The sequence below is a fragment of the Streptomyces sp. NPDC058674 genome (assembly GCF_042716505.1).
In the GTDB taxonomy this organism is placed as follows: domain Bacteria; phylum Actinomycetota; class Actinomycetes; order Streptomycetales; family Streptomycetaceae; genus Streptomyces.
The window spans coordinates 1-57,671 of sequence record NZ_JBHXSC010000004.1; the positions used below are offsets into that span (position 1 = coordinate 1).

A 57,671-nucleotide genomic window follows, 5' to 3' on the forward strand; every position below is an offset into this window, starting at 1 on the left:
TCCGTGTGGTGAGTTCCTAGACAGCTCCCACCACACCGGAGGTCTTCGTCATGTTCAAGACCTGCCGAGTGTCAACAACGCTCGTGATCAATACACCTAGATCCGGACCATGAGGACTCACGGCAGCCTCCAGGACTCCTCCCCGCATGCTCCCGGAGGGATCACTGAACCCGGTCTGACCTGCGGATACGTGACTCGGTGAGGGCTCGCACCGTTGCGGCGAGGGCTCGGCGAGGGGTGCGTGAGCCCGCACGGCGTCCTCACGGAGCCCTCCGTGTGCCGGCAGTGAAACCGCCGGGGCCTGGCCGCCGTCGTGGTGCGGGCACGCCGGGTGGCGGACACCGCTGGGCCGGTTCACCTTCTGGTGCTTGGAGAAGGTGACGATGTGCAGGTACCGCTTGCCATCGGTGCCCTCGTACCGGCAGACGAGCCCTGCCATGTCGAGCTGGTTGAGGTCGTCCTCGACCTCCAGCGCGCCGTGCTCGGGTCGCAGGGACCACAAGGCGCCTGCGATGACGGCGGCCTGGTCGCGGAAGCGCCCGTGGTCGTCGGCCTGGGTGAGCAGGCCGAAGAAGGTCCGCTCGGCGGCGATGGTGACCGCAGCGAGCGACTCCGAGATGAACGCCTCCGGCTTGATGGTGCGGATGCGCGCCATGCTTATCGCCCCGCCTTCGTGCTGTAGGCGGACGGGGTCCTGCGGACCGGCAGGGGGGCGCGGACGGCCACTTGGGCCGTGCGGTGGGGCACAGATGTTCCTCTCGATCGTCCAGCAGGGAGCGGCAGGTCGGTGGGGGCTTGGAGGTCCGCAGTGCATTTGCATCGGGCCATCAATTCCCGAACCGGGCCGTGACCAACATAGCCACACTAGATTCGGGCAAGTCCAGCGATTCCGGTTACGAAGCAGCACCAGTCGAAATGGTGCACGGGGAATGTCATAACGGTAGGGCCGGATCCCCGGTTGACCAAAAAGCCGGTGTCGAATGCGGAGCGGGAAAGATCGCACCGCGAAGGCCTTGACCTCTGGCTCTAGCGCCGTCTATGTTTCCGCCGCTTCCCACGTCAGGCGCATGGCAGCCCATCCAGTCGACCCGTCTGGGTGCATGGTGCCGGATGTCCGAAATTGCCTAGAAGCTGTCGACTGGCAACCTCCTCTGCAAAGTGTTGGACTCCTATTCAGTCCTGCGCGAAAGGCGACAGCCGGGCTTTATACCCCACGATCCCCGGTCACCCAAACCGGGGATTCAGAGTTACAACAGACGCATGCCCAAACACCCCACGGAATCCGCTCCTGCGCGAATACGGACTGTCGGCGCCATCGAGCGCACGCGTACCGCTCGCGGCTTCGCCCAGCGCGAGCTCGCTGGCCGTGTCACCGTGCTCGGCCGCCCCAAGTCGAACACGACGCTGTTCCGCATCGAATGCGTCCGGCACCGCTGCGACGTCGACGACCTCGTTGCCGTCGCCGTCGCCCTCGGGGTCTCCGTTCGCCCCGATCCCCGCTGCGGCCTTGTAGTAGCACCCCTCGGGTGGTGCCGCGCGGCTTCCTCTGCCTCGGTGCCCTCCCCGGGGGGTCTCCCACTCGGTTCCCCGCTCCTACGGCGCCCGCGGAGCCAGTTGGCCGCTGGCTCTGCCTACCGAAAGTCCTCCCCTGTTCCACCTGGTGTCTCGCGGTCCGCCAGCCGCTTGCCCGACGCCTCCATGCCCCTGCCGAAGGAGAAAGTTTGACGTCCCCCTCCCGCGGTACTGCCATCAGACCCACCGTCGCAAAGCCCTGCACCGACCTGCTCGCCTCACGTCTCACCTTCCATGCCCGGGGACAGAAGGGACGGGCGCCCCGAGAGCGAGTGCTTGCGCGGCTGGAGGGTGATGTAGGACTCGACTCTTCCTCGTGGGCTACGCCCGACGGACCCGACGCCCCAAGGGCTACGCATCCCACCGGTGGATCGCCGTGGCGGCCGAGCGGGTTTGAAGTGATCGAGGAGACCGACTGCCGTCGCAACACCGTCGTGAAGTACGTCGCTTCGAAAGGCCAAGGGACCGGGGACGCAATGCGTGATCTGAGCAGGGCGCGCCGGTACCTCAACCGTGAGATCAACCGTCTGCGGCTGGAGCGGGAGGACAGCCACCCAGCCGGAGCCTAGCCGTGGTCTGTCGCCGCCACTCGAAAACGAACAGCAGCCCCCGCACTCGCGGGGGCTGCTGTTCGTTCGTGCGCCACGCTTCTCTACGCCGGCGACTCCCCGGCGAGTCGCAGCGATGCTTCGATGGCATCGATGACGTCCAGCCCGATCTGGAGCTGCCGCTCATCCAGTTGCTGGCTCGCCACGTGCTGCTGCGTCGGCAGATTGTGGGTGACGACCCCGTGGGCGACATCGTCGGTCAGCTCGACGTGCACGGCCTTGGCCATCCGCCGGACGTCGCCTAGCTGAACCATGAACCCGAACGCCTTGCCGGGGATCGGATCGCGGTAGACCTTGACGGCCACCCGGTGTTCTCGGAGGAAGAGCTGCTTGCCTTCGTCGTCCCGCGAGTTCCAGATGTCCGCGAAGGTGCGGCCGGTCAGGGCGAACTTCCCGCGCTGCTCCTCGTACTCCGCGAGCTGGGTGCGAAGCCGCGACAGCTTCGCGGACTGCGAGTTCAGCAGCGACCAGTAGACCTCTTCCTTCTCCGGGGCGTCGTACTTGCCCGCCCCGAAGTCGGCCTTCAGTCGGTCCAGGCGTGCCTGGGTGGCCGTGATGTCGCTGGACGGGTCGTGCAGGTCGGCTGCCACCTCCCGCGCCTCGGGGAGGTGCCCCATGTGCTCCAGGAAGACCTTGGTCAGTTCGCCTTCAAGTTCCGCCGAGTCCACGGCCGCGGCGCTCTCGCAGGTGCCCTGGACCTTGTGCCGGCTGCACTTGTACCGGGAGTAGTGCCACTCCTTCGCCGGACGGTCCCCCTTGGCGGGCTTGCGATTGGTGAAGACGGCCTTCGTCAGCGGACCGCCACAGGAGCCGCACGTGGCCACTCCGACCAGCATGGCCTGGCTCTTGGTGACCTTAGGCCCGAAGGCGCGGTTGTCCGCCAGTTTCAGGACCACCTTGTTCCATGTGGCGAGGTCAAGAAGGGGAGTGTCCGCGATCACGCGCGGATTGCCGGCATCGTCCTCGACGATCTCACCCTTGTAGGTGTAGAGCCCGGCGATCTTGGGGTTGAGCATCATGCCCCGGATCGAGGAGTTCGACCATTGGCTCTCCTGCGCCCGCTTGCTGTTGGGCTGGATCCGCGAGAGCCACGTGGGCTCGCCCCGGGTGGCGAGGTCCTTAGAGATGGAGCGCAGGCTCTCGCCGTCCAGGATCTTCTTCGCGATCTCTTGGGCGAGCTCCATGTAGTGGGGGAGCGCTTCGAGTCGCTTCCCCTTGCCCTTGCCCACCTGGACGATCTCGTAGCCGAAGGGCGGGAGGCCGGCCACCCACATGCCGGAGGCGAGCCGGGTCTGTACGGCGTCGAGTGCCCGGGACCGGATCGTGTCCAACTCTCCCTCGGCGAAGACGGCGAGGATCTGGGCGAACATCTTGCCCATGGGGGTGGACATGTCGATCCCCTCTTGGGTCGACACGATGATCTTGCCGTTCTCCTGGCACCACTGGACGATCTCGCTGAAGTGGGCGACCCGGCGACTCAGCCGGTCGATCTTCATGACGCAGAGCGCGTCCCAGAGGCCCTTGTGCTCATCGTCGAACCACTTGCCGAGGTCGGGGCGCTTGAAGGGGTGGAGTCCGCCGGACACGTCGGTGTCCGTAGCCCAGGCGACGATTCGAGCATCCCGCCCCGGCGCCTCCACCCAGTGCTGTACGTGCTCCTTCTGGCGGGGTATCGCCGTGGAATCGTCGGTGTCGACGGAGAGCCGCAAGGAACCCAGGACGCGCAGTGTCATGGGATGACCCTAGCGCGAGTTGGTGGATGGTCAAGAAAGAAGACTCTGGCTCTCCAGATCGCCCACAACCGCGACGCGCGGGGACTGCAGGGAGTGATCTTCACCCGTGACGACCGTGCGGGCGAGGGCAAGCTCTCCTCCCGCCTGGGCCTGGTGACGGAGGCGGTGGAGGCGCCGGAGGACATGGACCTGTACGCGTACCTCGTCGCCCAGCTGTCCAAGGGCGGCAGGGCGGACTACGTGATCGTGGACGAGGCGCAGTTCCTGGCCCCGGAGCAGATCGACCAACTGGCCCGGATCGTGGACGACCTCGGCCTGGACGTCTTCGCCTTCGGCATCACCACGGACTTCCGTACGAGGCTCTTCCCCGGCTCCCAGCGCCTGATCGAGCTGGCGGACCGGCTGGAGCAGCTCCAGGTCGAGGCCCTGTGCTGGTGCGGGGCCCGAGCCACGCACAACGCCCGTACCGTGGGCGGCGAGATGGTGGTCGAGGGCGCGCAGGTCGTGGTCGGCGACGTGAACCGCCCGGCGGGGGAGATCGGCTACGAGGTCCTGTGCCGCCGCCACCACCGCCGCCGCACGACGAGCGCCGCGGCCCACGCGGGCGCCCTCTCCCCGGACGTCCTCCCGGTCAACACGCCTGACCGGTCCGTCCCGGCCGCCCGGGGACGACCTCTGCTTCAACGTGTTGAGCTGGGGGGGGGCTCGTGGCGGCGCGGACGGGCCGACCCCTCCTGAGTGTCTGCGACCGTTACGAGATGTCCAGGTACCGGATTTCGCCGTCCGCCGGAAGCAGCTCGTTGACCAGAGGTCCTCCGCTGCCCCACCGCGGCAGCGGGGCGGGCGCCGTCGCGGCCGGCTGTGGATTCTCTGCCCCGCCCGGTGGTCAGCGGACCGCGTTCCACGAACGCCACAGGGAGGCGTACGCTCCGTCGGCCGCCAGGAGTTCGGGGTGGCTGCCGAGCTCCACGATGCGGCCTGCGTCCATCACCGCGATCCTGTCCGCCTCCTGCACCGAGTCCAGCCGGTGCACGATGGAGACGACCGTGCGCCCCTCGATCAGGGCAGCCAGCGAGCGCTCGACCTGCCGGGAGGCGGAGGAGTCGAGCAGGGCGGTGGCCTCGTCCAGGACGAGGGTGTGCGGGTCGGACAGCAGCAGCCGGGCGAGGGCCAGTTGCTGGGCGGCGGACGGGGACACCGCGGCCGCGCCGGCCCCGATCCCGCTGTCCAGGCCGTCGGGCAGCGAGCGCGCCCAGTCCCCGAGCAGTACGGTCTCCAGCGCGGCCCACAACTCCTCGTCCGCGCTGTCCTCCTCGCCGGCGAGCATGAGGTTGTCCCGCAGGGTGCCGCTGAAGACGTGCTGCTCCTGGGTCACCAGGACCACCTCGCGGCGCAGTTGGCCGACCGGCAGGTCGCCGAGGTCGGCGCCGCCGATCCGTACGGTGCCGCGGGTGGGGTGGTGCACGCCGGCGAGCAGCTTGCCGAGGGTGGACTTGCCGGCTCCGGAGGCGCCGACCACGGCGAGGCGTTCGGCCGGGGCGAGTTCGAGGTCGATGCCGCTCAGCACCTCGCGGCCCGGGCCGTAGCCGAAGCCGACACCGTCGAGGCGGATGCCGTGCCCGCGGGTGGGGGCGGCGGGCTTGGGCTCCTCGCGCGGGAGCCGTTCGACACCGAGGATGCGGCGCAGGGCCGCGTTGCCGATCTGGAGTTCGTCGGTCCAGGTCAGCAGGTCGTTGAGGGGCTCGCCGAGGGCCTGGACGTAGAGCACCACGGCGGTGAGTGCGCCGAGGCCCACGGCGCCGCGCTGGTAGGCGAGTCCGCCGATCAGCAGGGTGAGCGCCATCGGCACCATGGTGGCGAGGTCCAGGCTGGGGAACCAGATCGTCTGCAGCCAGGTGGTGCGCTGCCGGGTGCGGACCACCGCGTCGACGGCGGCGCCGTGCCGGCGGATCTGGCGGGGCCCGAGGCCGAGGGACTCCACGGTGGCGGCGCCCCGGGTGGTTTCGTGGGTGACGGCGAGGACGTCGGCCTCCTGCGCGAGCAGCCGCTCGTACGCGGCGGTCGCACGCGGGCGGTACCACCGGGTGGAGAGGGCGGCGAAGGGCACGCCGGCGAGCAGGCCCAGGCCCAGCAGGGGAGAGGTGAGCAGGATGGCGGCGAAGGTGAAGACCAGGGTGACGGCAGCCAGGGCGATCCGCGGGACGGCTTGGCGGATGGACTCGCTGAGGCGGTCGGCGTCGGTGGTGGCGCGGCTGAGCAGGTCACCGGTGCCGACGGCCTCCACCTCGGCGAGCGGCAGTCCGAGGACGCTGCGGACGAACCCTTCGCGGGTGCGGGCGAGGACGCGTTCGCCGAGCAGGGTGGCCTGCACCTTGGCGGCGCGGGCCAGCAGGGCGTGGACGACGAGGATGGCGACGAAGGCCAGGGCGAGGACGTCGACGCGGGCGGTGCTGGTGCCCGCCGCGACCGACTCCACGAGGTGGCCGAGGAGCCGGGGCCCGGTCAGGCTTGCCACCAGGGCGGTACCGAAGAGCAGCAGGGTGAGGGCGAGCCGGCCCGCGTTGCCGCGTACGAAGTCCCGTACCCAGGCCCGTACGTCGGCCCGGTCGGCCAGCGGCAGCCGGCCCGGCGCGGGCCCGGCGCCGTCGGCCGGGGCCGGGGAGGGGGCCGTGGTGGTCGCGGTGCCCGTCATGAGCGCGCTCCTTGCGTGGGGACGGGGCGGCCGTCCTGGTCGAGCCGGTGGACCCGGTCGGCGGCGCCCAGCCACAGCGGGCTGTCGCTGAACACCACGGTGGTCCGCCCGGACCGCAGTGCGGCCACCCGCCGGACCACGCGGGACTCGGTCTGCGCGTCGACGGAGGCCGTCGGGTCCTCCAGGACCAGTACGTCGGGGGCTGCGAGCAGGGCGCGGGCGAGCACCAGGCGCTGGCGCTGGCCCCCGGACAGGGCGCGGCCGCCCTCGCCGAGGTACTCGTCCAGGCCGCGGGGCAGTCCCTCGACCACGTCGGCGGCGTCGGCGGCGAACAGGGCGTCGGCCTGGGCTGCGTGCGAGCGGGCGAGGCCCGCGGTGAGCTCCTCCCGTACGGTGCCGCTGAAGAGGGTGTCGGCGGGGCCGGAGCGCATGACGCGGGCCCGCAGTTCGGCGAGGTCGACGCGGTCGAGGGGGACCCCGCCGAGCAGGACGGCGGCGGTCTGCGGCTGCTCGCCGTGGCGGGTCAGCCGGTCGGCGAGGTCCCCGGCCCGGCCCGCGGGGGCGGCGATGACGGTGAGCAGGCCCGCCTCGGCGGTGATGCCGGTGTCCTGGTCGGTGAGGGAGAGGGGGCCGTCGGGCAGCGGCCGGGGGTCGGCGGGCTGCTCGGGCTGCGGGGTGATGCGCAGCAGGGTGCAGACGCGGCCGGCCGCGACCTTGGCGAGGCTGAGGGTCTCGGCGGCCTCGGTGGCGGTGCTGACGGGCAGGGTGAGGAAGGCGGAGGCCCCGTAGAAGGCCACGAGTTCGCCGGGGGTGATGGTGCCGTTCAGGGCGAGGCGGGCGCCCAGCCAGGCGATGCCGACCGTGACCAGGCCGGGTAGGAACACCCCGGCGGCCTGGAGCCAGGCCTCCATCCGGCCGGCCGACTCGCCGGCCCGGCGGACCTGTTGGCTGGTGGCGCGGAAGCGTTCCGCGAAGCGGGCCTCGCCGCCGATGCCGCGCAGGATGCGCAGGCCGGCCACGATGTCGCCGGCCTGGGAGGTGGCGATGCCCATCTGTTCGCGCTGCTCCTCGTCGCGTTCCTGGAGCGGGCGCAGCAGCGGTCCGATGCCGAGGACGGCGGCGGGTACGCCGATGAGGACGGCGAGGCCGAGGACGGGTGAGGTGGCGGTGAGCGCGACGGCGACGAGGACGGCGGCGACCACCGCGCCGACGGACCGGCCGACGACCTCGAAGGCGTTGCCGATGCTCTCCACGTCGGCGGCGGCGGAGGCGGCCACGTCACCGGAGCGGGCCTTGCTGCGCAGGGTGGCGCCGAGCCGGGTGACTTGGCGCATCAGCACCCGGTGGGTGTGCGACACGGCGTGCGTCTCGGCGCCGACGGCGGCCTGGATGAGACCGGCGCCGGCCACCGCCTGGAGGATGCCGAGGCCGAGCGCGGCCAAGGCCCACAGGTAGAGGGCGCCCGGGTCGTCGGCCCGCCCGCCGAGGTCGATGGCCCGGCCGATGACCAGCGGCAGCAGGGCGAGCGGGACCATCCAGGCCGTGCCGAGGAGGGCGCTGAGGAGCAGGGGCCCGGGCCGGATGCGCACGAGCCACCACAGGTAGGCCCAGGGCCCCCGGCTGTCGGTTTCCGGTACGGCCTCGGGGGACACCGAGGCGTCGAACAGTCTGTTGGCCACAGGGTGCTCCTGGGTCGGGCCGGATCAGCGAGCGGGTCGGGGCAGCGGGTCGGCGAGGGGCGTCGGGGGACCTGGCTCACGAGCGGGGTCGGGGGACCCGGGTCAGAGGAACAGGTCCCGGGTGGCGGCGCGGTCGACCTTGCCGGTGCGGGTGTGCGCGAGCGCGGGCACCGCGACGATGCGGTCGGGCACCAGGAACGCGGGGACGGTGGCGCGGAGTTCGTCGCGCAGCGCCCGCACGCCGGACCCGGCGTCCGGGGCGAACACGACGAAGGCGACGAGCGTGTTGTGGTCGCCCTTGGCGTGCTCGGCCGCGGCGACGGCGCGGACGCCGGGCAGGCGGCCGATCTGGTGCTCGACGTCCAGCAGGTCCACGCGATGGCCGCGGATCTTCACCTGGTGGTCGGCGCGGCCGTGGAAGACGAGCATGCCGTCGCTGCTCTCGTGCACCAGGTCGCCGGTGCGGTACCAGCGGGCGGGGCCGTCGCCGAGATCGGCCTCCACGAACCGGGCGGCGGTGCGCTCCGGGTCGTCGAGGTAGCCGGTGGCCAGCTGCGGGCCCGCCAGGTAGAGCTCCCCGGGCCCGCCGGGCTCCTCCTCACGGGGGACGACGGCCTGGCGCACGGACGGCAGCGGGCGTCCGATCGGGACGCCCTCGGGGAAGGGGCCCTCGGCCCCGGGGCCGGCGAGCACCACGCTGTGGGTGACCAGCGCGGTCTCGGTGGAGCCGTAGGTGTTGAGCAGCCGGACCCGGTCGGCGCCGAGCCGGTGCCAGCGCTCGAGCATGTCGGCGCGGACGGCCTCGCCGCCGATGACCACGGTGTCGAGGGAGTCGGGAAGTTTCAGCCCGTGCTCCAGCAGGTGCCCGGTGAAGGTGTGCCAGTAGTCGACGGGCAGGTTGACGAGGGTGATCTCGGCGTCCGAGATCAGGCGGCCCAGGGCGGCCTCGCTGTCCTCGTCGATCACCAGCAGGCCGCCCGCGCAGAGCGTGGGCAGGATCTCCTCCAGGCTGGTGTCGCCGTCGGCACGGTGGAAGTTGAGCGCGACGGTGTCCGGGCCGACGCCGTAGCGGCTGCGCAGTTCGGGGACCACCGCGTGCAGCGCCCCGTGCGGGACGGCGGCGGCCTTGGGTGCGCCGGTGGAGCCGGAGGTGAACAGGACGTACGCCGGGTCGTCGGCCCGTACCGGCTCGCCGGCCTCGCGAATCGGGGCGCGGGGGGAGCCCCAGTTCGGCCGCAGGAGGCGGTCGACGGCGGGGAGCCGTCCGGTCTCCGCGGTGGTGACGGCCTCCCGGCAGCCCAGCGCCCGCAGTGCGTCGTCCATGTGGGTGCCGGGGGTTTCGGTGACCGGCACGTAGCCGCGGCCGGCCGCGAGCACGCCGAGGACGGCGCCGACGTCCCGGGCGGAGTGGTGGGTGATGATCCCGACGGGTGGTTGCGGGCCGGGGGAGCGGGTCGCGACCAGGTCGGCCACCGCACCGGCCCAGCGGGCGAGTTGGCCGTAGCCGACGGTGAAGCCGTTGTCGAGGATCGCCGGCCGGTCCGGGTCCGCGCGGGCGATCGCGAAGAAGGGGTCGACCACACTGGGCAGGAGGGGCATGAGGGGTGCCTTCGCGAATTCTGTACGTGGGTCAGCCGGCGGGGTGGACGAGTGCGGCGAGCGCGTCGCGGTGGCGGGCGGCGAGCCGGGCGATGGTGTCCTGGTCGTGCAGGGCGGTGGAGTACCACCATTCGACGCGGAGCACCCCGTCGTCGGTGGTGGCGATCACCTCGATGAGGTGCGGGCGCACCCAGTCCGGCCCGGTGATCTCGCCGACCGGTTCGTCGGCGATGTCGAGCAGCAGGGTGCCGAGCGGGAGCCCGTCGGCGTCGTCGCCCTCGAAGTCGAAGGAGACGTCGCTGGGCGGGGCGCCGCGCAGGGCCGCGGAGATCCGGGGCCTGCCGTGTCGGCTGAGCGCCCCGTGTCCCACTCCTCCGCCGGGCAGGGCGGCGAGGTGGCCGACGGTGCGGGCGAGGCGTTCGGCGGGGGTGCCGGGGGCGAGGTCGAGGCGGACCGGGACGGTGGTGGTGAACCAGCCGGTGGTGCGGGCCAGATCGGTGTCGCCGACGGTCTCCTCGCGGCCGTGCCGCAGGACGTCCACCCGGACCGCGTCCAGGCCCTGCCAGGCGCCGAGCGCCTCGCCGAGGGCGTGCAGCAGCAGTTCGCCGGGGTGGCAGCGGTGTGCGCGGGCCGCTTCGAGCAGTCGCCCGGTGAACTCGGGACCGAACTGTGCGACGTGGGTCGAGGCGGTGGCGGCGGTGTTCGCGGCCCGCGGGTCGAGGTGGCCGCCGCCGTCACCGCCGCCACCGGGGCCGCGGTCGAGCGGGACCTGGCCGGGGGTGCGGGCCACCTCGGTCCACCACGCGCTCTCCGCCTCGGCCTCGGGGGTGCGGGCGTGCGCGGCGAGGGCCTGGGCCCACTCCGGGTAGCCGGTGCCCTCGGTGCAGCGGACGTCGTCGCCGTCGTCCCCGGCGGCCAGTGAGGCGTAGAGCCGCTCCAGGTCGTCGATCAGGATGGACCAGGAGACCATGTCGAAGGCGAGTTGGTGGACGGTGATCAGAAGCCGGCCCGGGCGGGCCGGGCCGGCGTCGAACCAGACGAACCGGGCGACGCGGCCCGCCTCCGGGTCGAGGGAGCGCTGTTCGAGCGCGCAGCGCAGGGTGACGGCCTCGGAGAGGTCGCAGTCGTCGAGTTCACGGGTGTCGACGGTGTCGAGGACGGCGTCGAGCGGAGTGTCCGCGGTGAGGGCGGCGACCGTCTGCCGGGGGCGCTTGGCGGGCCGGGCCTCGACGGTGAGGCGCAGGGAGGCGTGGCCGGCGACCAGGCGCCGGACGGCCTCGGCGAGCACCCCGGGGTCGAGGTCGGGGCGGGTGGTGAAGAGGAGCGACTGGTTCCAGTGGGCGCGGCTGCCGGTCTGTTCCTCCCAGCCCTGTTCCTGGGAGGGGGTGAGGACCACCGGGCCGTGTGCCGCCCCGGGCACCGCGAGGGGGTCGGCGCCGGTACGGCGCCGACCGGCCCGCTCGGTGACCAGGCGGGCGATGTGCTCCGCGGTCATGTCCTCGGCGAAGAGTTCGCGCAGCTGGACGCGGACGCCGTAGGCGGTCTCGATGCGGCGGGCGGCGCGGATGAGGTCGAGCGAGTCGACGCCGAGGTCGCGCAGCGGCGCGGCGAGGTCCGGGGCGGCTTCCAGGACGGCTTCGGCGAGCCAGTCGGCGAGGTGGGCGCGTACGTCGTCCAGGGCGGCCGGGGCGGCCCCGTCCGTGGAGGGCGCTGTGGCCCCGTCCGTGGTGGGCGGTGTGCGCCCGTTCGTGGAGGGCGCTGTGGGCCGGGTGGGGGCGCTCACGCGAGGCCCGCCTCACCGAGTGCGCCGGCGGGTCGGCTGATCAGGAAGGGGCCGAGGGCGAGGGCGTCCATGGGCAGCCGGTGGAAGGTGGCGAGGGCGTCGCGCGGGCTGCACACGACGGGTTCGTCGCGGCCGTTGAAGGAGGTGTTGAGCACCACGGCGGTGCCGGTGTGCCGGCCGACCTCGCCGATCAGGCGGTGGTAGAGCGGATCGGTCTCGCGGGAGACGGTCTGCGGGCGGGTGGTGCGGTCGCTGTGCACGACGGCCGGCATGGCCTCGGCGCCCGCCTCCGTGACCGGAGTGGTGACGATCATGTACGGGAGCGGGGTGTCGGTGCCGATGAGGGCGGGGGCCGCCTCCTCCTGCATGCTGGGGGCGAACGGGCGCCAGGCCTCGCGGTCCTTGATGCGGACGTTGACCCGGTCGCGGGTGCTCTCGGGCGAGGGCACGGCGAGCATGCTGCGGTGGCCCAGCGCCCGCGGTCCGCCTTCGGCCCGGCCCTGGAACCAGCCGACGACGCCGCTGCGGGCCAGGACGGCGGCAGTGGCGCCGGCTATGTCCTCGTGTTCGGTGTAGGCGGTGCCGGAGGCGTCGAGGACCTTGCGGATGCTGTCCGGAGACCACTGGGGACCCCAGGCCACCGAGCCGGCCATCGGACGGATTCGGTCGCCCTCCCGGGCCGCGACCAGGACCGCCGCACCGAGGGAGACGCCCTGGTCGCCGGCGAGCGGCTGGACGAAGAGGTCGCCGACCTCGGGCAGGCGCATCAGCTTGCCGTTGAGGGTGGCGTTGAAGCCGACACCGCCCGCGATCATCAGGGTGGTCTCGCCGGTTTCCCGGAGCAGGCCCCGGACCAGGCCGATGACGGCCTGTTCGAGGGCGGCCTGGGCGGTGGCGGCGATGTCGCGGTACTCGAAGGGGTCCCGGTGGGTGACCTTGGTGAAGCGGCCCAGCTGCGGGTCGAAGCGGCGGGAGGAGTGGTTGGGGGCCTCGGGGAGGGTCTTCTCCAGGTGCTCCAGCCAGTGCCGGATGGTGGCGGTCTCCTCGTCGGTGCCGCCCGTGGAGCGCAGGTCCGGGGGGACGGTGCCGATGGTGAAGTCCTCGTCGGCGAAGGTGAAGGCGCCGCCGAAGGTGAGGTCCTGGGGGCGGCCGTAGGAGGCGAGGCCCATCATCTTTCCGGCGGCGTCGGCGCCGAGACCGGCGTACTCGCAGACGGCGGCGTAGAAGTAGCCGAGCGACCAGCCGGGAGGGTGGGCGCGCATTGTCTTGATCTCGCCGTCGATTCCGATGGCGAGGGTGGTGCTCGCGTCCTCTCCCTGGCCGTCCAGGACGAGGATCGCGCCGCGGTCGCGGCCGGAGAGGTGGTAGGCGCTGGCCGCGTGGGCCAGATGGTGGTTGACGAAGGTCAGCCGGGGGTCGCGGGTGCGCGGGAACAGCCCCTTGGGCAGCAGGTGTTCGAGGGCGTCGGCATCGCCGGCGAACCAGTCCAGGCCGCGGTCGGCGAAGAGTTTGGGGAGGTCCCAGCCGTGGGCGACGACGTCCACGTCGTCCAGGGTGAGACCCCCTTCGGCGAGGCAGTACGCGACGGCGTTGAGGGGCGCCTCGCCGTAGGCGTGCTTGTTGCGGGTGAAGCGCTCCTCCTCGGCCATGGCGATCACTTCGCCGTCCACGACGAGGCAGGCAGCGCCGTCGTGGCTGGCGCCGGGCCAGCCGTTGACTCCGAGCACACGCATGGTCAGTCCCCAAAGGTCGATCGAGTCGTCCGGTTACGCAAACCGATCTTGACGAGCGGGGGAGTTGTACACGACCTACCGAGTTGTGCGGAGATTCGAACGGGGGTCCGAGCAGGGGTCGGGACGGGAGGCGGGGCGGGAGTCGGGACGGAGGTCCGGGCGGAGATCCGCCGCGAAGATGGCGGAGGCCGCCTTGAGCACCTCGTTGGCCTGTCTCAGCCGCTCCACCTCGCGGCGCAGCCGGTGCAGTTCCGCCCGTTCGCGTGTGGACAGCGTGCCCTCGTCGGCGCCGTTGCGCGCCGCCCGGGGGGACGGTGCCGGGCGGGGGGCGCCGCGGCGGCCCGGGGCCGGCTGCTCCGGTACCGCGCGGACGCGGCCTACCGGCTCGTACGGGGTTCCGCGGGCCTCCAGTTCCTTGCTGACGCGGTGCCAGTGCCGGGTCCAGAGCGCGGTGTCGCCGTTGCAGGCGGCGACGTAGGCGAGAGTGACTTTCAGTGATGGCCTGTGCAAACCGCGGGCCGCCTCGGACAGCGTGGCGACGGAGTAGTGGGCGCGTTTCGCCATGATCCGGTAGGACGGGTTGCCGGCCTGGCGTCTGAGGGTGCGCAGGGCGTGGGCGAATTCCTCCAGCGGTCCGGCCGTGGGATCGAGTAGCCGCTCTGGCCTGGCCATATTCCCCCCTGGGAAGTCGATCATCTCGGTTGAGCGCGCGATGGGGAGCCCGCGGAACGGCCGTCGGCTGCTCGCGGGCGCGGCGGTACAACCCTTCGTCGGTCTACGTGGTCGGCGTACAACCTCCGCAAGGGGCCACATGGGAAATTGGTACATGTCGCTGACATATCGATCAAGTGAGCATCCTGGAAATCGAGCCATACAACGGCCGTGTCGACCGATTTCGTCCGTTCCCCCCGGTAGCCGAGCCTTGTTCCGCTTCGCCCCTGCCCAGTCCCGCCACCCACACCCCGTTGTATAGGAGCGCACCCCGGCTGCGCCCCGTACAACGGTCCCCCCTCGTGTACAACTCCGCGGCTCTGCATGATCGGTCCACGTCAGGCGATCGATACGGCCGAAACGGACGGGAATGGGTGGCGACGCGGTGGACACAGCACGCAGCCAAGTGGAAGCAACACCACCGGAAGGCGTGTACGAGTACCGGCGCGGCGAACTCGTCGAGCCGGACTGGCGCCGCTTCCCGGGCTGGCGGGGGGTCACCGAAGCCGAGTGGGCCGACCTCCAATGGCAGCGCGCCCACTGCGTCAAGGACGCCAAGGGGCTCCGGGCCGTCGTGGGGGACCTCCTCGACGAGGCGTTCTACGCGGACTGGGAGCAGGACCGGCTGTACCGGGCGACGATGTCGGTGCTGCTGCCGCCCCACATGATCAACACGATTGCCCCGCAGGTGGCAGGCGCCCGGCCGGGCGAGCTCACGAAGGCGTTCTACGACGACCCGGTCCGCCGCTACATGCTGCCGGTGTTCTCCGACCGGCACCCCGAGTGGCCCTCGCACCCGATGGCGAGCCGGGACTCCCTGCACGAGCAGGACATGTGGGTGGTGGAGGGACTGACCCACCGCTACCCGACCAAGGTGCTGGCCGAACTGCTGTCCACGTGCCCGCAGTACTGCGGGCACTGCACCCGGATGGACCTGGTCGGCACCTCCACCCCGCAGGTGACCAAGAACAAGCTCACCCTCAAGCCGGTCGACCGGGCCGAGCGGATCCTCGACCACCTCCGCTGCTCCCCGGGCATCCGCGATGTCGTGGTGTCCGGCGGCGACCTGGCCAATCTGCCCTGGCCCCGGCTGGAGAGCTTCCTGTCCGGGCTGCTGGAGATCGAATCCGTCCGGGACATCCGGCTGGCCAGCAAGGCGCTGATCGGGCTGCCGCAGTACTGGGCGTCCGGCCCCGTGCTGGAGGGCATCGCCCGGATCGCCGAGACGGCGCGGGCCCGCGGGGTGCAGGTCGCCCTGCACACCCACGCCAACGCCGCCCAGCAGGTGACCCCCCTGGTGGCCGACGCGGCGCGCGGCCTGCTGGCCGCCGGGCTGCGCGACGTGCGCAACCAGGGCGTGCTGATGCGCGGGATCAACGACACCGCGCACGAACTGCTCGACCTGTGCTTCGCGCTCACCGACCACGCGGCCGTGACGCCCTACTACTTCTACATGTGCGACATGATCCCGAACGCCGAGCACTGGCGTGTCCCGCTGCACCGGGCGCAGCTGCTCCAGCGCCAGATCATGGGCTACCTCCCCGGGTTCGCCACCCCGCGCATCGTGTGCGACGTGCCCCTCGCCGGCAAGCGGTGGGTGGACCAGACCGATGCCTACGACCGGGACCTCGGCATCTCCCACTGGAGCAAGAGCTATCTGACCCCGCTGGAGGCGGCGGACCCGGACGCCCACAGCGGCTCGTACCACTACTACGACCCCATCGACACCCTCCCGGCCTCCGGGCAGCGGTGGTGGCGGGAAACCCGTCAAGGGTAGAGAAGGGACAGTTGCACAGCCATGAGCAGTCTGCGTCCGCAGTGGGAGACGTCCAGGGAAGAGCCTCCGGTCCTGGAGGAGTGGTACCGCCGGCACCTGCGTCCCGACCTGTACGACATCAGCTCCAGCGGCGTCCGCCCGTACACCTTCGCCGAGATACGCGAGATGTGCGGCATCGGGCAGGAGGACCTCGACGCGGTCGTCATGGACGACAGCGTCTCCCAGGGCGGGGCCGGCATCCGGCAGGCGATCGCCGACCGGTACGCCGCGGGGGACGCCGACCGGATTCTGGTCACCCACGGGTCCAGCGAGGCCATCTCCCTCACCCTGAGCACCCTGCTGCGGCCCGGCGACCGGGTGGTGGTCCAGGAGGGCGTCTACCACTCGCTCGGCCACTACCCGCGCGAGACGGGCTGCCAGGTGGCGGTACTGCCGGCGGTGGCCGTGCGCGACGGTGAGGTCGACCCGGAGGTGCTCGGCTCCCTGGTGACGCCCGGGACGGCCGCGGTGATCGTCAACTTCCCGCACAACCCGAGCGGAGCGACCCTCTCGCCGCAGGGCCTCAAGACGCTGGCCGCGGCGGTGGCGGAGGCCGGGGCGGTGCTGGTGTGGGACGCGGCGACCGCCGAGATCGCGCACCGGTGGGACGTGCTGCCGGACCCGGGCACGTTGTACGGGCCCGCGCTCCGGACGGTGTCCTACGGGACCTTCTCGAAGTCCTTCGGCCTGCCCGGGCTGCGGGTCGGCTGGGCCGTCGCCGAACCGGAGCTGCTGCGGGCCGCCTTCCCGCTGCGCGACCGGACCACGCTGTTCCTCTCGCCGCTGGTGGAGCTGGTCGCCGAGCGGGCGATGCGGAGCGCGGACCGGCTGATCGGACCGCGGGCCGCCGAGGCCGGGCGCAACCTGGCACACCTGCGCGGGTGGATGGCCGAGCACGAGGACCTGGTGCGCTGGCGGGAGCCGGAGGGCGGAGTGAGCGCGCTCCCCGTGATCCGCGCCCTCGAACGGCCCGGGACGCCTCCGGAGGCGGTGGAGCGATGGTGCCTGGAGCTGCTGGAACGCCACCGGACCCTGCTGGTGCCGGGTACGGCCTTCGGGGTGCCGCAGGGGGTCCGGCTGGGCTTCGGCGGTGGCGAGGCGGACTTCCGGGCGGGGCTGGCGCAGTTGTCGGCGTTCCTGCGCGGGCGCGGGGCCGGCCGATGAGCGCGCAGGCCGCACCGGCTCCGGTGCCGGTGCCCGGCCGGGTGGACTTCCTGGACGGCTGGGAGCGGGCGGTACGGGTCCACGGGGACGCGCCCGCGCTGGTGACCCCCGCGCGCGTGCTGACGTACCGGGCGATGGACCGGCTCACCGACGCCTGGGCGGGCTCCTTCACCCGGCGCGGCGCGGGGCCCGGCAGGATCGTGGGTCTGGCCTTCGGCGACCCGGCCGGGGCGGTACTGGGCATGGTCGCGGCGCTCAAGAGCGGCGCCGGCTTCACGGTGCTCGACGAGCGCCTGCCGCGGCCGGCCCGGGACGACCTGGTACGGCGGGTCGGGGCGGTGGTGTGGGCCGGCGACGGGAAGCACGCGCCGGACGGGGCGTACGTACCGGACGGGGCGTACGTACCCGACGGGGCGGACACCGGGTGGACACGGCGCGCCGACGCCGACGGTCCCGACGAACACGACGTCGCGTACGTCCTGTTCACGTCCGGCTCCACCGGCCGGCCCAAGGGAACGGTGGTCGAGCGCGGCTCGCTGGGGCGGTTCGCGGCCGCGGTCACCGAGCGCCTGGCGCTGACCTCCGCGGACCGCTGGCTCCAGGTGGCCTCCCTCGGCTTCGACGTGGTGATCGAGGAGGTCTTCCCGGCGCTGGTCGCCGGCGCGGCGGTGGTGTGCCGGGCGGACAGCGAGCCGCTGGAGCCCGCGGAGCTGCACGAGCTGACGGGCGCGACGGGGGCGACGCTGGTGGAGCTGTCCACGCAGTACTGGCTGGAGTACGCCCGCTGGCTGGACGAGCGGGGGCTGACCACACCGCCGCGGCTGCGGACGGTGGTGGTCGGCGGCGAGCGGATGGACCCGGAACCGTACCGGGCGTGGCAGCGCCGGCAGCCGGCCGCGCTCGCCCACGTCTACGGACTGACCGAATGCACCGTCAGCTCCACGCTGTACACCGGGCTGTTGCCCGCGGACGCGCAGGAGGTGCCGCTGGGTACGCCGCTGCGGGACGTGCTGGTGACCGTACGCCGGGACGGGTGCCCCGTGCCGGCCGGCGAGAGCGGCGAGATCCACATCGGCGGTCCGCTGGTGGCGCGGGGCTTCCTGGACGACGAGGCGGCCACGCGGCGGCGGTTCACACCCGACCCGTACGGAGCCGGACCCGGCGCCCGGACGTATGTGACCGGCGACCTGGGGCGGTTCGACGAGACGGGCAACCTGGTCTTCCTCGGCCGGGTGGACGACCAGCTCAAGATCCGCGGCCACCGGCTGGAGCCGGCGCTGGTGGAGCGCGCGCTGTGCGCGAGCCCGGACGTGGACCAGGCCGTGGTCATCCCCGACCCGGCCACGGGCACGGCGCTGTGGGCCTTCACGGTCCCGGCCGATCCGGAGCTCTCCCCGCCGCCCGGCACGGCCCCCCGGCTCCCCGCCGCCGACCGCGACGCCCTGGTCGCCCGCCTCGCGGCGCACCTCCCCGACTGGGCGGTCCCCCGCATCCTGCACCGGGTCGCGGCGCTCCCGAAGACCCCCCACGGCAAGGTGGACAAACGCACCTTGGCCACGTGGGCCGGCGAAGCGGGCGGCGCCCCGGCCGGGGCGGACGGCCGAACGGACGGCCGAACGGACGGTCAACCGGGCGGCCGAACGGACGGTCACGCGGTCCGGGCGGACGGCCGGCGGGACGAGGCGCTGGACGGGGTGCTCGGGATGTTCCGGGACGTGCTCGGGCAGCCGCGGCTCGGGCCCGACGACAACTTCTTCGACCACGGCGGACAGTCCCTGCTCGCCATGCGGCTGCTCACGCGCCTGCGCGAGCGCTTCCCCGCCGCCGCCGGCCTGCGGGCGAGCGCGCTCTTCTCGCTCCCGACCCCCCGGCTGCTGAGCGAGGCGCTCAGCAGCCGCCCCGCCACCGAGCCCTAGTGCCGTGGCAGGCCACGGCCATGACGGCTGTCCGGCGGAGCACGACCGGACCAGGACCGGACCAGGGCCGGATCGGTCCAGGCGGGCCGGGCAGGCCGGGCGGTCCTATCCCGGCCGTGATCCGCCGGACACCCGTGGCCGAGGCAGTACACCGAGGGCCCGCGGTGATCACCGCGAGCAGCACACCCAGACCCAGATCGAGAGTTGGCATGTCGAACCTCACCGACCAGACCGCTACCACCGGCGGCACCCTCGCCTACACCCTCACCCCCGACGAGGCGGCCGCCACCGCCGCCCTCACGCAGGAACTCACCCGCGCCCACCCCTCCTTCGGCGACCCCGCCCTGCTGCGCGACCTGCCGCAGCTCGCGGCCCGGCTGCCGCTCGGCACCCAGCGCTTCCTGCGCGAGTTCAAGCTCGCCGACCGGCGCGGCCACGCCGTCGTCCGCGGGCACCGCTTCGACCCGGAGCGGATCGGCCCCACCCCCGCCCACTGGCGCGGCCGCAGCCGCCCGGGGCCGGAGTTCGCCGAGGAGCTGCTGCTGATGCTCTACGGGGCGCTACTCGGCGAGCCGTTCGGCTGGGCAACCCAGCAGGACGGCCACCTCGTGCACGACATCTTCCCGATCCGCGAGCACGAGAACGACCAGCTCGGCATGGGAAGCAGGGAACTGCTGACCTGGCACACGGAGGACGCGTTCCACCCGTACCGCAGCGACTACCTGATCCTCGGCGCGCTGCGCAACCCCGACCACGTGCCCACCACCGTCGGCGAGCTGGACCTGTCCTCCCTCTCCTCCGAGGACATCGACCTCCTCTTCGAACCGCGCTACCACATCGCTCCCGACGAGTCGCACCTGCCCAAGAACAACACCATCGGCTCCGCCGAGGAGGCGGCGCGCTTCGCGACCATCCAGAAGATGATCGACGAACGCCCGCTCGGCCCGCTGCTGTACGGCTCGCGCGTGGACCCGTACATGCGCCTCGACCCGTACTTCACCTCCGTCCCCGAGGACGACCTGGACGCGCGGCGCGCCTACGACGCCCTCTGCAAGGTGATCGACTCCGGCATGCGCGAGGTCGTCGCCGACGAGGGCGACGTGCTGTTCATAGACAACCACCGCGCCGTGCACGGCAGGCCGCCGTTCACCGCCCGCTACGACGGCACCGACCGCTGGCTCAAGCGGGTCTGCGTCACCACCGACCTGCGCCGCTCCCGCGAGATGCGGGCCACCGCCGACACCCGCCTGCTGGGCTGACCCGCCGGTGTCCCTCACCCTCACCGACCTGTCCCGGGACTCCTGGCTGCGGCCGGAGACGGACCGGCTGACCGGCGCGAACATGCCCGAATTCATGAGCTGGGAGTCCCCCGGCAACTGGCGCTGGCACGGCATGTACGACCATTACCCCGCCCTCCAGCTCTGCCTGGTGGACGGGGAGGGCCGGCTGGCCGCGGCGGCCAACGCGGTACCGGTCCGCTGGGACGGCACCGCCGAAGGCCTGCCGGCGGGGACCGACGACGTGCTCGTCGAGGCCGTCGACCACGGACCGCCGGACCGGCCGGACGCCCTGTGCATGCTGTCCGTCTCCATCGCGCCCGACCACCGCGCCGCGGGCCACGCCGAACGGCTGCTCACCGCCGTCCGGCAGACCGCCGCCCGCGGCGGCATGCGCGGGGTGATCGTCCCGGTACGGCCGACCCGAAAGCCCCGCTACCCGCTGATCCCGATCGAGCAGTACGCGGCCTGGCGCCGCCCCGACGGCAGCTGCTTCGACCCGTGGCTGCGCACCCACCTGGAGCTCGGCGCCCGCCGGCTCGGGATCGCCGAACGCTCGCTGGTCATCCGGCAGCCGGTGGCCCGCTGGGAGGAGGCCCTGGGGCATCCGCTGCCCGGGCCCGGCGACTACCCGCTCCCGGGCGGGCTGGTGCCGCTGCGCGTGGCGGACGACGGTCACGGCACGTACGCCGAGCCGAACGTCTGGGTCCACCACGCCCCGTGAGCCCTGCCCCACCCCTCTCGCATCTGCTCTCTTCTCCCCTCCCTTCTCCCCTCCCTTCCCCCGCAACGACCCCTGGAGACTCCATGACTCCCGTGACCCCCGTGCGCCTCGCGATCGTCGGCTGCGGCGCGGCCGCCCGCGGCTGCCACATACCCGCGCTGCCCCCGCTGAAGGGCGACGTGCGGCTGACCGCCCTCGTCGACCGCGACCCGCGCCAGGCCGAGGCCGCCCTCGCCCTCTACCGTGAGCTGGGCGGCGCCGACGCCGACCAGGTCGTCCTGGCCACCGATCCGGACCAGGTCGCGCACCTCTTCGACGCCGCCGTGGTCGTCGTGCCGCACACCAAGCACGCCGAGACGGTGGAACCCCTGCTCGCCGCGGGCAAGCACGTCCTGCTGGAAAAGCCCATGACCACTTCGGCCGCCGACGCCCGCCGACTGGCAGCGGCCGCCGAGGCGGCCGCCCGGGACTCCGGAACCGTGCTGGCCATGGCGCACCCCCGCCGGCTCTTCCCCGCGTACGCGTGGGTGCACCGGCTGATCCGCGAGGGCGGGCTCGGCGAGGTGCGCCGGGTCGAGTGGACCGAGGGGCACCCGTACGCCTGGGAGCCCGTCTCCTGGTCGATGTTCGACCGCCGGCTCGCCGGCGGCGGCGTACTCACCGACACCGCCTCGCACGTCTTCGACACCCTGCTGTGGTGGCTCGGCCCGGACGTCGAGGTCGTCTCGTACGAGGACAACTCGCTGGGCGGCGTGGAGACCGACGCCTCGGCGCACCTGCGGTTCGCCGGAGTCGAGGTGTTCACCGAGTTCAGCAGGCTGCGCGACCTCGGCATCGCCTGCAAGGTCGTCGGCACCGAGGCGACCGTCACCATCGGCACCGACTTCCCCGCCGGGGAGTGCACCCTGATCACCTCCGACGGCAAGGAGCTGCACCGCGGCGACGTCGAGGCAGTGGCCCCGGCCCAGGACGAGTGGGAGCTGCTCTTCACCGAGCAGCTCGGCAACTTCGCCGCCGCCTGCCGCGGCGCCGCCGCCCCGCACTCGGGCGCCGCCGACGGCGTGCGCGTGGTGGAGCTGATCCAGGAGTGCTACGGGGAGGCCGTGCGCCGGCCCATGCCGCAGCCCTGGACCACCGGGGAGCACACGGACTCCACCACCGCGCTGGACGGCCGTACGGTCGCCGTCACCGGCGCGAGCGGGTTCATCGGCGGCCGGCTCGTCGAGCGGCTCGCCCTCACCACGGGGGCCGACATCCGGCCGGTGGTCCGCGGCTTCGGTCGGGCGGCCCGGCTGTCCGTCCTGCCGCAGGACCGGATCGAGTTCCGGCGCGGCGACCTGTTGAGCGTGGAGAGCCTGCGCGAGGCGTTCGCCGGCTGCGACACGGTGGTGCACTGCGCCTTCGGCAGCGACGGCGACGAGGCCACCCGCTGGGCCGCCACCGTCGAGGGCACCGCGAACGTCCTGGAGGCCGCCCGGCAGGCCGGCGTACGGCGGGTGGTGCACCTGAGCACGATCGACGTGTACGACGCCACCGGCGCCGGCGAGCTGACCGAGGACTCCCCGGCACGCCCGGCCGACCCGGCGGACCGGGAGTACGAGCAGCAGAAGCTGGCCGCCGAACAGGCCGTGCTGGCCGCCGACGGCGACGGTCTGGAGACGGTGGTGCTGCAGCCGGGCGTGGTCTACGGACCGTGGGCCGGCCAGTGGACCACCGCCCAGCTGCTGCGGGAGCCCGGCGACTTCGCGGAGCTCCCGGCGGGGGACGGCGGCGCGTGCAACGCCGTGTACGTCGACGACGTGGCGGAGGCGGCGCTGCGCGCGGTCGCGGCGGAAGGCGTGGCGGGCAGGCGCTTCCTCGTCGGCCACGGCGAACCGGTGAGCTGGGGCGCCTTCTTCGACGCCGTACGGGCCATGCGGGGGCTCGGCGGCGCCCGGCCGGACGCACACGCGGGCGCGGTCCCCGACTGGGAGCTGGAGCTGTACCGCTCCGAGGCCCGGGCCCGCTTCGGTGCGGCCCGCGAGGGGCTCGGGTTCGAGGCATCGGTGGGCTTCGCCGAGGGCATCGAGCTGACCACCCGCTGGGCGGACTGGGCCGGGCTCCTCCCCCAGGCGCGGGGATGACGCCGGTGACCGAGGTGACCGATGTGCTCGTGGTCGCGCCGCACCCCGACGACGATGTCATCGGATGCGGCGGGTCCATCGCCAAACACGTGCGGGACGGGGCCCGGGTGACCGTGGTCATCGTCATCGGCCGGGAGCGCAGCGCGCTCGACGACGAGGTGAGCGACGCCGAGTTCGCGGCCGAGACCGACGCCTCCGCCAAGGCGCTCGGGGTGCACCGCGTGGTCCGCTTCGAGGAGCCCTCGCGGGACTTCCGGCTGACGCGCGCGGTCCACCTGGATCTCGTACGGGTCCTGCGGGAGGTCCGGCCGCAGGTCGTGTACCTGCCGCACGACAACGACGACGACGTGGAGCACCGGATGGTGCACCAGCTGGCCACCGAGGCGCTGTGGATGGCGCAGTCGTCCTTCTTCCAGGAGGCCGGTGCGCGGCCGATGCCGGCGCCGCACCTGGTGCTCGGGTACGAGGTGTGGGCGCCGATGGCCCGGTTCCAGTACGCCGAGGAGATCGGCGGGCAGATCGACGCGAAGGTCGAGGCGATGCGCTGCTACCGCTCGCAGCTGCGGCACGCCGCCTGGGACGAGGGCATCCGAGGCCTGGCCCGGTACCGGGGCGCGGTCACCTCCGGGTCCGGGTACGCGGAGGTGTTCCAGGTCATCGGCCTGACGGGTCCGGGGTCGGCGCCGGGCTCGGGGTCGGGTCCGGGGGCGGCGCCGGGATCGGGGGGCGGCCGTGATTGACCGGGTCCTGGTCTGCGGCCTCGGCTCCGGCATGGACCACTCGCTCGCCGAACTGCGCGCCATGCGGCTGGACGTGGTGGTGGCCACCGACCGCCCCACCCCCCGGGTCCGGGCGAACGCGGACACCGTGCTGGTGTGCGACCCCCACGACACGGTGGCGGTGCTGGCCGAGCTCGCGGCGGCCGGCATCGACCGGCTGGACGGGGTGTTCTCGCTCGGCGCCGACAACCCGCCGGTGGTCAGCGCGCTGGCCCGGCGCTTCGGCTGCCCCGGGCTGCCGCTGGAGACGGCCCTGGACTGCACGCTCAAGGACCGCCGGCTGGCGATCCTGCGCCGGGCCGGGCTGCCGATGCCCCGGCACGCGGTGGCGGAGAGCGTGGGCGAGGCCGTACGGGCGGTCGCCGACGTGGGCCTGCCGGCCGTGATCAAACCCAGCGACCAGACCGGCTCGCTGGGCGTGGTGAAGGTGGAGTCGGCCGACGCGGTACGGGAGCTGGCCGCGGAGGCACTGCGGCTGAGCCCCGGCGGCCGGATCGTCGTCGAGGAGTTCCTGGAGGGCACCGAGCACACGCTCGCCGGGTTCATGGTGGACGGGGCCTTCCACACGATCGGCTTCGCGGACCGCGAGTACGGGCGGAAGGAGGAGTTCGCCCCGTACTTCTTCGAGGGCGGCGACACCCTCCCCAGCCGGCTCACCCCGGAGCAGATCGCGGAGGTCGCCGAGACCGTGCGGCGCGGCGCCGAGGCGCTGCGCCTGGACCCGGCGGTGATCAACACCGACATCCTGCGGACCCGGGACGGCCGGGTGGTGCTGCTGGAGATCACCTGCCGGCTGACCGGGGCCCGGATCGCCACCGAGGTGATGCGGCTGGCCACCGGGGTCGATCCGCTGCCGAACGTGGTCCGGCTGGCGCTGGGCCGGCCGCTGGAGCCCGCCGAACTGGTGCCGACCCGTCAGGGAGCCGCCGTCCAGCGCTTCCTGCCGGTGGACGGCGGGGTCGTGGAGTGGGTCGGCAATCCCCAGGACGTGGTGCGCCGGGCCGGGGTGCACGACGCGTTCTGGGGTACGGAACTGCGCCCCGGGACCGTGCTTCCCCCGTACAGCGGCGGGGCCGACGTGCTGGCCGGGGTGATCGCGTACGCCCCCGGCCGGGCTCAGGCGGAGTCGATCGCGCAGCGCACGCTGGCCGCACTGCCGATCCGGTTCAAGGACCAGACCGGGTGAGCGCGCGGTGAACCAGGACACCTCTACCCACACCTCTACCCACACCTCTACCCACACCTCTACCCACATCTTTACCCCCAGCTCTACGCACAGCGAGGAGAGTTCGATGGCCACCGTGCCGGTGGACGAGGAAGCGGTCGACAAGGGCATCGCGCGGACCAGTGTGATCATCGCCCTGCGGGATGATCTGCGGATCGCGGACTGCATCGAGTCGATCGACGAGGACGTCGAGATCGTGCTGGCGCTCAACGGGCCCAGTGACGCGGTCAGGAAACTGATCGCGGAGCACCCGAGGCCGCTGACGGTCACCGAGATCGAGGACGTCGGCAATCTGGGCGCGGCCTACAACGCCGGGGCCGCCGCCACCGACAACCAGTACCTGCTGCTGATGGACTCCGACTGCACCTTCGCCCCCGGTGTGGTGCGCATGATGGTGCGCGCCGTGCTCACCGAGCCGGTGGTCAAGGGCCAGGTGGTGTACGGGGAGTCGGACGGCCTGCTGAGCAAGCTCACCGCCCGCGTACGGGAGTTCGACGAGGGTGACTACGTCAGTGCGCTGTCGCCGCCGCTCGTCTACAACCGGGCGATCGTCGACCACATCGGCGGCTACCACTTCGACGAGCTGATCCACTGGTGCGAGGACCGGGAGTTCGACTTCCGGCTCCAGCTGGCCGGCATTCCGGTGGTCTACCTGCCGCAGGCGCGGATCTTCCACGATGCGCAGCACGGCTTCGCGAACATGCGCAGCTACTTCCGGTACGGGGTGGGGGAGGGCATCGCGCAGGAGACCGGGGTGTTCACCACGCCCGCCGTTCCCGTGGCGTGGCGGCTGTTCGAGGCGTCCAGGACGCTGGTGCACTGCGCGCAGGCCAAGGGGGTGGGCGCGGCGGCGTACTACGCGCTGCTGAAGGCCGCCTTCCACACGGGCACCGCGCACCATCTGCTGAACGACCCCTACCAGGTGCGCGACCGCTACCCGGTCTCGGCCAAGCGGGCGCGCATGGTGCGGTCGATTCCGCAGCACAGCACCCGCCTGACCAAGTCCCAGCTGCGCCGGCTGCGGCGCGCGCACTGGGAGGCCGGGCGGCGGATCGAGCCGGTCGCGGACCTGTCGGTCTTCCACCCGGACGCGGTCCGGTCGGCGGCCGGCCCGGACGCCGGCTCAGGCGTCGGTGAGCCGCGGCAGCAGCAGGCGTGAGGGGTGGTCGCCGCCATGGTGCACGGTGTGGTGGGCGACCGCCTTCGGGTGTACGTCGAAGCGGGGCGCGTTGCTGCCGGCGATCTCCAGCCGGATGCGGTGCCCCGCTCCGAAGACGTGGCCGATCGCGCCCAGGCGCACCCGGACCTCGGCCACTGCGCCGCTCCCGTCCCCGCTTCCGCTCCGGCTTGCCGGGGCGAGGCGGCGGATGCCGTCGGTGAGGATCTCCGCCCGGCCGTCCGGGTGGACGTCGACGAGCTTGCCGGCCACGTCGGCGCCGGCGGCGTCCGGGGTGACGTACACGGTGAGTTCGACGTCGCCGACCGCGGTGAGCGGGGCGTCGAACGGCGGTGTCGTCCAGCACAGCACGTCGGGCCGCCGCTCCACCTCCCGCTGGTCGAGCGGGCCGCAGTCGCCCCCGGTGAACTGGCCGGGGAGCGCGGTGGCCCCGCCGGTCGTGGGGACCGGGTCGGCCGGGTCGTGGCGCAGGACGTCGCTGCCGGGGCGGCCCGGGGCCTCGGCGAGGGTGCGGCCCGCGAGGTGCAGGGCGTACGGGCGGGTGCCGGGGACCGGCCAGGCGGGGAAGTCGCGCCACTGGTCGGCGCCGGTGAGGAAGAGCCGTACCGGGGAGCTCTCGCGGGCGGGGGGCCGCCGTCGGAGGTGGCGGTCGAAGTGGGCGAGGTGGAGGCCGGTGACGTCCAGGTGCTGTTCGTCGGCGGCGAGCCCGTAGCGCCGCTGCGGGAAGATGCCGCCGGTGACGCAGTGGGACCAGGGGCCGACGACCAGGTCGGTGCCGGGGAGCGCGGTGGAATTCTCCAGGGCGCCCGCCAGGAAGATGTCGTACCAGCCGGTGATGTTCAGTACCGGCACCTTTATCGAGGCATACGATTCGCGCGGTGCGGACCGGCGCCAGTACGCGTGGCCGGATGGGTGGGCGAGCCACTCCCTGTAATAGGGGGCGAGCCGGTCGAGGAGTTCCGCCGCCTGTGCGGGATCACGGTAGAGCGCGTCCATGCGGTCCACGGCATCCCCGACTTCTCGTACGGCCGCGGAATCGAGGCCGGCGCCGGTGAGCAGGAGATCGTAGAGGACCCAGTGGAGGACGAATCCGAGCTGGAACGCGCCGCCCTGGTACGTCCAGCCCTCGTCGAATCCGGAGCCCGCCACCTGCGGGGCCACCGCGCCCAGGGCGGGCGCCCCCGTCGTGGCCGCGAGCAGCGCGGACATGCCCTCGTACGAGCGCCCGAACAGGCCTGCCGAGCCGTCGCACCAGTGCTGCGCGGCTGCCCAGGCCACGGTGTCGGCGCCGTCCGCGGCCTCGTTCCAGTACGGCTCGAACGTGCCGCCGGAGCCGAATCGGCCGCGGACGTCCTGGACCAGCAGCGCGTATCCGGCGCGCACCATGCGCAGGCCGTCCACGGAAGCGCCGCCGGGATTTCCGGATTTACCGTAGGGAGTTCTCCGGATGAGCACCGGAACGGGTCCGGCTGACTCCTCCGGAAGATAGAGATCGGCATTCAATAAGACGCCGTCGCGCATGGTTATTTTCAGGTCGTGTTCGATGGTGATACGCACGCTCCAATCGTCCGACAGAACAAGGGAATTGGCAATGCATTCCTTACTCGATCCGTTTTTCGCGGTCGCCCGTGACGATCCGGACCGGCCGGCCGTCGTCGACAACGGCCTGGTGGTCGGGTACGGCACACTGGCCCACTGGGCGCGTGCGGTGGCCGAGGCCGTCGAGCCGCGCACGGACGGCCCGCAGCCGCCGGTCGGGGTGGTCGTGCACCACTCGGCCCGCGATGTCGCGGCCGTGCTGGGGGTGCTGGCCGCCGGGCGGTCGTACGTGCCGCTCGAAGCGGACCACCCGGTGGCGCGGCTGACCGCCGTCCTGGAGCGGGCCGGCTGCCGGGAGGCGGTGGCCACCGCCGACTCCGGGTACGCGCCGGCGGTGGAGACGGTCATCCGGCCGCGCTGGGCGCCCGCGCCCCCGCCGGTTCCGGGCCGGGAGCCCGCAGCCCTGCCGGCCGCGCGCGGCGAGGACCCCGCGTACATGTTGTTCACCTCGGGTTCCACCGGTGAGCCCAAGGGGGTCGTGGTACCGCACCGCGCCCTCGCGGCGGTCGTCCCGGAGCTGCGCGGCCTGTACGGCATCGACGCGGACTCGGTCGTGCTCCACTTCCACGGGGCGGGCGGTGACACCAGCCTGGAGGAGATCCTGCCGACGCTGACGGCAGGGGCCACCCTGGTGATCGACGACACGGCGCGGGAACGGTTCGTGCAGGTGGCGGCGGACCAGGAGGTCACGGTCGCGGTGCTGCCGACGGGCTTCTGGAACAGCCTGACCGGCGACCTGCTGCACCAGGGCGGCACGCTGCCGTCCTGCCTGCGGACGCTGGTGATCGGCGGCGAGGCGGTCCGCGCGGACATGCTGGAGCGGTGGAGCCGCCTCGGCCACGTGGCCGGCATCCGCCTGTTGAACACGTACGGCTCCACGGAGACGGCACTGGTCACGCACGCCTTCGCGCTCGCGGGACCGGGCGCCGCGCCGCTGCCGGACACCGGGGAGGACCTGCCGATCGGGTTCCCGCTGCCGCACGTCGGCCAGCGCGTCGACGAGGACGGCGAGCTGTACGTCAGCGGTGAGAGCCTGGCGCTGGGCTACCACCACGGCCCCGAGGCGACCGCGGCCCGTTTCGCGGAGTCCGGCGGCACGCGCTGGTACCGCACCGGGGACCTGGTCTCCACCGCTCCCGGCGGGGCGCTGGTCTTCCGCGGCCGCACCGACCACCAGGTCAAGATCCGCGGCCACCGGGTGGACCTGCTGGACGTGGAGGCGCTGATCGGCCGGTGCGAGGGGGTGTCGGCCGTGGCCGCCGCCCTGATCGAGGGGCCCACGCACACCTCGCTCGCGGCTTTCTTCGTACCCGTGCCGCACCACCTTCCGCAGGAGGTGGCGGCCAGGATCAGGGGCCGGCTGACCCTGACCGCACCGCCCCACCTGGTGCCCGGCCGGATCGTCGCGGTCACCGCCCTGGAGCTGACGCACACCGGCAAGGTCGACCGGAACGCGACCCGGGACCGCCATCTGCGTTCCGGCCGGCCGGGGGTGATCTCCCGGTGAACAGCGCAGAGTTGGCGGCGTACGCCTCCGGGCTGCTCGGCGTCGAGCTGGACCCGGAGACAGCCCGCCCGGACGAGTCCGGCTGGGACTTCCACGTCACGCACATCCTGGACGCGGGCGGCACCCCCTGGATCCTGCGCCGGCCACGGCGTCCGGAGGCCGCGCGGCAACTGGCCGTGGAGGGCGAGGTCCTGACGGCGGTACGGGACCGCCTGCCGGTGGCGGTACCGAACTGGCGGCTGCGCACGCCGCGGCTGGTCGCGTACCCGCGGCTGCCGGGGGTGCCCGCCGGCGCCGAGGACCAGCGCACGCTGGTGTACGCGTGGGGCATCGACCCGCTCGCCGCACCCGACGCCTATCTGGAGCCGCTGGCGCGGGCGCTGGCCGTGGTCCACCGGACCCCGCCCGGCGCCCTGCCCGCACTGGAGGCCCCCACGCCCGACGCGCTCCGCGCCGGGGTGGCGGACCGGCTGGCCCGGGCACGGACCGAGCTGCGGCTCCCGGCGGCGCGGACCCGGCGCTGGCACGCCTGGCTGGACGACGACACGCTGTGGCCGGACCGGCTGGTCCCGGTCCACGGCGACGTGCATCCCGGACACACGCTGGTGGAGCACGCCCCGGCGGGGCCGCCGCGCCTGTCCGGGCTGCTGGACTGGGCGAACGCGGGGATCGGCGATCCGGCCGCCGACTTCGTCGACATGCTCTACGCGGGCGGTCCGCCGGTCCTGGACCTGCTGCTCGACGCCTACCGGCGGGCGGGCGGCGAGGTCCGGCCCGGGATGCGCACGCACATCCTCGCGCGCCTGTCCTTCCTGTGGGTCCATGTCGCGCTGCGCGGGCTGGACACCGGCCGGCCCGCGTGGGTGGAGACCGCGCTGTCCCGGATCGCGGCATGAGCGGCCGTACGCGTGCCCGTGCGCGCCACACCGTGCACGGTACGGGCGAGCCGGTGGTCCTGGTCCCCGGCGGCGGCGGCTCCGGCGCCATCTGGGAGCACCACCAGGTGCCGGCGCTGACGGCCGCCGGGTACCGGGTCGTCACCCTCGACCACCCGGACGGGCCGGGCCCGGCCCCGCTGTCGGCCGCAGACCTCGCCGCGTCCGTCCGGGAGTCGGTGGAGGCGCTCGGCCTGCCGCCGTGCCGGCTGGTGGGCCACTCGTTCGGCGCGCTGGCCGTGCAGGAGCTGCTGCTGGCGGCCCCGGAACTGGCCGTCCAGGCGGTCCTGGTGGCGACGCGGGGGCGTCCCGACCCGGTGGGTGCGGCGATGGCGCGCGCGGAAGAAGCGGCCGCCGGGCGGGAGGTGCTGCTGCCGCCCGCCTACGAGGCGTTCGTGCGCCTCACCCAGAACCTCTCCCCCCGGACCCTCGCGGACGAGGCGGCCACCGAGGAATGGCTGGACCTGTTCGAACTGTCCGCGCTCGCCGCACCGTCAGGACGGTCTGCGGGCTCGGGCCGGCATCCCCGGCACCGGACCCGCCCGCTCACCCACGACCGGCTGCCGGCCTACCCGGCGATCGGCACCCCGGTGCTCGTGGTGGGTTTCGCCGACGACCTGCTCGCCCCCGCGCGGCTCGGCCGGGAGGTCGCCGACGCGGTCCCCGGCGCCCGCTACCTGGAGCTGCCCGACTGCGGCCACCTCGGCTTCCTGGAGCGGCCCGCCGCCTTCAACGAGGCCGTCCTCGGCTTCTTCGCCACCCGTCCCCCGCTGCCCGGAGGTCCCCGTGCCCTGTGATGTCGCGATCGTCCACGTCGACGAGCGACCGCCCGCCGCCTGGTCCGCCGCCGTCTACCTGTGCGGCCCCACCCCCACCGACCCGGGGGAGCCGTCCTGGCGCACGGCCGCCGTCGCCGCGCTCCGGGCCGGCTGGGCGGGCCCGGGCACCCTCGCGGTGTTCGTCCCCGAACCGTCGGCGGGCTGCGGCTATCCCGGGTACGCGGACCAGATCGCCTGGGAGGAGGAGGCGATGCGGCTCTCGGACGTGGTCGCCTTCTACATCCCCCGGGACATGGCCCGGCTGCCGGGACTGGTCTCCAACATCAAGTGGGGTGCCTGGTGCGATTCGGGCCGGGCGGTGCTCGGCGCGCCGCCGGAGGCCGTCCGCATGGAGTACCTGCTGCACTTCGCGGAGGCGCTGGGGGTGCCGGTGGTGCGGAGCGTGGAGGAGACCGTGCGGGCGGCCCTCGACCTGATCGGGCCCGGCGTGCACCGCACCGCCGGGGAGCGGGCCGTACCGCTGCACGTGTGGCGTACGGGCCCCTTCCAGCGGTGGTACGCGCAGCGGCGGGCCGCGGGGGACCGGCTGCTCGACGCGCGCGTCGAGTGGTACGGCCCCCGGGCGGCCGGGTCCGGGACGGCAGGGGCCCCGGCGGATCCGGCGCACCCGGCGGACTGGCTGCTGACCGTCACGGTCGCGCAGGCGGGCGGGAGCGCCGGGGCCGAGCCGGTCCGGGCCCGGCTGCTGGCGGCTCAGGGGCAGGGCATGCTCATGTAGAGGGCCTGCTCGCCGGCGGAGGAGGTGCCCTCGTACAGCGAGGCGTCGAGCCCGCAGAAGGCGAAGCCCATGCGCCGGTACGCGTGGATGGCCGGGGCGTTGATGTTGGTGACCTCCAGCCAGATGTGGCCGGCGCCGCGCTCGCGCGCGAAGTCGACGGCACGGCCCATCAGGGTGCGGCCGACGCCCCGGCCCCGGTGGGCCGGGGCGACCTCGATGTCCTCGACGGTGAGCCGCCGGTTCCACGGGGCGTAGGAGAGTGACACGAACCCGGCCAGCCCGTCGCCGTCGACCGCGACGTAGGTGCGGGAGTTTTCGTCGTCGCCGTCGTCCTCCCCGTCGCCTCCGTCGTCCGGGAACACCTTGTGCAGGGGCGGGTCCACGGGGACCTCGCGGAGGGTGAACCCCTCCTCGGTCGCGGTCACCCGGAAGACGGTCCCGGTGGTGAAGGAGCCGTCGAGGGCCTCGATGGCCTTGGTGTCCTCCGGGCGGCCCACGCGGTACACCAGGGCCCGGGCATCAGCTGTCGTCATGGCATGACCGTACGACCGGTCTGATCATCATTGGGCGAGTTTCAGCCGACTCGGGTCAACCGCGCCTGACACCCTCAGGGCCCCCGCCGCGAGGCCGCGGGGGGCCTTCCGCGGTACGTGCGCGCGCGGGTCGCCCGGCCGGCCCGCCGGACCCGGGGCCGCCCGTACGAAAGCCAGTTCGTCAGCGCGGGACGGCGCGCGCCCCACGTCCGGGTGGTCCTTTCCCGTGCGGGTGCGTTCTGGCCGTTCGGGTCCGGGCGGGCGGCCAGAGTTGCTGCATGATCATGGATTCCGGTGCCACCTCCGACAGCCCCGAAGCTCCCGCAGGGCCCGCACCAGCACCCTCCCGCCAGCCCTCCCGCCGTACCGTCATCGCCGGTGCGGCCGCCATCGCCGGAGCCGGCGGGCTGACGGTCGCCGCCACCTCCGCCCAGACCTCGCAGGCCGTCCCCGCCACCGCGGTCGCCGACTGGGGTGCCTGCCTGACGATCGCCCGGGCCATCCTCGTACGGGACGACGAGGACCAGCCGCTCGTACCGCGCTACGCCGACATCCTCCTGCGGAACGGCCTGCCCCGCTCGCGCCGCCCCGGCCGGAAGGTGCTGATCGTCGGCGCCGGGCCGGCCGGCCTCACCGCCGCGCACCTCCTGCGGGAGGCCGGCCACCGGGTCACCGTCATCGAGGCCAACGCCAACCGGGTGGGCGGCCGGATCAAGACCTTCCGCACCGGCGGCCACGAGAACGCCGCCCCGCCCTTCGCCGACCCCAAGCAGTACGCCGAGGCCGGCGCGATGCGCATCCCGGACAGCCACCCGCTGGTCACGGGACTGATGGACAGCCTCGGCCTCAAGCGCCGCCGCTTCCACCTGGTCGACGTGGACGGAGGCGGCCGCCCCGCCCTCCGGACGTGGATCCACGTCAACGGCATCCGCGTCCGGCGCGCCGACTACGCACGCGCCCCGCAGGCGGTCAACCGCTCCTTCGGGGTGCCGCGGGCGTACGAGTCCGTCCCCGCCTCGCAGATCGTCCGCGCCGTCTTCGCCCCCGTGCGCAAGGAGATCGAGGGCAAGAAGGACAAGGAGCTCGTCGAGGGCTGGGCACGTGTCATCCAGCGCTACGGCCACATGTCGATGTACCGCTTCCTGACGGAGGAGGCCAAGCTCGACGAGCGGACCATCGACCTGATCGGAACCGTCGAGAACCTCACCTCCCGCCTGCACCTCGCCTTCGTGCACAGCTTCATCGGCGCCTCCCTGATCAGCCCCGACACCGCTTTCTACGAACTGCCCGACGGCACCGCCACCCTGGCCGACGCGCTGTACGCCCGCGTCAAGGACCTCGTACGGCTCGACCGCCGCGCCACCCGCATCACCCACGGCGAGGGCAGGGTCACCGTGGAGACCGTCTCCGAGGGCCGGGGCGGCAGCCCCGTGCGGCGCGAGACCTTCACCGCCGACACCGCCGTCATCACCGTCCCCTTCTCCGGACTGCGCCACATCCCGATCACCCCCGCGCTCTCCTACGGCAAGCGGCGCGCGGTCACCGAGCTGCACTACGACGCCGCCACCAAGGTGCTGCTCGAATTCAGCCGCCGCTGGTGGGAGTTCGACGAAGCCGACTGGAAGCGCGAGCTGGAGGCCGTGCGGCCCGGCCTGTACCGGAAGTACCAGACCGGGCGGACCCCGGCGGACGGAAGCCTGCTGGGCGCCCACCCCTCCGTACCCGAGGGCCACATCTCCGCGGGCCAGCGCTCCCACTACGCCGCCAGCCGCCTGGTCACCCGCGACCAGCCCGAGGCGGCCGGCGTCATCGGCGGAGGCTCGGCCACCGACAACCCCAACCGCTTCATGTTCCAGCCCTCCCACCCCGTCGAAGGCAGCGCCGGAGGTGTCATCCTCGCCTCCTACAGCTGGTCGGACGACGCCCTGAAGTGGGACTCCCTGGACGACGAGGAGCGCTACCCGCGCGCCCTCGCCGGTGTCCAGGAGGTGTTCGGGCAGCGCATCGAGGTGTTCTACACCGGTGTCGGCCGCACCCAGTCCTGGATGCGCGACCCGTACGCCTACGGCGAGGCGTCCGTGCTGCTGCCCGGACAGCACACCGAGCTCTTCCCCCACGTCCGGAGCGCCGAGGGCAACCTGCACTTCGCCGGATGCCACACCTCCGTCAAGCCCGCGTGGATCGAGGGAGCCCTGGAATCCGCGGTGCGGACCGCCCTGGAGGTGCACACGGCATAACGGCGGCGCCGCCCCGGCGCCGCCGCGCCGACTCGACGGCGGTGGCGAAGGAGACCTCGTGGCCGGCCCGGACGTAGTCCGCGGCCGGCTTGAGGTGGAGCTCATGGCCCTCCGCCGTGAACAACTCCTCGAAGACCGCGGCCAGAACGGTCGCCCGCGTCCTCCCGTCAACCGCGCCCGACGCGGTCCCGCTCCCACCGGTCCAGCGGGCGCAGTACGCAGCGGTTCAGCAGCAGCGAAGGACTGATCAGGGTCGACCCGACCTCGCGGCCCTCCTTGACACAGGCGTACGGGGAGCTGTGCACCGCCACGTCACTGCCCACCGCGGCCAACTGGGCCGCCAGCGCGGACTTCCTCGCGCAGACCACCGCGGGGCCCAGGACCTCGTCCGTGACCCGGCCCGCCCGCACGCGGCGCACCCACAGCAGTTCGAGGACCAGCAGCCCGCGCACCGAGTACCCGCCGATGGCCGTGCCCAGCAGCCAGCCGTCGCCCATCCGCCGCAGCAGCTCCTGCGGTGCGTACGGCCCCGGCTCGACCTCCAGCACGCTGCACCGCGGCACGGTCGCCCCCGCCGCGCCCCGGCCGTGCCCGGTGCTGCGGCCCCCGCTCAGCGATCGGGTGGCCCCGTGGGTCAGCAGGCCCGTCCAGCGCCCTTCGGTCAGCAGCGTGACCGTACGGGCCGGGGTCCCCTCGTCGTCCCGCCGGTAGCTGCCCGCGTACGGACGGGCCCCGGGCCGGTCGCGGACCGTCACCGGGGCCGGGCACCATCGGTCGCCCAGGGCCCGGTCGGCCGGGTCCGTCCGGGCCAGGTAGTTGTCCGCCTCACTGGTGTGGCCGAAGCACTCGTGGACGAACACCCCGGCCGCGTCGGGGGAGAGGAGCGCGGCGCCCGACAGCGGCCCGGTGAGCGGCGCACGGGTGGCCAGCAGGGCCTGGTCGGCCCGCAACCGGTCCACCCCCCGCCCGATCTCCGCGGCCACGAAGGCGCGGTCGTAGGCCGCGACCCCCCACTGGGCCGTACGGCCGTGCCGTGCGGGGCCGAGCGTGATGTGGAGGCGTACCAGTCCGTCGTCCCGTTCCGAGAGGGAGATCTCCGCCTGCGGGCCGAGCAGTTCCGCGGCCTTCGCGAGCGCTTCCCGGATCGGCCCCGCGGGGGCGTCACCGGCGTCATCCACGGCTCAGCCCGCTGATCGCCTCGCGGCAGCCCGCCATGAGCCGCTCGCCGGCCGGCGTCAGTTCGGCCGCCTCCAACAGGTTCTTCTCGGCGGTCCGCAGCTGTCCCGCCTTCTGGAGCAGGTAGCGCTCCAGACGGTCCCGTTCGACGGGGTCGCCCTCCGTCGACCGGTAGCGCTCGGCGGCGTACGCGTCGTTGATGAAGGACAGGATGCCGTGCAGGATGTGGCCGAGCGGGCGTTCGGCATCGACGAACGGCGAGTAGTGGGTCGCCCTGGGATTGCGCGTCAGCGACACGCAGTCCAGTACGCCGCTGAAGCGCTGGTGGGTGGCCTCGTGCACCAGCGACTGGGCCAGCATGTACGCGGGACGCTCGCTGGTCAGGACCAACCCGCGCAGCCCGTGCACGCTGAAGTTCAGGGGCTTGAGCCCGCGGTGCCCGCCCAGCGCGGCGAACGCCCGGACGTCGGTGGCGACCACGGCCAGCCCCTCCGGCCACACCTCCGCCAGGATGTCCGCCGCCGACTGCAGGCGCGCGGCGAAGGCGCGGGCGCGTGCCGGATCGAGCCGGACGGCCGCCTCGTCGCCCTCCGAGGCCCAGTCGAGCAGGAGCGAGCCGTGCGCCGGACCGTCCCCGGTGACCACCGGCGCCGGGGAACCGGCCGGTCCCGGCGCGGGGGAACCAGCCGGTCGTGGCGCCGGGCGGCCACCCGGACGCGGCGCCGCGGCGCCGGCCGGTCCCGGCCCGTCCAGCCGTACGAAGGCGTGAGCCGCGCCCGGATCGTACGCCAGGCAGTCCGCGAGCAGGCGCAGCAGCCGTGCGGGGTCCGCGGACCCGGCCTCACTGCGCCAGATCCAGCCCGTAACCTCCGGCCGCAGCGCCCAGTGCAGAGCGGCGTCCACGTCCATCGCGTCCAGCAGTTCCCGGACCGCCGTCAGCGCCGGGTCGGAGCGGTGCTCCCCGTCCAGGCGCTGGACCGCGCGCAGCGCCCGGACCAGGTACTGCCGGGCGACGACCCGGTTCAGCCGCGCATTGGCCGCGACGGCCTCCGGCCCCTCGGCGAGCACGATCAGCGACAGGTCCGGCAGCCCCGCCGCCGACCTGTCCGCCGCCAGATCCCTCACGCGCACGGCTGTCCCCCCGCGCTCTCCCGGGACACGGCCCGCAGCGCCCGCACCAGCGCCGCCTCCAGCCGGTCGGGGTCGGGGCCCCCGTGCGGCAGCGGCTCCCACCATGCCTCTTCCTCCGACAACCGGCGCAGCAGCGGCCGGAGGTACCGGTTCAGGGCGGACTCCGCGTTGTAGGAGAAGGAGACGCTCACCGAGCCGCCCTCCCGCGGCGACGCCGCTTCCGTCCCCTGCGTTCCCTCGTGCGGGGCGAACACCGGGAGGTACAGCACGTCGCCCGGCATCAGCTCGACCTCGAAGGGCGCCCCGGGCAGACGGCCGGCGGGCACGAAGCCCTTCGTCTCCAGCATCCGCTTGCGCTGCCGCTCCTTCGACGTGTGCTCCGGAAGGCCCACCCGCCAGTTCTTCGAGCCCCGCTGCTGGACGACGAAGTTGTCGCTGTGGTCGAAGTGGCAGCCGATCCCGGCGCCCCCGCCCCGGGTCACCGACAGGTCGGCGGTGCACTGCTCCCAGCCGAAGAGCCCGGCCAGGGCCTTGCAGGCGTCGGCGAGTTCCAGCAGGACGTGCTGCGCCTGGTTGACGAACAGCACTTGGCCGTCCTCGCGCCGGTGCACGTCCGCCCGTCCCTGCGGCTCCTGCGCCAGTCGCCGTTCCAGTGCGTCGACGTCGGACCAGTCCAGGGCGGGGGAGAGGAAGGCGTCCCCGCAACCCCGCCACACCACGGGCCGGCGCCGCCAGAAATCGCGGTAGAAGAGGCCGACGTCCAACTCCCGGCTCTCCACCAGCCCCGCCCCCGTCTTCGCATCCGATCCGTCCGTCACGCCCGGTCCACCCCTTCCGACGCTCCCGCTCATCGCAACCCCCAGGTACGCAGACGCTTCTCCAGCGACTCGCGGACGGCCGGCGCGAGCTCGTCGCCGCGCCCCGTGAGGACCGCGACGAGCGCACCGAAGACCGCCCGGCTGCCGCCGCCCACGACACAGCGGCCCGGAGCGGCGAGATACATCGTGGGGACCAGGCCCCATGCGGCCGGCGCCCCGGCGTAGTCGCGGAACGCGCACAGCGTCCCCCCGTGCACCGCGGAGCCCGCCAGCCCGACCTCGAAGGTCGCACCGGCCCCGGTGGCAACGGCCTGGGCCACCGCCACGGCCGCCTCGTGGTGGGCGAGCGGCTCCACCCCGGCCGCACCGCCCAGCGCACCGGCAGGCCCGAACAGCGGGGACTGCGCCACGAAGCGGTGGAAGCACTCCGGAAGCAGCCTCCCCCGCCCCGCACAGGAGAAGGGAACGTCCCTGAAGTCCTGGAACTGCGCGGAGGCGATGAAGAGTTCGGCGATCTCGTTGGGGGTGCGGCCGGTGCCCTCGCGGACGGCCTCCAGCGTCCGGGGGAAGATCCGCCCCAGGCCCGGACCCGTCCCGGTCCCGCCGCCGACCACCTCCGAGCGGATGTTCCGTCCGACCAGGGCCAGCTCCCGTACGTCCACCCGCGCGAAGGCGGTGACCAGGTCCGCGTCGAGCCCCAGCTCCGGATGGGAGGGCCCGCCCTCGATGAAGGCGGTGCGCACCGCCTTGTCGTGCAGCAGCCGGTCCAGCAGGCGCAGGATGCGCTCGTGGCGCCCCGCGTCCGCCGGGTCGGGCGTCGACACGGGCAGGGGGTCACGCGGCACGGGCAGGGGATCACGCGGCACGGGTCTCCTCCTTCCACGCCCGGACCATGGAGAAGAGCCGCTCGGCATTGGGCCGGGACTTCGGCACGAGCTCCCCGGCGGCGTCGAAGTTCGGATCCTCGTACGTGACGCCGGCCAGACGCGGCATCCTCGGCAGGAGGTGCTCCAGCAGGGTCAACTGCTCGTCGAGCAGCACCCCGTGGTGCAGGTCCCGGAAGCGTCCGTCGACGATCTGGCAGCCCGACAGGTGGACCTCGTGGCAGCGGTCCAGCGGGAGTGCCTCCAGCCCGTCGAGCATCCGCTCCCCGGTGCGCCCCATGAGCCACTGGTAGGCCAGGATGTGCCCGATGTCGATGGTGGCGAGCGCGCCCGTCTCGCGGATCACCGTGTCGAAGAACTCGAAGGCGTCCATGGTCCCCACGAGGAAGCTGCCGCCCTCCGTGAAGCCCGGGAACTCCACCGACAGCGGTGCGTCCAACCGGTCGACCCATTCGCCGACGTGGCCGACGCAGCGCCGCAGTCCCTCCGCGGTCAGGACCGGCGGCATCGGGTACGGCAGGCTCCGGCCGCCCAGCGACCAGATGCCGAGGTCCTCGATCACCCAGCGGAACCCGTAGCGCGCGACGAGGGCATTGGTGAAGTCCGCGACGGCGGCCTTGTCGTAGCCCTCGGGGCTCCCCGTGTTGAGCATGGTGTGGTGGAACGCGCGCGGACGCCCCGTGCCGAAGAGCTCGAAGAGCCGGTCGTAGGCCGGGAAGTAGCGCTCCGGCTCCAGCGGCCCGTAGTCGATGGGCTGGAAGGCGACGAACATGTAGTCGTACTCGCCTGCGCTCCGCCCGAGGAACGCCGTCACCTGGTCCGTGGGGCGCCCCTCGCCGGCCTTGTCGAAACCGATCCGTTCGCCCCAGACGAGGTCCATGCCCAGGCCGAGTCCCAGTTTCTCCATCAGGAGACCCCCTCCGCTTCGGGTTGATCCAGAACGAGCAGTCGTTTCTCCACCATGTGCGACAGCCAGAGCCGGCCCTCCGGACCCTCGGCGGTCAGCCGCCCGCCGGCGGTGCGCTCCACCCCCGGCGGCACGGCCGCCATCCGGGGCCAGGCGACATCGGCCAGGAACCACCGGTCCCGTACGGCGTCCAGCGCGACACCGAACCGCGGTCTCGCGCGGGCCCCCGCCGCCGTGGCGGCCACCGGGGCAGGCCCGTTCCCGCCCGCCGCCTCCGGGCGCCGTACGAGGTCGGGCCGGCTCGCCCGCTCCGCGTCGGGCACGGCCTCGACGGCCATCCGCAGCAGCCGCTGCCGGGCCTCCTCGGTCGCCGTCCCGTCGAGCAGGGCGCCGCCGACGCGTCCGGCGGCGAACGCCAGGCCCTCGTTGGTGATCAGGTACTCGTCGTCCGGCCCGGCCCGCCGGCTCTCCCACAGGTGGCTTCCGGGCTCGGCGACCAGCAGCTGCATGGTGTCGAGGCCCATGTCCTCGGGGTGGCGCTGAATGGTCCGGACGGTCTCGCGGTACCCCTCGGCGGCGGCCGGATGGGCGAAGCCGTCCATGAACGACAGGTTGATGGTGATCCCGGCCGCGGTCAGGTTCCCCACGGCCAGCTCCGCGTGCCGGGCGTCCTGGCCCTTGCGCAGGGAGTCGAGGATGTCCTGCTGGGCGGTTTCGTACCCCGCCGACATCTGCACGCAACCCAGGTCGTACAGCCTCTTGCAGAACTCCGGGTCGGCCAGCTCGGGTTCGAGGCGGGCCCGGACGCGGAAGGTCAGCGAGGCGCCCCGGTCGCGCACCGCCTGCATCACCCGGAGCAGGTGCCGCAGGCCGGTGTTCTCGTCGGTGACCGCCACATCCGTGATGCCCAGCCGGGCGGCGAGCGCGACCAGGTGCGCGGCGGCCTTCCGCGGGTCGATCTGCTGGAAGGCGCGGGCGTCGAGGTAGCGGTTGCCGTACGAGCAGAAGGTGCACTTCCCCCAGAAGCAGCCGAGGGTGAGCCGGTACGGGAACTGGTGGGCCTGATTGCTGTAGTCGTCGAAGTCGAACTGGCCGAAGTCCGGCATCGGCTGGTCGTTCAGCACGAAGCCGTCCGAAAGTCCCGCCGCCCGCTGCTCCGGCTCCGGCACCGGTCCCGGCTGAGGCTCCCGCTCCGGCTGTGGGGTGGACGGCAGGGGACCCGCGGCCGGAGCGCCCAGGACCTTCGCGAGGTAGTCCTCGCCGTGCCCGAGGCACCAGTCGTCGACGTGCCGCGCCGCGGCGACCTTGTGCCGCAGCGCCTTCTCCCACATCTGCACCGTCGGCCCGCCGACCATCGTCCGCAGCTCGGGGCGCCGCCGCTTGAGCAGCGTGCACAGGGCGAGGGTGGGGACGAGCTGGCTGAAGAACGGCACGGAGAAGGCGATGACCCGGGGCCGGTGTGCGTCCAGCAGTCCTTCGAGGTGCTCGGTGCTCCAGCGGGCCGACCAGCCTTCGGTACCGGCCCGCACCAGCTCGTCGAGACGGGACATCAGGATGGGGCCGGGCAGGATCCATCCGTCCCGGGCGGCCTGCTGGGTGACGTAGCGGACGGCCGCACGGATCGCCACCTCCTGGTCGAAGCCGGAGGTGCGGTCGCGGGACCGGTCCAGCAGCAGCTGGCCGTGCTGCTCCCGGTAGCGCTCGGAGAGGCGGCGGAACATGTCCTTGGCGGGGGGCGGCGGCCCCCCCTCGTCGGACGCCGGCCGTCCGTCGTCGGACCCCGGCCCCGCGTCGTCGGACCCCGGCCGCCCGGAGGCCGCGCTCCGGCGCAGGGCGGCGGCCCGGTACCGGAGGTTCAGATCGCAGCAGACCACCCCGTAGCCCTGGGCCGTCCACGCCGCGGTGAGCTGAGGCAGCGCGAGGTACGGAAACTGCACGGCTTCGCTCACCGGGGGCATCACCAGCAGGACGTCGCTGCCCGAGCCGCCCGTCATCCCCGCTCCACGTCCTGCTGGGCAGCGCTCCGGGGGGCGGTCAGCGCGCCGATCAGCTCCAGCCGCCCGCGCGCCGCCGCCGCGGCCTCCCGGTCGCCCGCGTGCTGGGAGAGCGTCCGCAGCGTGCGCCACACCCCGGCCCGCAGGGGCAGCTGGTCCGCCAGACCGCGCAGCTCCTCCAGGGCCGGGCCGGGACCGTCGAGCCGCGTGGTGGCGCGGACCGACATGATGCGGGCGTGCATCGCCAGGGTGTCCCGGCCGTCGATGGCGATCGCCTCGCGCAGCCAGTCCCTGGCCGTCCGGTGCCCGCCCCGCGCGTAGTGCGCGATACCGATCTTGTACGCGAGCCAGCTCGACCGGTAGCCGCCGGCCACGGCGCGCTCGTAGCACTCCTGCGCCTCGGCGGGGCTCTCGGAGGCGAGGGCCAGACCGCGCAGCGCGGTCGTCACGCCGGGCGCGGCCTCCGTGCCGCTGCCGCCGCGTCCGGCCCTGTCCGTACCGTCGTCCGCCGGCAGCGGGTCGCCCCGGTGGACGGTGAGCAGCAGGTCCTCCGGCCACGGTGTCGAGGGCAGGAAGGAGGAAGTGCGGGCCCGCAGGCCCAGGTGCGCGGCGACATCCGCCCCGACCCGGCGGAACTCGTGGGGCAGGAAGCCGGACCGGGTCGACCAGGTCATCGCCGACAGCTCACCGCCGCAGGCGCCGACCAGCCCGGCCAGGTCCTCGACGGAGTGGTCCGGCCGCCCGTGCTCGTCCATCAGCCAGTCCAGGTCGATGTCGACCACGACGTCGCCGTGGACGTGCGCGGCGAGATGCCGGGTGAGCAGGTCGGGCGGTACGACGGCCAGCCGGACTCCGCACAGCCGGACGCTCAGGCAGCAGTCGGCCATCCGGGGCTCGGCGGTGGCGCCGCCCGTGGCGACCAGGGAGACGGAGTCCACGGCCGTCGCCGCCCAGCCCTCGTGCGAGGTCCAGCTCGGCACCCACACCAGCTCGGTGAGTCCGCCGGCTATGGCGGCCGCCGACCAGAAGTCGTCCAGCCCGAAGGCGCCGGGTACCCCCCGGACCGGAAGCCTCCGCAGCAGGCCGGCCGGGTCCCGGCCCTCGGCGGCCGCCCGGCCGAGGGACTCCTCGCCGCCCGGCGCGAGTGGTTTGAGGTCGAGGTGGCGGTCGAAGCAGACGACGGTGCGGTCCCGGTAGAGGCCCTCGGGCCAGAGGGCCGCCACCTCGCCGTGCTCCTCGAAGAGGTCAACGTGTCCGGACATCCTTGGCCTGTTCCGCGGAGCCGGCCTCCGCTGGTCGCGTGTGCGGCTCCCGCTCCGCGTCGGAGCCGGCGTCCTCGTGCGCGGACGGAACCGGACGGGACCCGAAGCGGCGGGTGTCCGGGCTGAGCATCGTCAGGGCGGTGGTCACCAGGACGAGGGCGCCAGCCCAGAGCATGATGGCCTCCGCGTCGAGGAAGCGGAGCAGTGCCGCGCCCAGCAGCTGGCCGAGCGGCAGCGAGGCGAAGGAGAAGAAGAAGTCCGCGGAGAACGCACGGCCGTGCAGCCGCTCGGGGACCTCCCGGCGCAGTCCGGCCATCTTCACGACGTCGAAGGCCTGCTGGCCGATCCCGCCGACGACGAAGGCGGCCGTCAGCAGCAGCACCGACTCGGTCAGCACGGGCGCCAGCGCGGTCACGCCGAACAGGCCGAGCAGACCCAGCGCGTACAGACCGCGACGGCTGCCGCGGATTCGGCCGCCGAGGAAGGCGCCGGCCACCGTTCCCGCCGCGAAGGCGCCGAGGACCAGTGCGTAGACGCCGGCGCTGTGCTCCCGCTCGATGATGAGCACCGGCAGGGCCACCATCCACGGTCCGACGGCGAACAGGACGTGCACCACGGCCAACAGCTGTACGTAGCGCAGCCAGCGCACCCGCCACAGCACGGCGAGTCCGCCCAACGCGGAACGCAGCAGCGGCTCCTGCGGTTCCTCCGGCTGCCCAGCCCCTTCCTTCTCGGCACCCGCATCGGTACCCGCACTGCCATCCGCATCCGCATCCGCATCCGCCTGGGCCGGCCCGGCCGGATGCCCCACGGACTGCGCCGCGTGCTTGCCGCCGGCCCAGCGTGTGGCGGCCGCGGAGAGACCGAAGGCCACGGCGGCGGCGAAAGCGCCTGCCGACGGGCTGAGCAGTGCGATGAGTGCGGCGGCCAGCGTCGGCCCGACGATGCCCGAGGTGTTGCGCATGCCCTCCAGCAGTCCGTAGACGGCGGTGACGCGCTGCTCCTCGGCTTCCTCGGACAGGGGAGGGGACTGCGGGTCTCGCACGGGCAGGACGCGGGGGGCGATGACGAGCAGCGCCGGTTCGCTCACCGCCTCGCAGAGTCCGATCACGATCGCGACCGTCAGCACGACCGCGTCCAGGCCTCCGTCCCAGAAGAGGGCCAGGGCGATCAGCGCGATCACCCGGGTGGCATCCGCACTCACGGCGGCCACGACCGGATTGACACGGTCCAGAAGAGCGCCGCTGAAGAGAACCACACCACCCAGCGCGAGAAATCGGGCCGCGAACGCCGCCCCAATGGTCTCTGCCGGAGTACCCGCCTGCGCGGCGGAAACAACGACGATGATGGGGAAGAGCGCATCACCGAGTAGGGAGACCGCCTGCCCGAAACAGAGAGCCGCGAAGCGTCTTTGGCCGAGCAGATCAAGATAGATTCTCACGGAGAGCCGGAAGCCTTTCTCGCGCTGAAGCAGGCCGCCGACCCCGGGCGCGCCGAGCGGTAAAAAGCCTGCTCAGGGCGGTGTACGGGGCCGACGGCCGGCCTAGAGTCAGTTCCGGAAACGGAACGCGTGGAACGCCACGCCCTCGTCCAGGTCCTCGGCCTCGAGCACTTCGAGGCTGTCGAGGGACTCGATGTCCTCGATGAGGTTCTGCTCGTTCGTCGACTCGCCCATAATTCCTCCACATAAGGAAGGTGGAACCCGATAGGCGGATACCTATCGGTGGAGCGATAACGATTCTATGGAGCCCGCTTCACGCCAGTAAAGGGACGAATCGAGTTTGGCTGGAACGCCGTTCGGAACGGAAGATTCAATATGTCGTCGACTGGCTGACCTGGGTCGACGGAAATGGAACTGGAATGTTGCGTTTCATATCGGCCGCATCTGGCTTGATTGCGCCTTGAGTAACGGCTGAGCCCCGGCGCCGACCGGCGTGAAGAAGCCTCCGCCCGCCCGTGCGCCCGCGCCGGCGCGCGACCCGCAACTCACCTACGGGCAGGGCCGGTTCGAGTGTCTTCTATGATGCGGTGATCATCATCGTCACGGGGGGCGACACAGTGAATCCGTACCGGCCGGCACCCGCACGTCCATCCGCGCGCCCGCCCGCCTCCCCACCGGAGCGCAGGCCCTTCTGGATCCGCGCCGTCCGGTCCCCCTTCGTGCTCGCGTCGCGCATCCACCGGCCCGACCTCGACGGCCGGATCGTCGACGACACCATCCGGTGGGCGCAGATCGCCCGTACCGCCATCGGGCTGCTGGCCGGCAGCTGGCTGGTGCTGTCCTACCCCCTGAGGGAGGGGGCCGGCGGCGTGGTCGACGACAAGTTCACCGAGGTGCTGGCCGCCGCCGGGCTGCTCCTGGTGATCGGGCCGCTCGCCCTGGCCGCCTTCGTGTTCTCCGCCCGCCCGCCCGGCCCCGCCTTCTACCGGGCCCGGCTGCGCGGTCCGGCGACCGCCGTCGGGTCGCTCCTCGCCACCGTGCTCGTGATGTCGTTCGTCCTGCCGCACGCCGCCGTCCTGCTCGGCCCGTTCTCGGCGGTCGCGGCCCTCTTCCTGTTCCCCTTCGCGCTCGCCTCGGCCGTGCTCTGCGTCCACTACGCCTTCCGCACCGCCGAGGTCCACGAGGTGCTGCCGCCGCTGCTCTCGCCCGTGCTCGTCTGGTGCCTGTTCGTGGTCCAGCTCTTCGACGACGCGCCCGTCGACGCCCCGCTCGCCGTGCGGGTCCTGGCCCTGATCGCGCCGCCGCTCTCGGTGACCGCGCTCTCCCTGTGGGAGCTGCGCCGGCTGCGGACGCGCCACGGGATCACCGTGCGCCTGGCCCTCGGCCGCCGCTAGTGCTGTGACCGGCCCGGCGGACGTATCCGGCCGCCGCCCGTGCGGCGCCGGGCCGGCGCCGCCGCCGAGCCCGGCTCAGTCGCGCCGGCGCGACTGCACGACGGCGAAGACGGCTCCCTCCGGGTCGGCGACGACCGCCAGCCGCCCGCTGGGGCCGTCCCGCGGCGGCTCGACGATCCGGCCGCCCAGCTCCGCCACCCGCTCGGCGGCGGTATCGGCGTCCTCGACCTCGAAGTACGCCATCCAGTGCGGCCCCCGGTCGTGCGGCAGCGAGCGCCCGACTCCGTGCACGGCCGCCACCGGGCGGCCCTCCAGGTACAGGGTCAGGTAGTCGAAGTCGTCCGAGGCGGTGGCGTGCGTCTGGGTCTCGTGGCCGAAGACGTGCTCGTAGAACTTGCCGACCGTCGAGGCGTCCTGGGTGACCAGTTCGTTCCAGACCGGGGTGCCCGGCGCGCCGTGCATCCGGGTCCCCATCTGGGTCTGCGCCTGCCAGATCCCGAAGATGGCGCCCAGCGGGTCCGAGCAGATCGCGACCCGCCCCGCGATCCCGGCGTCCAGCGGCCCCACCGCGACCGTGCCCCCGCAGGAGCGGATCGCCTCCGCGGTGGCGTCGGCGTCGTCCGTGGCGAGGTACGTCGTCCAGGCCACCGGGAGGTGCCGGTCCGGCGGCATCTCGCCGATGCCGGCCACCTCGTGGCCGTCCAGCAGGGCGCGGACGTACGGTCCCAACTGCTCCGGGCCCGGTGCGTACTCCCAGCCGAACAGATCCGCGTAGAAGTCCGCGGTGTTCCCGAGGCCGTGCACCATGAGGCTCACCCAGCACGGTGTGCCGGGCGTGCGCCGCGTTGCCTTCGCTGCCTCGGTCATGTCAGCCGTCTCCTCCGTCGTCCCGCTTGCCGGTGCTGATGCTTCCACTCCGGAGGGCTCGGCGCGCCCCGACCGCGCCGCATCCGGCGGCGCCGGGACGAGATGACCGGATAGGGTGCCCCGCCGTTGACGGGTCCGGGACGCCGGTGCCGGGCGGGGAGGAATATGGGCCGCATGACTGCGACATCTGCGATCCTCTCCGCCGCCGAACTCAGGAGCGAGCTGGCCGGTCCGCGGCCGCCCGTGCTGCTGGACGTCCGCTGGCAGCTCGGCGGCCCCGACCAGCGGCCCGCCTACGAGGCCGGGCACCTGCCCGGCGCCGTCTACATCGACCTTGACCGCGAACTGGCAGGTCCGGCGGGTTCGGGAGGCCGGCACCCGCTCCCCGATCCGGAGGCCTTCGGGGCGGTGATGCGGCGGGCCGGGGTCACGGCGGACACGCCGGTGGTCGTGTACGACGGCGGCCAGGGCTGGGCCGCCGCGCGCGCGTGGTGGCTGTTGCGCTGGACGGGGCACCCCGATGTGCGGGTGCTGGACGGGGGGCTGGCCGCGTGGACCGCGGCGGACGGCGCGCTGTCGGCCGACCGGGTGACTCCCACAGAGGGTGATTTCAAGCCAACTCCGGGTGCGGCGGGGCTGCTGGACGCGGACGGCGCCGCCGAGCGGGCGCGTGCCGGAGTGCTCCTCGACGCCCGGGCGGGGGAGCGGTACCGCGGCGAGGTCGAACCGATCGACCCCGTCGGCGGCCACATCCCGGGCGCGGTGTCCGCGCCGACCACCGAGAACCTGGGCCCGGACGGCCGCTTCCTGTCGGCGGCGGAGCTGCGCGCCCGGTTCGAGGGGCTCGGCGTCACCGAGGGGACCCCGGTCGGGGTGTACTGCGGCTCGGGCGTGTCGGCGGCCCAGCAGGTCCTCGCGCTGGAGGTGGCGGGCATCGCCTCGGACCTGTACGCGGGCAGCTGGTCGCACTGGTCCTACGACCCGTCCCGGCCGGTGGCCACCGGTCCGGAACCCCAGTAGCCACAGCCGAACAGCCACAGCCGAACAGCCAAACGCCGAACAGCCACACGCCGGACAGCGGAACGGCGGACGAAGCGCCCGGGTCCCGGTGCTCCGGGCCGGGCGCCGTCCGCGCCGGCGCTACTCCTGCTTCTTGCGGCGGGTGCCGAAGACGATCTCGTCCCAGCTGGGCACCGCCGCGCGGCGCCCCGGGCGGACCCCGTCGGCCTCGGCCTGGCGGTCCGTGGTTCCGGTGAGGCGGTCGCGGTGGCCCGCCACCGTGCGGGGCATCAGGACGTCGGCGTACGCGGAGCCCGCGCCCGCCGAGGCGGCCGGGGCCGGCGGCTCCTCCGCCTCCGGCTCTTCGGCCGGGGGCTCGGTGCGGTCGGGGACCACCAGGTCGCCGCGGAAGCTCGGGACCGCCTCCAACAGGCTGGTCAGGGTGTCCCGCTCGTCCTCCGGCTCCGGCGCGGGCGCCGCCCTGCTCTCGACCCGCTCCAGCTGGCGGTCGAGGGCGCGGTCCAGCGGCCGGTCGCGCGGCAGCCGCGCGATCCTCGGCACGAACGGGAAACTCGGCTCCGGGGTGGCCGGCAGGTCGTCCGACTCGCCGATCAGCGAGCGCGCCTCGTCGTCCACGGCCACGACCAGCCGGCGCGGCGGGTCGTACGTCCAGCTCCCCGAGTGCGGCTCGCCCGCCACCACGTAGACGAGCAGGACTTCCCACGTGCCGTCGTCGCGGCGCCATGAGTCCCACTGCACGGACTCCTTGTCGGCCCCGCGCAGCGTCAGCCGCTCCTGCACGGCCTCGCCGAGCTGGGGTCCGGTGCTCTCGCCGGGCCGGCGCACGGGTGTCTTGCGGGCCCTTTCGGCCATGAACGCGCGCTCGGCGAGGACGGGGCCCTCGAACCGGCGCACCCGGTCGACGGGGATGCCGGCGAGTTGCGCGACCTCCTCCGCGGAGGCACCGGCCCGTATGCGGGCCTGGATGTCACGGGGGCGGAGGTGGCTCTCCACCTCGATCTCGATCTGGTTCAGGCGCGCACGGTCGTTGCGTACGGCAGCGCGTAGACGCTCGTCGATCGGAAGCGTGTACTCCGTGCTGTCCGCAGCCTTGAGCACCAGTCGTGTGCCGTCATTGGAGACGGCCACGACACGCAGTTCGGGCATGGGGACCTCCCGGGTGGTGCCTGCCGACGTCACGTGCGTCGCTGCTTCCGCTAGTCGAGTGTGGCCTGCCCGGGTGCAGCCTGCCACAACCTTGCCGAGTTAAACCGGCGTGTCGGGCATGCGCCCTTGATCGCCGACATGGCACGGTTACCTGTTGGGCACGCACAGTGACCGGATGATTACTGTGCGCAGTAGGAGCCCGTGCAATACCGCGGCATCACCGGTCTTCGAGTGCCGTCTTCCGTCGATCGGCCCCTCTCCCGAGTCCGGACATCCCAAAGGAAGGACGGCCCCAGGGCTCGCCACAGTACTCCATTCGGGCCACCCGGGTGGACCGCCGCGCCGCCGAAGTTCTCCCGGACGGCGGGAGTTGGCCTGCCCTCCGACGGGTCCGGCCTGCACGCATGCCCGTCTCCGGGTGTCCTGCTTCACAGAATCCGCAGAAACGGAACTATTCGTTTCGCTCAGGTGTCAGTACCTCCTGTAGGCGGTGACGCACGAGAGGCAGGACGCGCAGGGGATGGCGATGGGTCAGAAGACGACGCAGGATGTCGAACCGGAGACGAAGAAGCTCGACCTGAGCGTGGCTCAGGTGGCCGGGACCTCTCTCGCGACGGTCGCGGCGGCCGTGCTGGCCTCGCAGCTCGGCGTCTACGGCACGATCGGCGGGGCCGCCGTGGTCAGCGTGGTCGCCACCGCGGGCGGGCCGGTCATCCAGCACTTCTTCCGGCGCACCGGTGACCAGCTGCGCGGAGCCGTCCGGCCCGGGTCCCGTCGGACGTCGCTGCGGGCGGAGGAGGAGCTGCCCGACGGAACGATCCTGCTGCGGGCGGTCCCGGCCGATCCGGCGCCCGGCGGAGAGTTCGGCTCGGCCACGGTCCACGGCACCCGCGTACGGGGATGGAAGCGCACGGCGGTCGCCGCCGGAGCCGCCTTCGCCATCGCGGTGGGCGGACTCGGGACCTACGAGGCGATCGCCGGCACCTCGGTCAGCTCCGACGGCCGCACCCTCCTCACCGGGGGCGCCGGCACCGCCCGCGACCACGACAAGGGCGGGACGGAGCGGGCCCCGGGCTCCGGCGGGAGCGAGCGCAAGGGCGGCAAGACCCCCGAGAGCGGCGGGCCCTCGCCCCGGCCGTCCGACTCGCCCGGCGGCACCGGCGGCACCGGCGGCACAGACGGCACCGGAGGCCGGAGCGCGAGCCCCGAGCCGGACCGCTCGGCCTCCGGGGTCCCGAGCCCGCCGCCCGTGACGCCGACGCCGGCACCGCCGGCGACCCCGAGTGCGCCGGTGACCCCGGACAGCCGGCCCCCGCACTCGACCGCCCCGTCGGACCCGGCGCCGCAGGCTCCGCCGGCGGGCGGCGGGAGCGGGCGGTCGAGCGGCACCTGACCGGCACCTGACCGGGGCGGCCCTATGGTCCCGGCACGCCGGACGGTGTCTTCCCGGCGCGGTCCCGGCTCAGGCGCCCAGGACGCGCCGCAGGTAGTCGTTGCCGAAGACGCGGTCGGGGTCCAGCCGGTCGCGGAGCGCGGTGAACTCGCCGAACCGGGGGTAGACCCCGGCGAGGTACTCGGCGTCCCGGGTGTGGACCTTGCCCCAGTGCGGGCGGCCGCCGTGCGCGGTGAAGATGCGCTCGGCCGCCGTGAAGTACGCCTGGTAGGGGGTGCCCCGGTACATGTGCACCGCGATGTACGCGCTCTCGCGCCCCGACGCGGTCGACAGCGTGATGTCGTCCGCCGGAGCCGTCCGGACCTCCACCGGGAAGCTGATCCGCAGGTCCGAGCGGTCGACCATCGTGCGCAGCTCCCGCAGGGCCCCGACGGCGCGCTCGCGCGGAAGGGCGTACTCCATCTCCACGAAGCGGACCCGGCGCGGACTGGTGAACACCTTGTACGGGATGTCCGTGTAGGTCCGCGCCGACAGGGCGCGGCTCGCGACGCGGGCGATGGAGGGGATGGCCGCCGGGACGCCGCGTCCCAGCGAGTTGACGGCCTGGAAGACGCCGTTGGACAGCAGCTCGTCCTCGATCCAGGCGCTGACGGCGCCGGGCGGGGCGGCCGGGCCCTGGCTGCGGTTGTTCCGCTTGGTGGTGCAGTTGCCGGTGTGCGGGAACCAGTAGAACTCGAAGTGCTCGTTCTCCGCGACGTGCTCGTCGAACTCCGCGGTCACCCGGTCGAAGCCCATCGGCTCCTCACGGGCGGTCAGCAGGAACAGCGGCTCCACGGCGAGGGTGAGCGAGGTGACGATGCCGAGGGCTCCGATGCCGAGCCGGGCCGCGGCGAAGACCTCGGGGTTCTCCTTGTCGGAGCAGGCCAGCAGCCGTCCGTCCGCGGTGACCAGTTCGAGGCCGCGGATCTGGGCGGCGATCGAGGCCGAGTCGCGGCCGGTGCCGTGGGTGCCGGTGCTGGTGGCCCCGGAGACCGTCTGCTCCATGATGTCGCCCATGTTGGTGAGCGAGAGCCCCTCCCCGGCCAGGGCCCGGTTGAGGTCCTTCAGGACGGTGCCCGCCGCCACCGTGACCGTGCCGGCGGCCCGGTCGATGTCCGTGATCCCGGCCAGGGCGTGCGGGCGTACGAGCACCCCGTCCGTGGCGGCGGCCGCGGTGAAGGAGTGGCCGGTGCCGACCGCCTTCACCCGCAACCCCTCCTCGGCGGCCCGGCGGACCGCCTCCTGGAGCTCCCCGACCGAGGCCGGGGTCACCACGCGGGCGGGTGTGGCGGTGACGTTCCCCGCCCAGTTACGCCACGCGGCCGCCCCGCTGCTCTTTCCTGCTGTCGCCGTCCCCATCGGTAGCTGGCTCCTCCCCTTGCGCCGGCCCGGTCAGCCGGCGGTATCCCGCGAACGCCACCATCGCCGCGGACGCTCCCGCCGCGATGGAGACGACGTACCCGCGTTGCGCGCCGGCCGCGTCGATGACCAGGCCGGTCACCGACGAGCCGACCGCGACGCCGACCGCGAGGCCGGTGCTGATCCAGGTCATGCCCTCGGTCAGCTTCGCGCGGGGTACGTGCGCCTCGATCAGGGCCATCGTGGTGATCATCGTGGGAGCGATGGCGAGGCCCGAGACGAAGAGCGCCACGGCCAGAAACGGCAGGTTCCCGGCCAGTAGGAGGGGGATCATACTCACGGCCATCGCACATACGCCCAGTACCCAGCGGCGTTCGTTTCGGCCTTTGAGATGGAGCAGCCCGAAGACGATTCCGGCGATACAGGACCCCAGCGCCCAGATCGCCAGGACGAAGCTGGCGGAGGACTTGCTGCCCTGCTCGTCGGCGAAGGCCAGGGTGGACACGTCGATGGACCCGAAGATCGCACCGGTGGCGACGAACGTGGCGGTCAGCACCTGGAGTCCCGGGGAGCGCAGCGCCGAGGTGCGGTCCGTCTGCCCGCCGCGCGGGTGCGCAGGGGGCTCCGTGGAGCGCTGCGCGGTGAGCAGCCAGACGCCCACCAGCAGGCAGAGGGCGGCGATCAGCGGCCCGGCCTCGGGGAACCAGGCGGTGGACAGCCCGATGGCGAGGATGGGGCCGAAGATGAAGCACACCTCGTCGACCACGGACTCGAAGGAGTACGCGGTGTGCAGCTCGCGCGGGGAGTCGTGGTAGATCACGGTCCAGCGGGCCCGGACCATCGAGCCGACGCTCGGTACGCAGCCCGCGACGGCGGCGCACAGGAACAGGGTCCAGTCGGGAAGGCCGTTTGCGGCGGCCAGCAGCAGGCCGGCCACGGCCGCCACCGAGACGAGGGTCGCGGGGCGCAGCACGCGCCGCTGTCCGTACTGGTCGACGAGGCGGGACACCTGCGGGCCGATGACGGCGGCGGCCAGCGCGAGGGTGCCGGTGAGGGCGCTGGCCATCGCGTAGCGGCCGGTGATCTCCGAGATCATGGTGAGGATGCCGACGCCGACCATGGAGAGCGGCAGTCGGCCCACGAGACCGGCGGCGCTGAAGCCCTTGGTGCCGGGGGCCGCGAAGATCGCGCGGTAGGGACTGGGCACGGGCCCTCCGTAAGGGACGTCATCGGCCCCTACAGGTTACGACCACCGATGAGGCGCACCCGCACGGGCCATTTCCGAGCACTGGACTTAGGGTGACCTTACCTGCGGAGGGGGCGGGTGCACGGCCGGGCCGGTTCCCGCCCGGGGACGCCGGGTGGCAGGATTCGAGGCATGTCAGACCAGTTCACCCCGCCCGTCGGCGGATCCGCCGCCCCGTACGACGCCCTGTTGCTGCTGTCCTTCGGCGGCCCGGAGGGGCCTGATGATGTGGTGCCGTTCCTGGAGAACGTCACGCGGGGGCGGGGGATCCCCCGGGAGCGGCTGCGGGAGGTGGGGCAGCACTATTTCGGGTTCGGCGGGGTGAGTCCGATCAACGGGCAGAACCGTGAGCTGCTGGAGGCGCTGCGCGGGGATTTCGCGGGGCACGGGTTGGATCTGCCGGTGTACTGGGGGAACCGGAACTGGGCGCCGTACCTGACGGATGTGCTGCGGGAGATGGCGGGTGACGGGCGGCGGCGGGTTTTGGTTTTGGCGACGAGTGCGTACGCCTCGTACTCGGGGTGCCGGCAGTACCGGGAGGATCTGGCGGATGCGCTGGCGGTGCTGGCGGGGGAGGGTGTGGAGCCGCTGCCGCGGGTGGACAAGCTGCGGCACTACTTCAACCATCCGGGGTTCGTGGAGCCGGTGGTGGAGGGGGTGCTGGCGGCGTTGGAGTCGTTGCCGCGGGGGGTGCGGGAGGGGGCGCACCTTGTGTTCACGACGCATTCGATCCCCAGCGCGGCGGCCGATGCGTCGGGGCCGGTGGAGGGGCACACGGCGGGTGGGGAGGGTGGTGCGTATGTGAGGCAGCATCGGGATGTGGCGCGGGTGGTGGCGGAGGCGGTGCGGGCGCGGACGGGTGTGGAGCGGCCGTGGGAGCTGGTGTACCAGTCGCGCAGTGGCGCTCCGCAGGTGCCGTGGCTGGAGCCGGATGTCTGCGATCACCTGGAGGTGTTGCACGGTGCGGGCGCGGCGGCGGCGGTGATGGTGCCCGTCGGGTTCGTGTCGGACCACATGGAGGTGGTGTACGACCTGGACACGGAGGCGGTGGCGAAGGCTGCGGAGTTGGGGCTGCCGGTGGCCCGGTCGGCGACGGTGGGGGCCGATCCGCGGTTCGTGGCGGCGGTGCGGGAGCTGGTGTGGGAGCGGGCGGCGGTCGAGCGGGGCGAGCCGGTGCGGCGGTGCGCGCTGGGGTTGCTGGGGGCCGCTCATGACGTGTGCCCGGTGGGCTGCTGCCCCGCGCGGGCGCCCCGGCCGGCAGCCGCCGGCGCGGACAGCCCCTACCCCCGGGGAGGGGAAGCGTGATCTCCGAAGAGCTGAAGGCCGAACTGCTGGACGCGGGCCTGGAGGCGGCCCGGCTGGCCGGGACGCTGCTGCGCGACGGCCGGCCGGCCGACCTGGCGGTGGCGGCCACCAAGAGCAGCCCCATCGACGTGGTCACCGAGATGGACCTCGCGGCGGAGCAGCTGATCGCCAGCTTCCTCGCGGAGCGGCGGCCCGCGGACGGGCTGCTGGGCGAGGAGGGCGCGGACACCCCGGGGACGAGCGGGGTGCGCTGGGTCGTCGACCCGCTGGACGGCACCGTGAACTACCTGTACGGCCTGCCGAGCTGGAGCGTGTCGATCGCCGCCGAGTACCGCGGCGAGACCGTGGTGGGCGTCGTGGCCGTGCCGATGCGCGGGGAGACCTTCCACGCCGTGCACGGCGGCGGGGCCTGGCTGGGCGGGGTGCGCCTGGCCTGCAGGGCGGCGGCGCCGCTGGACCAGGCGCTGGTCGCGACGGGCTTCGCGTACGTCCGGCACCGGCGGGCCCAGCAGGCGGACGTCGCGCAGCGGATCATCCCGCTGGTGCGGGACATCCGGCGGGGCGGGTCCGCGGCCGTGGACCTGTGCGACGTGGCCGCCGGGCGGCTGGACGGCTACTACGAGCGCGGGCTGAACCCGTGGGATCTGGCGGCCGGGGAGCTGATCGCCCGCGAGGCGGGCGCCGTGACCGGCGGCCGTCCGGGGCGGCCCGCCTCGGGGGAGCTGGCGCTGGCGGCGACCCCCGCGGTCTTCGCCTCGCTCCAGCCGCTGCTGGAGGAGGCCGGGGCCTGGTACGACCGGCCCCTGCCCTGACGGTGCGACCCGGCCCCGCCGTGACGCGGTGCGCCGGGGCGTGACACGACGGAACCCCGGCAGCCCGAAGGGGCGGCCGGGGTCCGGGGTACCGGGTCGTCGGTGCGGGTCCGCGAGGTGTCAGCAGGCGGGCACGGCGGTCGGCGCCGATACGGAGACCGGAACGCCGTGCTCGGCGGCGAGGCGCTGGAGGTCCTCCAGCTCCGCCTGTTCCACTTCCGCGAGGAAGTCGTCGCCCGCCTCGCGGGCCTGTACGAGGTCAGACTGCGTGGCCTGGATGCGCTGCAGGAGACCCGCGGTGAATGCGTCCATGGTGGGTTCGCCCCCTCTTCGTGGGTCGGCGGCGGCGCGTGGCAGTGCGCCGTCAGGGAGTGGATCGGGGTGTGCTCTCGTCCTCCCCGGCGCCCCGGGTGCGGAAACCTCGTCGGGCCGGGGATTCCTCACTTCCGTCCCGGTGGCCCCCTCCGTGCGACGCCTTACAGCCGGTTTACGGCCGAAACGGGCAGGATGGGCGACGCCATACACGTGTGCCCTTCTGGGCTCGGAGGAAGGAAACGACGTGCGCGTACTCGTCGTCGAGGACGAGCAGCTGCTCGCCGATGCGGTGGCCACCGGCCTGCGCCGGGAGGCCATGGCCGTGGACGTCGTGTACGACGGCGCAGCCGCCCTGGAGCGCGTCGGGGTGAACGACTACGACGTGGTCGTGCTCGACCGGGACCTCCCGCTCGTGCACGGTGACGACGTCTGCCGGAAGATCGTGGAGCTCGGCATGCCGACCCGTGTGCTGATGCTGACCGCGTCGGGCGACGTCAGCGACCGCGTGGAGGGGCTGGAGCTCGGGGCGGACGACTACCTGCCCAAGCCCTTCGCCTTCACCGAGCTGACCGCGCGGGTCCGGGCGCTGGGGCGGCGTACGACCGTCGCCCTGCCGCCGGTACTGGAGCGGGCCGGCATCAAGCTGGACCCGAACCGGCGCGAGGTGTTCCGCGAGGGCCGGGAGGTGCAGCTGGCGCCCAAGGAGTTCGCGGTGCTGGAGGTCCTCATGCGCAGCGAGGGGACCGTCGTCTCCGCCGAACAGCTGCTGGAGAAGGCCTGGGACGAGAACACCGACCCGTTCACCAACGTCGTACGGGTGACCGTGATGACCCTGCGCCGCAAGCTGGGGGAGCCGCCGGTCATCGTCACCGTGCCGGGCTCCGGATACCGGATCTGACGCGCGTGGCGGCAAACCCGGCGCCACCGGCGGCGCCACCCAGACCGACCTGGGACCCCGGACAGCCCGAGGGTCCCTTCCCTTGGCTGCGGCCGACCATCCGGATACGGCTCACGCTGCTGTACGGCGGCATGTTCCTGATCGCCGGCATCCTGCTGCTGTCGATCATCTACCTGCTCGCGGCGCAGGCCCTGCGGGAGGGCAACGCGCTCCCGTTCCAGATCGTCGGCGGGGAGCAGGTCAAGGTCTCCAGCAGCACCTGTCCCGGCGTGGTGGGCATCGACCAGTCGTACGGCCAGTTCAACACCGCGATCAGCCAGTGCATCCTGGAACAGCGGCGGCACGCGCTGGACGACCTGCTCAGCCGGTCGCTGATGGCCCTGCTGGGCCTGAGCATCATCGCCTTCGCCTTCGGCTACGCGATGGCCGGCCGGGTGCTCTCGCCGCTGGGCAAGATCACCCGGACCGCCCGCCGGGTAGTCGGCTCCGACCTGACCCGGCGGATCGAGCTGGACGGGCCGGACGACGAGCTCAAGGAGCTCGCCGACACCTTCGACGAGATGCTCGACCGGCTGGAGCGGGCCTTCACCGCCCAGCAGCGGTTCGTGGCGAACGCCTCGCACGAGCTGCGCACGCCGCTCGCCATCAACCGGACCCTGCTGGAGGTGCACCTCTCCGACCCCGGGGCCCCGGTGGAGCTCCAGCAGCTCGGCAAGACCCTGCTCGCCACCAACGAGCGCAGCGAGCAGCTGGTCGAGGGCCTCCTGCTGCTGGCCCGCAGCGAGAACCAGATCGTCGAGCGCAAGCCCGTCGACCTGGCCGAGGTCGCCTCCCGCGCCCTGGACCAGGCACGCACCGAGGCCGAGGCCAAGGGCGTGGAGATCCGGGGCGAGCGGGCGCCGGCCGTGGTCCAGGGCAACGGCGTGCTGCTGGAGCGGATCGCCCTCAACCTGGTGCAGAACGCCGTCCGGTACAACGTTCCGGAGGACGGCTGGGTGGAGGTCACCACGGAGGCCCAGCACGGTCAGGCGGTGCTCCTGGTATCGAACACGGGTCCCGTGGTTCCCGCGTACGAGGTGGACAACCTCTTCGAGCCCTTCAGGCGGCTGCGTACGGAGCGAACGGGCAGCGACAAGGGTGTCGGGCTCGGCCTCTCCATCGCGCGCTCCGTGGCGCGCGCACACGGCGGCAGGATCCGGGCGATCCCCCGGGAAGGCGGTGGCCTCGTGATGCGTGTCACTCTTCCCTTGTGAGAACCCCACCCCGTGTTCGCTGTCGGCTGAATGCGTGGCATGGGCAGATGGCCGCTCCTGTGTGATCGATCACAGGGGCGAGTGTCCGCGCATGTGCGTTCAGTGACCCCGAGCGGGCCGGAACGCCCGGGAAGTCCGGGTTTCCGGCCCCCCGGATGGCGGGAAATACACGGGGTGGCGTTTGTGCAAGACGGCCCCCGGACCGTGTACGGTCCCGGTCGTCATCCCAGCCACTCCCACGCCACGTGGGCGGCTGGGTGTCGATTCAGTAACAGACCTTGATGTGAGGCAAAATCTCCGCCTCAGGTCGGGCACAAGTCCGGCCTCTCGCG

The 57,671-nt window shown here is 73.2% G+C and carries 44 protein-coding genes and 2 pseudogenes; 22 read left to right on the top strand and 24 right to left on the bottom strand.

All coding sequences use genetic code 11. The annotated features are described in order from the left end of the window. Positions 1-94: 94 nt before the first annotated feature. Positions 95-655: pseudogene (locus ACFWU6_RS03290) on the bottom strand (hypothetical protein); the annotation flags it as partial. A 1,569-nt stretch (positions 656-2,224) separates the two neighbouring features. Continuing rightward, positions 2,225-3,913: a recombinase family protein gene (locus ACFWU6_RS03295; protein ID WP_383978045.1), complete on the bottom strand. Its 1,689-nt coding sequence runs from the start codon at positions 3,911-3,913 to the stop codon at positions 2,225-2,227. A 3-nt stretch (positions 3,914-3,916) separates the two neighbouring features. Between ACFWU6_RS03295 and ACFWU6_RS03300 the strand changes: the two are divergent. Beyond that, a pseudogene (locus ACFWU6_RS03300) lies at positions 3,917-4,549 on the top strand (thymidine kinase); the annotation flags it as partial. Between the two features lie 250 nt (positions 4,550-4,799). Here the strand turns inward: ACFWU6_RS03300 and ACFWU6_RS03305 are convergent. The 6 genes from ACFWU6_RS03305 to ACFWU6_RS03330 all read right to left on the bottom strand — a co-directional run bounded on the left by ACFWU6_RS03305 (position 4,800) and on the right by ACFWU6_RS03330 (position 14,071). Beyond that, positions 4,800-6,605, bottom strand: coding sequence for an ABC transporter ATP-binding protein (locus tag ACFWU6_RS03305; RefSeq protein WP_383978050.1), 1,806 nt, complete (start codon positions 6,603-6,605; stop codon positions 4,800-4,802). Continuing rightward, the gene (locus tag ACFWU6_RS03310; protein WP_383978053.1) at positions 6,602-8,284 is read right to left on the bottom strand and encodes an ABC transporter transmembrane domain-containing protein; all 1,683 of its coding nucleotides are present in this window, start codon (positions 8,282-8,284) and stop codon (positions 6,602-6,604) included. The genes ACFWU6_RS03305 and ACFWU6_RS03310 overlap by 4 nt, the downstream gene beginning before the upstream one ends. Before the next feature lie 102 nt (positions 8,285-8,386). After that, on the bottom strand, positions 8,387-9,883 hold the full coding sequence (locus tag ACFWU6_RS03315; protein ID WP_383978056.1) for an AMP-binding protein: 1,497 nt from the start codon (positions 9,881-9,883) through the stop codon (positions 8,387-8,389). Positions 9,884-9,914: 31 nt separating this feature from the next. Then, positions 9,915-11,666, bottom strand: coding sequence for a condensation domain-containing protein (locus ACFWU6_RS03320; RefSeq protein ID WP_383978059.1), 1,752 nt, complete (start codon positions 11,664-11,666; stop codon positions 9,915-9,917). Next, positions 11,663-13,399, bottom strand: coding sequence for a carbamoyltransferase (locus ACFWU6_RS03325; protein WP_383799609.1), 1,737 nt, complete (start codon positions 13,397-13,399; stop codon positions 11,663-11,665). Before ACFWU6_RS03325 ends, ACFWU6_RS03320 begins: the two co-directional genes overlap by 4 nt. 75 nt (positions 13,400-13,474) lie before the next feature. Continuing rightward, entirely contained in the window at positions 13,475-14,071 is a 597-nt protein-coding gene (locus ACFWU6_RS03330) for a helix-turn-helix domain-containing protein (RefSeq protein WP_383799606.1), read from the bottom strand. Between the two features lie 424 nt (positions 14,072-14,495). Here ACFWU6_RS03330 and ACFWU6_RS03335 point away from each other — a divergent pair, with 424 nt between their 5' ends. The 9 genes from ACFWU6_RS03335 to ACFWU6_RS03375 all read left to right on the top strand — a co-directional run bounded on the left by ACFWU6_RS03335 (position 14,496) and on the right by ACFWU6_RS03375 (position 26,293). Then, complete coding sequence (locus tag ACFWU6_RS03335; protein ID WP_383799603.1) at positions 14,496-15,887, top strand: KamA family radical SAM protein; 1,392 nt, start codon at positions 14,496-14,498, stop codon at positions 15,885-15,887. A 21-nt stretch (positions 15,888-15,908) separates the two neighbouring features. Beyond that, entirely contained in the window at positions 15,909-17,090 is a 1,182-nt protein-coding gene (gene vioD / locus ACFWU6_RS03340; RefSeq protein ID WP_383799601.1) for a capreomycidine synthase, read from the top strand. After that, entirely contained in the window at positions 17,087-19,006 is a 1,920-nt protein-coding gene (locus ACFWU6_RS03345; protein WP_383978062.1) for a non-ribosomal peptide synthetase, read from the top strand. The genes vioD and ACFWU6_RS03345 overlap by 4 nt, the downstream gene beginning before the upstream one ends. A gap of 209 nt (positions 19,007-19,215) precedes the next feature. After that, positions 19,216-20,265, top strand: a complete 1,050-nt coding sequence (vioC, locus tag ACFWU6_RS03350; protein ID WP_383799595.1) for an arginine beta-hydroxylase, Fe(II)/alpha-ketoglutarate-dependent — start codon at positions 19,216-19,218, stop codon at positions 20,263-20,265. A gap of 7 nt (positions 20,266-20,272) precedes the next feature. Continuing rightward, positions 20,273-21,007, top strand: coding sequence for a hypothetical protein (locus ACFWU6_RS03355; RefSeq protein ID WP_383799592.1), 735 nt, complete (start codon positions 20,273-20,275; stop codon positions 21,005-21,007). An 83-nt stretch (positions 21,008-21,090) separates the two neighbouring features. Continuing rightward, on the top strand, positions 21,091-23,130 hold the full coding sequence (locus ACFWU6_RS03360; RefSeq protein ID WP_383799590.1) for an NAD-dependent epimerase/dehydratase family protein: 2,040 nt from the start codon (positions 21,091-21,093) through the stop codon (positions 23,128-23,130). Then, on the top strand, positions 23,127-23,870 hold the full coding sequence (locus ACFWU6_RS03365) for a PIG-L deacetylase family protein (RefSeq protein ID WP_383799587.1): 744 nt from the start codon (positions 23,127-23,129) through the stop codon (positions 23,868-23,870). Before ACFWU6_RS03360 ends, ACFWU6_RS03365 begins: the two co-directional genes overlap by 4 nt. Continuing rightward, on the top strand, positions 23,863-25,095 hold the full coding sequence (locus ACFWU6_RS03370) for an acetyl-CoA carboxylase biotin carboxylase subunit family protein (protein ID WP_383799585.1): 1,233 nt from the start codon (positions 23,863-23,865) through the stop codon (positions 25,093-25,095). Before ACFWU6_RS03365 ends, ACFWU6_RS03370 begins: the two co-directional genes overlap by 8 nt. 106 nt (positions 25,096-25,201) lie before the next feature. Further along, entirely contained in the window at positions 25,202-26,293 is a 1,092-nt protein-coding gene (locus ACFWU6_RS03375) for a glycosyltransferase (RefSeq protein WP_383799583.1), read from the top strand. Here the strand turns inward: ACFWU6_RS03375 and ACFWU6_RS03380 are convergent. Further along, entirely contained in the window at positions 26,258-27,868 is a 1,611-nt protein-coding gene (locus tag ACFWU6_RS03380; protein ID WP_383799580.1) for a CocE/NonD family hydrolase, read from the bottom strand. The genes ACFWU6_RS03375 and ACFWU6_RS03380 overlap by 36 nt on opposite strands. Before the next feature lie 34 nt (positions 27,869-27,902). Between ACFWU6_RS03380 and ACFWU6_RS03385 the strand changes: the two genes are divergently transcribed. The 4 genes from ACFWU6_RS03385 to ACFWU6_RS03400 are packed head-to-tail and all read left to right on the top strand — an operon-like array spanning position 27,903 to position 31,909. Continuing rightward, a complete protein-coding gene (locus tag ACFWU6_RS03385) occupies positions 27,903-29,417 on the top strand; it encodes an AMP-binding protein (protein WP_383799578.1) in 1,515 nt (504 codons plus the stop codon). Next, a complete protein-coding gene (locus tag ACFWU6_RS03390; RefSeq protein ID WP_383799575.1) occupies positions 29,414-30,313 on the top strand; it encodes a macrolide 2'-phosphotransferase in 900 nt (299 codons plus the stop codon). Before ACFWU6_RS03385 ends, ACFWU6_RS03390 begins: the two co-directional genes overlap by 4 nt. After that, the gene (locus tag ACFWU6_RS03395) at positions 30,310-31,149 is read left to right on the top strand and encodes an alpha/beta fold hydrolase (protein WP_383978065.1); all 840 of its coding nucleotides are present in this window, start codon (positions 30,310-30,312) and stop codon (positions 31,147-31,149) included. The genes ACFWU6_RS03390 and ACFWU6_RS03395 overlap by 4 nt, the downstream gene beginning before the upstream one ends. Continuing rightward, positions 31,139-31,909, top strand: a complete 771-nt coding sequence (locus ACFWU6_RS03400) for a nucleoside 2-deoxyribosyltransferase domain-containing protein (protein ID WP_383799569.1) — start codon at positions 31,139-31,141, stop codon at positions 31,907-31,909. Before ACFWU6_RS03395 ends, ACFWU6_RS03400 begins: the two co-directional genes overlap by 11 nt. Here ACFWU6_RS03400 and ACFWU6_RS03405 read toward each other — a convergent pair. Continuing rightward, a complete protein-coding gene (locus tag ACFWU6_RS03405) occupies positions 31,885-32,442 on the bottom strand; it encodes a GNAT family N-acetyltransferase (RefSeq protein ID WP_383799567.1) in 558 nt (185 codons plus the stop codon). The two genes, ACFWU6_RS03400 and ACFWU6_RS03405, sit on opposite strands and share 25 nt — an antisense overlap. Positions 32,443-32,720: 278 nt before the next feature. On the opposite strand from ACFWU6_RS03405, the gene ACFWU6_RS03410 reads away from it, so the two are divergent. Then, positions 32,721-34,679: a flavin monoamine oxidase family protein gene (locus tag ACFWU6_RS03410; protein WP_383978068.1), complete on the top strand. Its 1,959-nt coding sequence runs from the start codon at positions 32,721-32,723 to the stop codon at positions 34,677-34,679. A gap of 167 nt (positions 34,680-34,846) precedes the next feature. Here the strand turns inward: ACFWU6_RS03410 and ACFWU6_RS03415 are convergent, their stop codons facing one another. From ACFWU6_RS03415 to ACFWU6_RS03455, 9 genes are all read right to left on the bottom strand, one after another. After that, a complete protein-coding gene (locus ACFWU6_RS03415; protein WP_383799561.1) occupies positions 34,847-35,857 on the bottom strand; it encodes a metallopeptidase TldD-related protein in 1,011 nt (336 codons plus the stop codon). Further along, complete coding sequence (locus ACFWU6_RS03420) at positions 35,850-36,986, bottom strand: aKG-HExxH-type peptide beta-hydroxylase (RefSeq protein ID WP_383978071.1); 1,137 nt, start codon at positions 36,984-36,986, stop codon at positions 35,850-35,852. Before ACFWU6_RS03420 ends, ACFWU6_RS03415 begins: the two co-directional genes overlap by 8 nt. Next, positions 36,977-37,804 carry a JmjC domain-containing protein gene (locus tag ACFWU6_RS03425; RefSeq protein WP_383978073.1) on the bottom strand — a complete coding sequence of 276 codons (828 nt, stop codon included), beginning with the start codon at positions 37,802-37,804 and terminating at the stop codon, positions 36,977-36,979. Before ACFWU6_RS03425 ends, ACFWU6_RS03420 begins: the two co-directional genes overlap by 10 nt. A 29-nt stretch (positions 37,805-37,833) precedes the next feature. Next, positions 37,834-38,670, bottom strand: coding sequence for a hypothetical protein (locus ACFWU6_RS03430; RefSeq protein WP_383978076.1), 837 nt, complete (start codon positions 38,668-38,670; stop codon positions 37,834-37,836). After that, positions 38,660-39,595, bottom strand: coding sequence for a DUF692 family multinuclear iron-containing protein (locus ACFWU6_RS03435; protein WP_383799549.1), 936 nt, complete (start codon positions 39,593-39,595; stop codon positions 38,660-38,662). Before ACFWU6_RS03435 ends, ACFWU6_RS03430 begins: the two co-directional genes overlap by 11 nt. Continuing rightward, complete coding sequence (locus ACFWU6_RS03440; protein ID WP_383978079.1) at positions 39,595-41,589, bottom strand: B12-binding domain-containing radical SAM protein; 1,995 nt, start codon at positions 41,587-41,589, stop codon at positions 39,595-39,597. Before ACFWU6_RS03440 ends, ACFWU6_RS03435 begins: the two co-directional genes overlap by 1 nt. Continuing rightward, positions 41,586-42,851 (bottom strand): hypothetical protein, encoded by a 1,266-nt coding sequence (locus ACFWU6_RS03445; protein ID WP_383978082.1) that lies wholly within the window; start codon positions 42,849-42,851, stop codon positions 41,586-41,588. Before ACFWU6_RS03445 ends, ACFWU6_RS03440 begins: the two co-directional genes overlap by 4 nt. Further along, on the bottom strand, positions 42,835-44,292 hold the full coding sequence (locus tag ACFWU6_RS03450; protein ID WP_383978085.1) for an MFS transporter: 1,458 nt from the start codon (positions 44,290-44,292) through the stop codon (positions 42,835-42,837). Before ACFWU6_RS03450 ends, ACFWU6_RS03445 begins: the two co-directional genes overlap by 17 nt. Before the next feature lie 108 nt (positions 44,293-44,400). Next, positions 44,401-44,526, bottom strand: a complete 126-nt coding sequence (locus ACFWU6_RS03455) for a hypothetical protein (RefSeq protein WP_328923635.1) — start codon at positions 44,524-44,526, stop codon at positions 44,401-44,403. 485 nt (positions 44,527-45,011) lie between these two features. On the opposite strand from ACFWU6_RS03455, the gene ACFWU6_RS03460 reads away from it, so the two are divergent. After that, on the top strand, positions 45,012-45,686 hold the full coding sequence (locus ACFWU6_RS03460; protein ID WP_383799536.1) for a hypothetical protein: 675 nt from the start codon (positions 45,012-45,014) through the stop codon (positions 45,684-45,686). A gap of 75 nt (positions 45,687-45,761) precedes the next feature. Here the strand turns inward: ACFWU6_RS03460 and ACFWU6_RS03465 are convergent, their stop codons facing one another. Further along, entirely contained in the window at positions 45,762-46,553 is a 792-nt protein-coding gene (locus ACFWU6_RS03465) for a VOC family protein (RefSeq protein ID WP_383799533.1), read from the bottom strand. Between the two features lie 174 nt (positions 46,554-46,727). Here ACFWU6_RS03465 and ACFWU6_RS03470 point away from each other — a divergent pair, with 174 nt between their 5' ends. Next, entirely contained in the window at positions 46,728-47,573 is an 846-nt protein-coding gene (locus ACFWU6_RS03470) for a sulfurtransferase (RefSeq protein WP_383978088.1), read from the top strand. Positions 47,574-47,693: 120 nt separating this feature from the next. Here ACFWU6_RS03470 and sepH read toward each other — a convergent pair whose 3' ends face one another. Further along, a complete protein-coding gene (gene sepH / locus ACFWU6_RS03475) occupies positions 47,694-48,752 on the bottom strand; it encodes a septation protein SepH (RefSeq protein ID WP_383799527.1) in 1,059 nt (352 codons plus the stop codon). 457 nt (positions 48,753-49,209) lie between these two features. Between sepH and ACFWU6_RS03480 the strand changes: the two genes are divergently transcribed. Then, positions 49,210-50,112 carry a hypothetical protein gene (locus ACFWU6_RS03480; protein ID WP_383978091.1) on the top strand — a complete coding sequence of 301 codons (903 nt, stop codon included), beginning with the start codon at positions 49,210-49,212 and terminating at the stop codon, positions 50,110-50,112. A gap of 69 nt (positions 50,113-50,181) precedes the next feature. Here ACFWU6_RS03480 and ACFWU6_RS03485 read toward each other — a convergent pair whose 3' ends face one another. Both ACFWU6_RS03485 and ACFWU6_RS03490 read right to left on the bottom strand, forming a co-directional pair. After that, the gene (locus tag ACFWU6_RS03485) at positions 50,182-51,510 is read right to left on the bottom strand and encodes a D-arabinono-1,4-lactone oxidase (protein ID WP_383799522.1); all 1,329 of its coding nucleotides are present in this window, start codon (positions 51,508-51,510) and stop codon (positions 50,182-50,184) included. Further along, positions 51,461-52,717: an MFS transporter gene (locus tag ACFWU6_RS03490; RefSeq protein WP_383978094.1), complete on the bottom strand. Its 1,257-nt coding sequence runs from the start codon at positions 52,715-52,717 to the stop codon at positions 51,461-51,463. Before ACFWU6_RS03490 ends, ACFWU6_RS03485 begins: the two co-directional genes overlap by 50 nt. Before the next feature lie 171 nt (positions 52,718-52,888). On the opposite strand from ACFWU6_RS03490, the gene ACFWU6_RS03495 reads away from it, so the two are divergent. Together ACFWU6_RS03495 and ACFWU6_RS03500 are read left to right on the top strand one after the other, a co-directional pair. After that, positions 52,889-54,061: a ferrochelatase gene (locus tag ACFWU6_RS03495; RefSeq protein ID WP_383799516.1), complete on the top strand. Its 1,173-nt coding sequence runs from the start codon at positions 52,889-52,891 to the stop codon at positions 54,059-54,061. Next, positions 54,058-54,873: an inositol monophosphatase family protein gene (locus ACFWU6_RS03500; protein ID WP_383799514.1), complete on the top strand. Its 816-nt coding sequence runs from the start codon at positions 54,058-54,060 to the stop codon at positions 54,871-54,873. The genes ACFWU6_RS03495 and ACFWU6_RS03500 overlap by 4 nt, the downstream gene beginning before the upstream one ends. 120 nt (positions 54,874-54,993) lie before the next feature. Here the strand turns inward: ACFWU6_RS03500 and ACFWU6_RS03505 are convergent, their stop codons facing one another. Further along, positions 54,994-55,185: a hypothetical protein gene (locus ACFWU6_RS03505; RefSeq protein ID WP_383799512.1), complete on the bottom strand. Its 192-nt coding sequence runs from the start codon at positions 55,183-55,185 to the stop codon at positions 54,994-54,996. A gap of 247 nt (positions 55,186-55,432) precedes the next feature. Between ACFWU6_RS03505 and ACFWU6_RS03510 the strand changes: the two genes are divergently transcribed. Both ACFWU6_RS03510 and ACFWU6_RS03515 read left to right on the top strand, forming a co-directional pair. Next, complete coding sequence (locus tag ACFWU6_RS03510; protein ID WP_030036265.1) at positions 55,433-56,086, top strand: response regulator transcription factor; 654 nt, start codon at positions 55,433-55,435, stop codon at positions 56,084-56,086. 5 nt (positions 56,087-56,091) lie between these two features. After that, complete coding sequence (locus ACFWU6_RS03515; RefSeq protein ID WP_383978096.1) at positions 56,092-57,339, top strand: sensor histidine kinase; 1,248 nt, start codon at positions 56,092-56,094, stop codon at positions 57,337-57,339. The last annotated feature ends 332 nt before the right edge of the window (positions 57,340-57,671 follow it).

Bases quoted from the DNA above. Each gene is read 5' to 3' on its own strand.
- ACFWU6_RS03330 (WP_383799606.1), bottom strand. From the start codon at position 14,071: ATGGCCAGGCCAGAGCGGCTACTCGATCCCACGGCCGGACCGCTGGAG.
- ACFWU6_RS03360 (WP_383799590.1), top strand. From the start codon at position 21,091: ATGACTCCCGTGACCCCCGTGCGCCTCGCGATCGTCGGCTGCGGCGCG.
- ACFWU6_RS03315 (WP_383978056.1), bottom strand. From the start codon at position 9,883: ATGCCCCTCCTGCCCAGTGTGGTCGACCCCTTCTTCGCGATCGCCCGC.
- ACFWU6_RS03465 (WP_383799533.1), bottom strand. From the start codon at position 46,553: ATGACCGAGGCAGCGAAGGCAACGCGGCGCACGCCCGGCACACCGTGC.
- ACFWU6_RS03375 (WP_383799583.1), top strand. From the start codon at position 25,202: ATGGCCACCGTGCCGGTGGACGAGGAAGCGGTCGACAAGGGCATCGCG.
- ACFWU6_RS03445 (WP_383978082.1), bottom strand. From the start codon at position 42,851: ATGTCCGGACACGTTGACCTCTTCGAGGAGCACGGCGAGGTGGCGGCC.
- ACFWU6_RS03410 (WP_383978068.1), top strand. From the start codon at position 32,721: ATGATCATGGATTCCGGTGCCACCTCCGACAGCCCCGAAGCTCCCGCA.
- ACFWU6_RS03435 (WP_383799549.1), bottom strand. From the start codon at position 39,595: ATGGAGAAACTGGGACTCGGCCTGGGCATGGACCTCGTCTGGGGCGAA.
- ACFWU6_RS03295 (WP_383978045.1), bottom strand. From the start codon at position 3,913: ATGACACTGCGCGTCCTGGGTTCCTTGCGGCTCTCCGTCGACACCGAC.
- ACFWU6_RS03345 (WP_383978062.1), top strand. From the start codon at position 17,087: ATGAGCGCGCAGGCCGCACCGGCTCCGGTGCCGGTGCCCGGCCGGGTG.
- ACFWU6_RS03385 (WP_383799578.1), top strand. From the start codon at position 27,903: ATGCATTCCTTACTCGATCCGTTTTTCGCGGTCGCCCGTGACGATCCG.
- ACFWU6_RS03325 (WP_383799609.1), bottom strand. From the start codon at position 13,399: ATGCGTGTGCTCGGAGTCAACGGCTGGCCCGGCGCCAGCCACGACGGC.
- ACFWU6_RS03505 (WP_383799512.1), bottom strand. From the start codon at position 55,185: ATGGACGCATTCACCGCGGGTCTCCTGCAGCGCATCCAGGCCACGCAG.
- ACFWU6_RS03440 (WP_383978079.1), bottom strand. From the start codon at position 41,589: ATGACGGGCGGCTCGGGCAGCGACGTCCTGCTGGTGATGCCCCCGGTG.
- ACFWU6_RS03365 (WP_383799587.1), top strand. From the start codon at position 23,127: ATGACGCCGGTGACCGAGGTGACCGATGTGCTCGTGGTCGCGCCGCAC.
- ACFWU6_RS03455 (WP_328923635.1), bottom strand. From the start codon at position 44,526: ATGGGCGAGTCGACGAACGAGCAGAACCTCATCGAGGACATCGAGTCC.
- ACFWU6_RS03395 (WP_383978065.1), top strand. From the start codon at position 30,310: ATGAGCGGCCGTACGCGTGCCCGTGCGCGCCACACCGTGCACGGTACG.
- ACFWU6_RS03470 (WP_383978088.1), top strand. From the start codon at position 46,728: ATGACTGCGACATCTGCGATCCTCTCCGCCGCCGAACTCAGGAGCGAG.
- ACFWU6_RS03405 (WP_383799567.1), bottom strand. From the start codon at position 32,442: ATGACGACAGCTGATGCCCGGGCCCTGGTGTACCGCGTGGGCCGCCCG.
- vioD (WP_383799601.1), top strand. From the start codon at position 15,909: ATGAGCAGTCTGCGTCCGCAGTGGGAGACGTCCAGGGAAGAGCCTCCG.
- vioC (WP_383799595.1), top strand. From the start codon at position 19,216: ATGTCGAACCTCACCGACCAGACCGCTACCACCGGCGGCACCCTCGCC.
- ACFWU6_RS03485 (WP_383799522.1), bottom strand. From the start codon at position 51,510: ATGGGGACGGCGACAGCAGGAAAGAGCAGCGGGGCGGCCGCGTGGCGT.
- ACFWU6_RS03305 (WP_383978050.1), bottom strand. From the start codon at position 6,605: ATGACGGGCACCGCGACCACCACGGCCCCCTCCCCGGCCCCGGCCGAC.
- ACFWU6_RS03495 (WP_383799516.1), top strand. From the start codon at position 52,889: ATGTCAGACCAGTTCACCCCGCCCGTCGGCGGATCCGCCGCCCCGTAC.